This window comes from Aquimarina atlantica (assembly GCF_000626715.1).
In the GTDB taxonomy this organism is placed as follows: Bacteria; Bacteroidota; Bacteroidia; order Flavobacteriales; family Flavobacteriaceae; genus Aquimarina; species Aquimarina atlantica.
Genome location: NZ_AQRA01000015.1, coordinates 1 through 57,671, shown reverse-complemented (window position 1 = coordinate 57,671; position 57,671 = coordinate 1). Strand labels below are relative to the sequence as shown.

Sequence of the window (57,671 nt, the reverse complement as noted above, 5' to 3'; positions counted from 1 at the left end):
AAATGATCGAGCCGTATGATCTAAGTAGCTATGGTCATAATTCTCTTAAAAGTATACAGGTAATTACAGAAGCAGAACGAAGAGCGTATGCAGATCGCAGTTTTTATTTGGGAGATCCTGATTTTGTAAAAATCCCTATCGATACATTAATGAATGAATCCTATCTTTCTGATCGTATGCTGGATTTTAGCTTTGACAAGGCTACATTATCTTCAGATATTAATCATGGTAGCATTCCTGGATATGAAAGTGATGAAACTACCCACTATTCTATTGTAGATCAGTTCGGAAATGCTATTTCTGTAACAACAACACTTAACGGAGCCTATGGTTCAAAATTATATGTTCCAGAATTAGGTTTCTTTCTAAATAATGAAATGGATGATTTTAGCGCCAAACCCGGTGTACCCAATATGTTTGGATTAACAGGTGCCGAAGCCAATGCTATAGTTCCTGAAAAAAGAATGCTAAGTTCTATGACTCCGACGATTGTAGAGAAAGATGGAAAATTTTGGATGTCGGTAGGTACTCCCGGCGGATCTACCATTATTACTTCGGTACTGCAGACTATCTTAAATGTGAAAGAATACGGAATGACTATGCAGGATGCGGTCAACGCTCCAAGGTTTCATCATCAGTGGTTACCAGATGTAGTAGTATTTGAACCAGAATCATTTGATAATACTCTACTAGATAGCCTACGGCAAAAAGGGTATCAAATTAATGAAGAAGATTCTAAAATCATAGGTAAGGTTGATGGTATTCTTGTTCTCCCCGACGGAAGGCTGGAAGGTGGAGCAGATAAAAGAGGAGATGATACAGCAATAGGATTTTAGTCTACAAAAACATGGATTTTACAACTTCTTTAATTTCTATACTTCAAAACCATGCTAATACTAAAGAAGCAGTACGCATGGAAGCTTATATGAAAAATCGTTTTTCTTATTATGGCATAAAAGCCCCTCTAAGAAAATCGCTTCTAAAAGATGTTATTCTTCAATATACACCTGCTCTAACTCGTGATAATGTAATTAGTATCGCAAATGTACTTTATAAAAAACCCCAACGAGAACTTCATTATTGCGCTATGGAATTGGTCGATCGGTTCTTAAAAAAGCAATATAACATTGGTGACATTGATTTTATAGAACAACTGATTACCACTAACTCCTGGTGGGATTCGGTTGATTTTATAGCAAAACATATTTTAGGGAAGTATTTATTGCAATTCCCAAATCAAATACACTTTGTTATTGAGAAATTCTCAAACTCTGATAAGATGTGGCTTAACCGAAGTGCGATCTTATTTCAATTAGGATACAAGGATAAAACGGATTATCAATTATTATGTAGTCTTTGTGAGCAACATAAATCCTCTAATGAATTCTTTATTAAGAAAGCTATCGGTTGGGCATTGCGAGAATACTCAAAAGTAAATCCTGATGCTGTAGTAAACTTTATAACCAATACTAATCTGAAGCCTTTATCTGAAAAAGAAGGGTTAAAAAGAATTCGTTCGTAATATCTGCCCAGAGCCCTGATATCAGGGCTCTATATGACAGATAAAGAATAGTAACACTTAAATTATTCTGTATTTAATCTACCTTTTTTATTTTACCCATCCCTCGATGGTCTAATTTTGTTGTTTTAGCATTTCCTTTATAATAAACACTACCAATACCAGAAGAAGTTATGCTTATTTCTTGTTGTGCATTTACTTCTACTTTTCCGATACCAGAATTATTAACCTCTAATTTCTGGGCAACCAAATCAAAAGCTCTTAAAGCACCTGTTCCATTATTATCAAGTATTACTTCAGTAACTTTTCCTTTCAAAGTAAAATTACCTACCATAGAAATCTCACCATCTAATTGCTTACAATCCAATTCTAAAGACGTATTTCCTACTCCAGATGCTTCAATATCTAATGTATTTAAGGATAGTTTAGAAGAAGTGTTAACATTCCCTACTCCTTTCACCTCTAGTTTTGCAATATCTTTTAGCGTGACATAAACGTTCATTTTGGTTTTTCTTTTCACATTTATTCCTTTTTTCCAGCCTAAGACTAGTGCATTCCCTTTGTTTTTAACAATTACAGCTTCTTGCAGGTTCTCATCAGTTTCTACTTTCACAGATTCATTTTGCCCTTGAGTAAGGTATACATTATACACCCCATTTACGATGATTTCATTAAAAGAAGATATTGTTCTCTCCTGGGTAACAACATTGCCATTGCCCTTTATTTTTTTTTGAGCTATCACTGGATTAATAGTAAGCAAAGTTATTACCATGCATAGCAACATTGTAATATTAATGTTTTGTGTTTTCATATTTATATAATTTAGATGAAGAATTTAGTTATGAATAGATCACTCTATCTATTATCAAAAGACAAAGCTCTTTTTATATTGTTACAGTTCACGGGATATAAAATTTAAAAAAATATAACTAGTACAGCATAACACAACAAAAAATGCGTAGCTTTTGGCTACGCATTTTTTAATTATTTAAACTAGCTTATGCTTACTTTACTTCTTCAAAGTCAACATCTTCTACGTCACTTCCTTCAGAATCATCACCAGAAGATTGGTCTGCTCCTGCATCAGGACCGGGTTGCCCGTTCTGTTGTGCTTCTGCCTGAGCTTTATACATTTCTTCGCTAGCGACTTTCCATGCTTCATTGATTTTATCAAGAGCAGGTTGAATTAAAGCCAAATCTTTAGACTCGTATGCTTTTTTCAATTCTTCTAAAGCTTCTTCGATTGGTTTTTTCTTATCATCTGATAATTTATCCCCAAATTCTTTAAGTTGCTTTTCTGTCTGGAAGATCATTCCATCTGCTTCATTAAGCTTATCCGCAGTTTCTTTTGCTGCTTTATCAGCCTCTGCATTAGCCTCAGCTTCTTTTTTCATTTTCTCGATTTCCTCCTCTGTTAATCCAGAAGAAGCTTCGATACGAATATCCTGAGATTTGTTTGTAGCTTTATCTGTAGCGGAAACTTTGATGATACCATTAGCATCGATATCAAAGGTAACCTCAATTTGTGGTACTCCTCGCTGTGCTGGTGGAATTCCATCTAAATGAAAACGACCAATTGTTTTGTTATCTGCTGCCATTGGGCGCTCACCTTGTAATACATGAATCTCTACCGATGGCTGATTATCTGCAGCTGTAGAAAACACTTGCGATTTCTTGGTAGGGATTGTAGTGTTAGCTTCAATAAGCTTAGTCATTACGTTACCCATTGTTTCGATACCAAGAGAAAGTGGAGTTACATCTAATAAAAGTACATCTTTAACATCTCCGGTTAATACTCCTCCTTGAATTGCTGCTCCAACCGCTACAACCTCATCAGGGTTTACTCCTTTACTTGGTGATTTCCCGAAAAACTTTTCTACCGCTTCTTGTACTGCAGGAATACGTGTAGATCCTCCTACTAATATAATTTCGTCGATATCACTAGTTGATAATCCTGCACTTTTAAGTGCGGTACGACAAGGCTCTATTGTACGTTTTACTAAATCATCTATTAATTGATCAAATTTTGATCTGGTTAATGATCTCACTAAGTGTTTTGGTCCACTAGAAGTAGCAGTAACATAAGGTAGATTAATCTCTGTTTGCGAAGAAGATGATAATTCTATTTTAGCTTTTTCTGCAGCTTCTTTAAGACGTTGTAATGCCATAGGGTCTTGTCTCAGATCCATGTTTTCATCTGCCTTAAACTCTTCTGCTAACCAATCAATTATTTTTTGATCTACATCATCTCCTCCTAAGTGTGTATCTCCATCTGTAGATAGTACTTCAAAAACTCCGTCTCCTAATTCGAGTATCGACACATCATGTGTACCTCCACCAAAGTCAAATACTACAATCTTTTGATCTGTACCTTTTTTATCAAGTCCATAAGCCAACGCTGCTGCTGTAGGCTCATTAATAATTCGTTCTACTTTAAGACCAGCAATCTCACCAGCTTCTTTGGTAGCTTGACGTTGCGCATCATTAAAGTAAGCAGGTACAGTAATTACTGCACTGGTTACATCCTGTCCAAGATAATCCTCTGCTGTTTTCTTCATTTTCTGAAGTGTCATTGCAGATAATTCTTGTGGTGTATATAAGCGCCCATCGATATCTACTCGAGGCGTATCATTATCTCCTTTTACCACTTTATAGGCTGCTCTTTCAGCTTCTTTTGAAGATTCTGAGAATTTATTTCCCATAAATCTCTTAATAGAAGAGATAGTCTTAGTTGGATTTGTAACCGCTTGACGTTTTGCAGGATCTCCTACTTTAATTTCTCCTCCTTCTACAAAAGCAATTACAGAAGGGGTAGTTCTTTTACCTTCGGCATTAGGGATTACTACAGGCTCATTACCTTCCATTACAGAAACACAAGAGTTGGTTGTCCCTAAGTCTATTCCTATTATTTTACTCATTTTTATCTTAAATTGTTATACTATTATTCTTAATAACTTAATGCTCTTAGGTCAATGATTATGCCATTACGATCTATATGACAGGATGTCATTATTGTAGTGTATCCTTTAATGAATTGACCATAAAGCCAAAAGAAAAACAATATTAACTATTCTTTAAAAAATGAGTTTCTTTGTTATCAAAAAACTATATTTACGCCCGAAATTTTATCAATAATTTTGTATTATGGAATGCATCAGTGTTTTTGATATGCTGAAAATAGGCGTAGGTCCTTCAAGTTCACATACGTTAGGTCCCTGGCGTGCAGGAAGAAGATGGATCGCAGAACTTAAAGAAAAAGAACTCTTTGAATCTGTCTCAACAATTACTATCGATCTTTTTGGGTCATTATCACTAACAGGAAAAGGGCATGCTACCGACATTGCCGTAATTTTAGGTTTATGCGGTTACGATCCCCAAACTATCGATGTTTCTAAAATTGATGCTATTATTGACGACATAAACACTTCAAAACAACTCTTATTCAATAGTGAACTGCTGGTATCTTTTGATCCAAAAACACAAATTATATTTAATAGAGAGTTTAAAGAGTTTCATCCTAATGGTATGACTTTTCATGCCGATTTAAAAGATGGAAAAAAAGTATCGTCTTCTTTTTATTCTATTGGTGGAGGTTTTGTAGTAAAAGAAGAACGTAAAAGGAAAGAAAAAAAACTTACTGCTTTTAAACAATTTCCTATGCCAATTCATAAGGCAACCGATCTCTTAGGATATTGTACATCGAAAAACAAAAAAGTATCAGAAATTGTTCTAGACAATGAACGTTCATTACGAAGCGATGCTGAGATCGATGAAAGAATTGCACAAGTCTGGAAGGTAATGCTAGAGTCTATGTACACAGGTTGTCATACCGAAGGTACATTACCCGGTGGGTTAAATGTAAGACGAAGAGCATATGATACACATAAAAAACTAATTGGCACTACAAATTATACTACTCCAACAGAATGGATTGAAGCTATTCGAAATACCGAAGTAAAATTTCGTCAAATATTAAAATGGGTTTCTTGTTTTGCTTTGGCAGTGAATGAGGTAAATGCATCTCTGGGTCGTGTGGTTACTGCTCCTACTAATGGAAGTGCTGGTGTAATTCCGGCAGTAATGATGTATTATATGGTTATCGAAAACCATGATGCAAATTTTGATGATGTAAAACAATTTATGCTGGTTGCAGGAGAAATTGGAAGTCTTTTCAAAAAAGGAGCTACTATCTCTGCAGCTATGGGTGGTTGTCAGGCAGAAATTGGAGTCTCTTCTGCAATGGCTGCCGGAGCATTAACTGAGCTTATGGGGGGCACTCCAGAACAAGTACTAATGGCAAGTGAAATTGCAATGGAACATCACCTGGGATTAACATGTGATCCCATCGCCGGATTGGTACAGATCCCATGTATTGAACGAAATGCTATGGGAGCCATAAAAGCTATTAATGCCTGTGAAATGGCATTAGACACAAATGCTGCAAATGCTAAAGTACCATTAGATAAAGTAATAGAAACTATGTGGGAAACTGCTCAGGATATGAACACAAAGTATAAAGAAACCAGTGAAGGTGGTTTGGCCGTAAAAGTAAATCTTAGTGATTGTTAATCTATAAACCACCTGTAATGAGTGTAAAGCTCAAAGCTTATACCATATTACAAGTATTTTAATGAGTATATTACTATTTACACCCTTCTCTAAATCGAGTATCGGCAATAGCTATAATTTTCCAGGTTTTACCGTCATTAAATAGTTGAAATACATTTACGCCACAATGGCTAAAATTATCATTGACATAAAACTCATATGGAGTCCATGCATTTGCAATTGCAGAATCAGCTTCGATTTTAAAAGCTAATAAACGCTCATCCCATTTTTGTTCTGCTGGTCTGTTTTGTATAGCAATTAAAATCTTTTCTATATCATTCTTGACTGTTTTTATCTCTCCTTCTTTAGTTCTCACTATGGTTTGTACTGCTATATTTTTATCTATAGTAGTTTTCATTTTAGCAGTATCACCGGCATGAAAACCTTCAAAAAACTCTAAAACAGTCTGTTTCACTTCTTTTTCATAACGGTTTTGATCATCTTTAGATATATTTTTTTGAGAAAAAATATTGCATGAGAAGAATAAAACAACCAATATTGATACTTTATACATAATGTTCATTATTTTTGAATAGGTATAAAAATAAGATTTTAATCACTTCTATACTATAGAATTTTCACTTCATTGTATTAAAGAAAAATCAAAAATGAATTACACTTGTTACCATATAGGTAATTGATTACTTTTACAATCCTAAAAAAACAATTTAAAATGTCTACAGCAAAAAAAGATTATAAGCGCGTTACAGTAAAATCTCTTGTAGAGATGAAAGCTAACAAAGAAAAGATATCTATGCTAACTGCTTATGATTACACGATGGCCAAAATTGTAGATGGTGCCGGAGTGGATGTTATTCTAGTCGGGGATTCTGCTTCAAATGTAATGGCTGGTCATGAAACTACATTACCTATTACATTAGATCAGATGATTTATCATGCATCTTCTGTAATTCGAGCAATTGATCGTGCATTGATCGTTGTAGATTTACCTTTCGGAAGCTACCAGAGCGACCCTAAAGAAGCTTTACGTTCTGCAATTCGAATTATGAAAGAATCCGGAGGACATGCTGTAAAACTTGAAGGAGGAAAAGAAGTTAAAGACTCTATTAAAAGAATCCTTAATGCTGGTATACCGGTTATGGGACACCTTGGTCTAACTCCACAATCTATATATAAATTTGGAACCTATACTGTTCGTGCCAAAGAAGAACAGGAAGCACAGAAACTAAAACAAGATGCTCTTATGCTTGAAAAAGCAGGATGTTTTGCAATCGTTCTTGAAAAAGTTCCTGCCAAATTGGCTAAAGAAGTAGCCGAAAGTCTTACTATTCCTATTATTGGTATTGGTGCAGGAAACGGTGTAGATGGACAAGTATTGGTAACTCACGACATGTTAGGAATGACTCATGAATTTAATCCTCGTTTTTTAAGACGTTATTTAGACTTATATACAGAAATGACTAATGCTTTTAAACAATACGTTACCGATGTAAAAGCTGTTGATTTTCCTAATGAAAATGAGCAATATTAATTTCATTCGATTTAAAGTTTACCGATCAGACAGATTTTAATAAACTTTAAGATAGAGTTGAAGTCAATTATTAAAATGACATCAAAATTTATGTCCACGCTGCAATAGTTCTAAAAATCAAATGATCTAAAAGTCAAGGATGTCAAAAATCATTTCAAATAAAAACAATCTTCAGGTACTGCATGAAGATAATCATATTATTATTATTAATAAGCGCCCAGGGGATATTGTACAAGGTGATAAAACTGGTGATAAACCTCTTAGCGAAGTTGTCAAAGAGTATATTGCAGAAAAATACAATAAACCGGGTGCAGTATATCTGGGAGTTGTACACCGTTTAGATCGCCCTACCAGTGGGATTGTTGTATTTGCAAGAACAAGCAAAGCACTTCCCAGACTTAACGCATTATTTGCAAACAAAGAAGCTCAAAAAACATACTGGGCTGTGGTAAAAGATTGTCCTCCTAAAAAACATGACAACTTAACACATTGGCTAAAACGTAATCCAAGACAAAATAAGTCGTATGCACATACCACTGAAGTCCCTGATAGTAAAAAAGCAATTTTAGAATACCAACTAATCAAAAAATTAGATAACTATTGTTTATTAGAAATTGATCTTCATACGGGGCGTCATCATCAAATACGATCACAACTCTCTAGTATTGGTTGTATAATCAAAGGTGATCTAAAATATGGGGCACATCGTAGTAATAAAGACGGAAGTATTCATTTACATGCCCGAAAATTAAGTTTTATTCATCCTGTTAAAAAAGAAACTATAGCTGTCATCGCTCCTCCTCCTCCCGATCCTATTTGGAAAGATTGTTTGAATTAAGTTTTCGAGTTATTATCATTTAACTATTTGTAAGTTCGTATACTTTCTATCACTACAGATGTTAAAATCAAAACCCCACCTATAATCGTCGAAAGTACAGGGATTTCTCTTAAAAAAATGATTCCAAGAATAATACCATATACCGGTTGAACACTACCAATGATACTAGCCGTTGTTGCAGAAAATCGTTTAAAACTATACAAAAACAAGGTATGTCCTATTGCAGTCGTTAATAATGCTAAAACCAAAACAAAAGGAAATTGGCTAACAATGCCAGAGCTATCCATAATAAATAAAGCGGGCAGTAATAGTATTACCATTATTATTAATTGATACCACATTAACATAGAGCCATTATAATTACTAACTTTTGTTTTCATGATCAGATTTCTAAGAGCATAACATAATGCCGAAAATACTCCCATTGCGACGGCTTTAGCATATGTATTTTCTATACTAAAATCCGGAACCAAGAAATAAATTCCTACCAGGACAAGCATTCCCAGCATTAAATGCATTTTCTGAAACTTAACTTTTAATATCAAAGGTTCTAGTAACGCCGTAATAACTGGATAAGTAAATAAAGATAACATACCAATAGCTACATTCGACATTTTTAGAGCATAAAAATAAGTGATCCAATGTAGCCCCATAAGTATCCCTCCTACAAGAATCGGAATACGATCCTTAGCTTCAATTCTAAGTGATATCTTTTTCCATTTACAAAACAAGAATAATATGCATGCTGCTAAAATAGCTCTATATCCAATAATAACAGGTACAGGCATATCGATATGTCTTCCTAATACCCCCGAGGTACTAATGAGCAACATAGCAAAGTTTAACTCGAGTATATTTTTTAAGTGTTGATTATTTTTTAACAAAATTTATCGAATTAATGAAAAATTAGCATTAAAAACTTTTGGTATATCATTTTCAATATAATGTACTTTAAACCAATAATCACTTGCTGGTAATTGTTTTCCGCTATATGTTCCATCCCAATTACCATTTGCGCCAAGGTCTTTTAAGAGTTTCCCAAATCTATTAAAAATTAGAATCTGAGTTATTATCACATTTGTACTCCCTGTGATCCCCCAAGAGTCATGAAACCCATCTCCGTTAGGTGTAAAATATTTTGGATAATCTACTACTATTTCTACTTTAGATTCTAGTTCATCACACATACGCAAATCTCTAACAAATACTGTATGCTCTCCTCTAGAAACTCCTGTAAAGATATTAGACGCTTGCCAATCTCTATTATCTATTCTAAATTCATATGTTCCATTTCCGACCACTGTAACTTCAATAGTAGCATTATCAGAAAATGCTCCTGATAACAGTTCTGCTGTAATACTTTCTGGAGGATAAGAAGTTACTACCGATGTACTTTTTGATATTTCACACCCTGTAATTATACTTGTAGCTAATACACTATATTGCCCGGGAGCATCTGGTAAAAAAGAAGTATCTACTTCTCCTGGTATTTCATTTCCTGCCACAGGTGCAGTTCCTGTATACCATTGAAACGTATAATCCGAAGGTTTTAACCCTGTTTCTATACGATCTTCGGGAACCAGATTAAGCACTTGCCCACCTCTTTCTAAGCATAATGTATACTCATCTTCAAACTCAATAGGTTCAAAAGGGTTAACTATTAAGGTGATATGTTCTCCTAATCCCAAACAAGAATTCGCTCCGCTATTTTCTACTCTTACATATAGAGTAGCTCTAAAAGGAGATGAATTATTTCTATAATTAGAAATATTGGTTATCTCATTTTGTTCGGATAATGCATCTGCCTGATTTTCGTAATACCTAACCGTTAAATTTTGACCAACAGGATATAACTGTAATATTTGAGGAGTAGCATCACTAAAATCAAATGATGCAATCCCATCTGTAGGATCAACATCGTTTGCCTCGCATGCTGTATACGTAAGATTAAAATTAGCTGGAATTTGAGTTGATGAGACTTCGAGATCAATTCGTGATGTTCTAAAACAATCTGTTATAGATTCTACTCTGGCATATACAACACTGTTCTGTACAGTTGGATTGGCGTATGCTGTAAAATTGGTGATTTGATCTGCAGAATCTCCTCTAATAGCTTGCTGTTCTGTTAAATAATAGGAAAATGTCTCATTTGCTGCATTAGTAGATATCAAAGAATTTGCTTCAGATAAATTAAACAATGAAAAGCCATCAATATCATCATCGCATTGCAGGAGTCGTACCGAATTCAAAACATTTGGTGGAGGAACAAATTCAACATTAATAGAGTCAGACGACGAACATCCATTAGCGATATTTACTTCTACACTATACGTTCCATTTTGGGTGACCTCTAACTGAGCACCTCCTGCTATAATCGTTGTTCCGTCACCTGCCGCTAAAGGTGCTCCATTTTTTTTCCAGGTATAGGTAGGGTTATTTCCTACTGTAGCATTAAGGGTAATCGGTACTCCCAGACATCCCGGGTTACCAGACGCTAATGTTCTGTCTTCTCCCAAATCTCCTCCAATATTAAAACTTCCAGCGGCTAGAAATACTGCAGAATCAAACTGCCCATCTCGATGTTCTGCAATCACTAATTTAATTGTATATCGCTCACCAACCACTACACTTCCTTCGGCTGTCAATACTTTTGTATATCCATTAAAATCTATAGGAGCAGCACCTCCTGGCCGAATTGTTCTATTATAGAAATTTGGATTTCTTGGAGGGCATTCTGAAACCTGATTAATTATATCAACAAAATCTCCGTCATTATTTAAATCTACTCCTTCATTAACTGTAGTTACTTTAATAGGAGTATTAGTACCTGGTACAACTGCTAAGTTCCTCGAATTTCCGAATGAATCAGTAAGTATAAAAGCAAAAACATCAGAAAACGTACAAGGAAAAGCTTCTGTATACTCTTCTGAAGCAAATAAAAAATCGAAGCTTATAAAATCTATAGTTGGTACAAAATCAAATTGGATATAACTAGCATTATGTAAATTAACTGTACTAGTAACTGATCCCAAATCGCTATCACCTCCCCATCCCGAATTATCACCTTCGGACAATGCAATGGGACCGTTTGGGCCAACTGCGCTCCTTGCATTTCCGGTACTTAAAATGACACCTCTATCAATCTCAAAACCAGAATTATTAGATTCAAAATAACCTATACCATTAAATCCAAAATTGGCTCCGGTAAAAGAAGATATATTTTCTACAGTTGCACAAGGACTATCTATCAAAACGTCTTCTACTAATTGCTCTACAGTAAAAGAACTATCATCTACCGTTATCTGAGCCTGAGCATTAGTAGATAACACGATAAGAAAACAAACATAAAAAACTCTTTTTGCAGTTGAGTTTTTCGGTATCCATAAATTCATTACGACTTACTATTAAATGGAATATACCCGACATGCTCATATTCCTTATTCTTAAAGAGAAAGTTACACCGTTGGATATTACAAATTAAAACACGGGTATTTTAATTATACAAAGTATTCCAATTATTTTTCAAAGGGCGAAAGATATAAAATACTAATTAACTTTCAGCTCTTTATAAAATTAAGTTACCTTATTAACCCTTTTGCTTTCTCCTTTATTATATCTGCAACAGGTCTCCCTTCAATATTACTTTCGAGCCACGAAAGAATATCCAGATACAAAAAAGCTCTCTTTTCATAAGGGTGATCTTCATATTGTTTTAATCTTTTATGAAGTTTTCTAAATTCGTCTTTAATCTGGTGAGGAAAAATATCTCCAAGATTTTTAAGGAATTTGATCATTTCTTTTTGCACTTCATGCAGATCATTCATTTTTATTAAGAATCGATAGGTCTCTTTTAGTTGGGTTTCTAAATGATAATCCATGCCAGCTTCATAATGAGCTACCAAACTTAATACTCTAGAGAAGCACATTAGATCCTCTCTCATCTTCAAAGATTTATTATTGATAATTTTGGTTAAATATTCAATACATTTTCGATGATTTGCCATTCCAAAATATAAACAACCAATCTTATAATAGAGTACCATTATATGATGATCATCCAAACGATTTTTAAATTCTGATATTCCGCTAAGAATCTCTTCTACCAAATATTCTCCTTCGTCAAAACTTCCCTCTAAAAAATGAACATTCAACTTATTATTATAAATAAACTGAAAAGATAAAACCTCTATATTATCATCTTTAGGAAAAGTAAGATCTGTAATCCTGTTTTCGAATTCTTGCAAGGTCGATTTTAATTGTGTTTTATCTTTTATGAGATACAAAGATTCTAATAAATAGTGATTACCTCTAAGAAAAAAAACAGGGTTTTGAACAATCATTTTTGGGTGTTCATAAAATAAATCTAACCATTTCTTCGAATATTTATAGCAGGATAAAAAATCCTGAACAATAAAACTATACCATAGGTGAGCTTTATATAGCCAAAGTTTTTCTCTAAACCCTAGCATATTCCATTCATACTTTGGCAGTTTCCCATTAAAATAATTAGTAATTTCCTGGTGTTCTTTATCATTTCTTACATAACCACTTTTAAGCATCAGACCATATAACTGAAGAGATAAATTAGATAATCTGCTGGTCAACACATTTTTCATACTCAACATCTTGGCTTCGATTGTTAGTTCATCTGCCCTACTATTGATACTTCTGGTTATGTATTGTGTTTCTATAATTTTTTCGAACTCTACGATTTCATAAGCAATATTATGCTCTTCATTTTCCATAGCTAGAGTTTTCGCTTTATCTAATATTTTAAGGCTTTGTTTATAAAGTCCTTTATGATATAAAATAGAAGCAAAATCTAATTGTTCTCGTATTTGTGATCGTGTATTTTGATGTAATGGGCTTAGTCTTAAACTAATTAATATTTGCTTATATAAATGAGCTTTAAGATTAGAAAATTGTTGTTTTTTTACAATTCCTTTTGAAACAATAAGATCTTCATCCAGAGTATCGTGTTTATCCAAATGATTAAAAAGAGCTAGAAATTTAGAATCTGTGTTCACTCCTAGTCGTCCTACATATACCTTAAATTGTCGTTTTTCTGATTTAGAAAGTGACTTCACTAAAACAAACAATGGATCTTTTTGGTCATTAGTCATTGTATGAAAATATAATATAATTAACTGATTTAAAAATAGTTATGTTTTAATTAAAAGATTTTAGCATTGTAAAATCAGTAATCAAATACTTCCCTTTTGAATTCCCAAAATATAAATTCGTAAGAGATTAAAGAAACATCTTTTAAGAATATTTTAAAATAATGATGTTTTTATAGATAACACTAAAAGTCAAATTCACTGTATTTCTATGAGTAATAATAAAGTTCAAATATTCGATACCACATTAAGAGACGGAGAACAGGTCCCTGGATGTAAATTAAATACGCAACAGAAATTAGTTATTGCAGAACAACTCGACCTTTTGGGTGTAGATATTATAGAAGCAGGATTCCCTGTTTCGAGCCCGGGAGATTTTACTTCGGTAAGTGAAATAGCCAAAATCGTAAAAAATGCAACTGTATGTGGATTAACCAGAGCTGTAGAAAAAGATATTAAAGTTGCTGCAGAAGCTTTAAGTTATGCAAAAAGACCTAGAATTCATACGGGTATAGGTACTTCTGAGTCTCATATTAAATATAAATTTAATTCTACTCAAGATAAGGTTATAGAAAAAGGAGTTGCCGCGGTTAAATATGCAAAATCTTTTGTAGAGGATGTTGAGTTTTTTGCAGAAGATGCCGGGAGAACTGATAATGAATTTTTAGCTCGTGTATGTGAAGCTATGATCAAAGCTGGGGCAACGGTGCTTAATATTCCTGATACAACAGGGTACTGCTTACCAGAAGAATACGGTGCCAAAATTAAATATCTTAAAGAGAATGTAAAGGGTATAGACAATGTTATTATTTCTTGTCACTGCCATAATGATTTAGGCCTCGCTACTGCAAATTCTATCGCAGGAGCAATTAATGGTGCTCGACAAATTGAATGTACTATCAACGGTATTGGTGAGCGTGCAGGTAATACATCTCTAGAAGAAGTAGTTATGATTATGAAACAACATCCATACTTAAATCTAAATACTGATATTGACTCTAAATTATTATACAGCACCAGTCAAATGGTATCTGATCATATGGGTATGATGGTACAACCCAATAAAGCAATTGTAGGAGCTAATGCTTTTGCTCATAGTTCGGGAATACATCAGGATGGAGTAATTAAGAATCGGGAAACATATGAAATCATTGATCCCGAAGAAGTTGGAGTTACAGAATCTGCTATTGTACTTACTGCCAGAAGTGGTAGAGCTGCATTAGCTTATAGAGCCAAAAAAGTTGGTTACGAATTATCTAAACTTCAATTAGATGATGTTTATTCAGAATTTTTGAAATTTGCTGATCGTAAGAAAGAAGTTATCGATGAAGATATTCATCAAATTATGAAAAATACTAATGTAGCTACTGTAGTAGCATAAATAATACTAAAAACCTACAAAAGCTTTATTCCTTTTGTAGGTGTTTTATATACATATGAAGAAAACTTTATTTGACAAAGTATGGGATGCACATGTAGTTAAAGAGATACAAGACGGCCCACAAATATTATATATTGACAAACATTTAATCCACGAGGTTACTAGTCCACAAGCATTTGGAGAATTAGAACAACGTGGGATTCCTGTTTTTAGACCCGATCAGATTGTAGCTACTGCAGATCATAATACTCCTACAGAAGATCAACACCTTCCTGTTAAAGATGCATTATCCAGAAATCAACTAGAGCAGCTTACCAAAAACTGTGAGAAAAATGACATTACATTATATGGTCTTGGTCATAAATATAATGGTATTGTTCATGTAATGGCACCAGAATTAGGTATTACACAACCTGGAATGACTATGGTCTGTGGGGATAGCCATACATCTACACACGGTGCATTTGGAACTATTGCTTTTGGTATAGGAACCAGTCAGGTAGCACAGGTATTCGCCAGTCAGTGTTTACTACTTCAGAAACCAAAAAGCCTTAGAGTAAATGTAAATGGGCAGTTAAAACCAGGTGTATTACCAAAAGATGTAATTTTATATGTAATTGCAAAACTTGGTACTAATGCTGGTACTGGCTATTTTTGTGAATATGCTGGTAATGTATTTGAAGATATGTCAATGGAAGGTAGAATGACCGTCTGCAATATGAGTATCGAAATGGGTGCCCGAGGAGGAATGATCGCTCCAGATGAAACTACTTTTGAATATATCAAAGGAAAAAAATTCGCTCCTACAGGAGCCGAATTCGACAAGAAAGTAGCCTATTGGAAAACACTACCTACAGATAAAGATGCTGTATTTGACAAAGAGTATCATTTTGATGCGGCAGATATAGAACCCATGATTACTTATGGTACCAACCCAGGAATGGGAATCAAAATATCAGAAAATATACCTGTAGATAATAATGCATCATTCGAAAAATCATTAGCATATATGAATTTTGAGAAAGGGCAATCATTGGTAAATCAAGAAATTAATTATGTTTTTATAGGAAGCTGTACTAATAGTAGAATTGAAGATTTTAGAATTGCTGCCAACTATATCAAAGGGAAGAAAAAAGCCAATAATGTAACTGCCTGGTTTGTTCCGGGATCACAACTCGTAGCACAGCAGATCGTTGAAGAAGGACTAAAAGATGTTTTTGAAGAAGCAGGATTTCGATTACGGCAACCTGGGTGTTCTGCTTGCCTGGCGATGAACGATGATAAAATTCCGGAAGGAGAATATTGCGTATCTACTTCTAATCGAAATTTTGAAGGAAGACAAGGACAAGGAGCAAGAACAATTTTAGCAAGCCCTTTGGTTGCTGCAGCCACAGCTATAGAAGGTAAAATTATTGACATTACTAAACAATTAAACTAATTATGGATAAGTTTACTAAACTAACATCCTCTGCTATACCGTTATCTATAGAAAATGTAGATACAGATCAAATCATTCCTGCACGTTTTTTAAAAGCTACCAGTCGAGAAGGATTTGGAGAAAATTTATTTAGAGATTGGCGCTTTCATAAAGATGGAAGTATAAATCAGGATTTTGTATTGAATGATACTAAGTATAAAGGTAAAATATTAGTAGCAGGAGATAATTTTGGATGTGGATCTAGTAGAGAACATGCTGCCTGGGCAATTAATGATTATGGTTTTAAAGTAGTAGTATCCAGTTTTTTTGCTGATATTTTTAAAGGAAACGCTCTTAATAATGGAGTACTACCCATTCAAGTAACTCCAAAATATCTACAGGAGCTATTTAATGAAATCCAAAAAGATACCAATACACAATTTGAAGTAGATCTTGAGAATCAGAAAATTACCATTCTCGCTACTGGTTCTTCTTCATCTTTTGAAATTAACTCATATAAAAAGACCTGTCTTATGAATGGCTATGATGATATTGATTTTTTAATCAGCAATAAGGCAGAAATAGAAGAATTTGAAAACAAAAGAATATAAATATATAAGCCATCTGGCTAAGCTTGTCTAAGTCTTATTAATTATAATTAAAAACAAAAAAACACATCGACAAGCTTAGTATGACAAAAAGAATAAACTTATGAAATTAGATATCGCAGTATTATCAGGAGACGGTATTGGTCCAGAAGTAACCGCACAGGCTATAAAAGCTTTAGAAGCAATCGCTCATAACTTTGATCATTCTTTTATCTTTAAAGAAGGATTAGTAGGTGCTATTGCCATTGATAAAACAGGAAACCCATTACCAGACGAAACATTAGAACTATGTGTACAAACAGATGCTGTTTTGTTTGGTGCTATTGGTGCTCCAAAATACGATAATGATCCTAGTGCTGCGGTTCGCCCCGAACAAGGATTATTAAAATTACGAAAAGAACTTGGGCTCTATGCTAATATTCGTCCGGTAAAAGCTTATCCTACCTTAATCGATAAGTCGCCTCTTAAACGTGAGATTATAGAAGGAACAGATATTTCTATCTATCGTGAATTAACAGGTGGTATTTATTTTGGTAAAAAAGAATTAAGTGATGACGGCAATATTGCTTCTGATCTTTGTGAATATTCTAGAGAAGAAATTGAACGTATTGCTCATTTGGCATTTAAAGCTGCTCAAAAACGAAGAAAAAAGCTAACGTTGGTGGATAAAGCCAACGTATTAGAATCATCTCGCCTATGGCGAAAAGTAGTTACCGAAATTGCTACTGCTTATAGCGATGTGACCTTAGATTTTTTATTTGTTGATAATGCCGCAATGCAAATGATACTTAATCCAAGCCAGTTTGATGTAATTCTTACCGAAAATATGTTTGGTGATATCATTTCTGACGAAGCTAGTGTTATTGGTGGATCTATTGGTCTATTAGCGTCTGCTTCTATCGGAAATACCTGTTGTATGTTTGAACCTATACATGGATCTTATCCACAGGCAACAGGAAAAGGAATAGCTAATCCAATTGCTGCTATACTATCTGCCGCTATGCTATTAGAGCATTTTAATTTATTAGGAGAAGCCAATGCGATTAGAGATGCTGTAGAAAAAGCATTAGAATTAAATCTTACTACTTCTGATTTAAACCCTAGTAACCCGCTAACCACAGAGAAAGTCGGAGATTTTATTGCAGATTATATTTTAAACCCAGAAGATTCTAATATCAATTTTGAGAATATACACGTAGGACAATCTACGATTATATAATTTTTTAAATAATGATTCTGTTTAAAAGCAATCAAAGAGGTGTCTTTGGTTGCTTTTTTGATTTTATAATAAATAAATCAGATAAGATTATACACTGAACAAAAGGAGATTTTATCAATACTTTCCTAATACCTTTTCTACACACATAATTACGGATGAATTAAAAGTGTAGTTCACAATTTATCAAGCTGTATACATTTCTATATATATTTTAACAATACTCTATATAATTTATTAAAAATAGAAAACAACATAACCCTAATTGTTAAAACAGTACAAAATTACCAATTACTAACACTATATTATCTCATATTTTATTCCTCATAATTTTGATGGTATTATTGTTAATATAAATACAAACTAACTCTAATATTTTCAATCTTATAACCAATGAAACACAAACTCCAAACAGTAATCACCTTCGTACTATTTTGTATGTTGGTAAGCTTCAGCCATGCACAAAACAGATGTGGTACAAAATTATCACCCGAAGAAGAAGCTAATTTCAAAAAAACAATCAATAAAGTAAAAAGCTTTAAAAAAACAGGTATACAAAGTAAGTCTGCTGCAACTCCATACGTTATCCCTGTAGTATTTCATATTTTACATAACGGAGGAGGATCTGTTAGTAAAGCAGATATGAAATGTAGAATTGATGACGTCTTTAAAACAATCAATGGGGATTTTAATGGCACATTTCCTGGGTTTAATCAAATCGACCCCAGATTCGAATCTATTAAAGATAAAATGAATATTGAATTTATACCGGCCTCTGTTGATCCCGATGGAAATACTATGGATACTCCTGGTATGAATTGGCAGGCTGACGCTAATATTGCATATGGTTATGATCCTAATATTTATAAATATATGTGGTGGGGTAAAAAAAACAAATACTATTTAGATGTAGTCGTTGTAGATGCTCCTAATGAAAAAGGAGGTACTAATGGGTCAGGACATGCTTTTCTTCCTATTCAGGATGTAATACCTCATGTAACTTATAATTGGAGGTATGTGGGTAGTACCTGCGGATCACAATCTGCACCTGGATTTGAAAAAGTAATGACTCACGAATTTGGTCACTATTTTGGATTAAGACATACATTTTATGAAAGTTGCGATGCTACTAATGATGGAATCGATGACACTCCCCCAACTACACAAGCAGAAGGATGTGAAAGAGATAAACTAAATAATTGTGGTGTGTATGCAAATCTTGAGAATCATATGGACTACAATACCAGCTGCCAGAATATGTTCACAAAAGGACAAGTAAGTGCAATGACTTATTGGTTAGAAGATAGTACTGAAGCATTATATTCTAGACGTTTACTTTGGCAGGATAGTAACTTAAGCTCTGTAGGAATACTTAAAAGAGCACCTATAGCAGATTTTGTTAGCGATTATACTGCTGTTTGCGATGGGAAATCTATCACTTTTGAAGATCTTTCATTAGGCTTACCTACTTCTTGGCAATGGCAATTTGAAGGCGGGTCGCCATCAACATCTTCAGAAAAAAACCCTGTAATACGATATGATAATTCTGGGATATACAAAGTTCGCCTTGTTGCAAGCAATGACTCTGGACAAAACACAGAGGAAAAAAACGGTTATATCTATATAAACCAAAAAACATCATCGGGATTGTCAGAAAATTTTCAAGGACAATTCCCGCCTACAGAATGGGATATTATTAACCCTGATAAAGGATTTGGTTGGGAAAAAAGAAGTGATGCCGGAAATGGAGACAGTTCTAGTATAATAATGAATAACTCTGACAATGCAATTGTAGGAGAAGAAGATTTTCTTAGATTGCCATATTATGATTTCTCTTCAGCAAAAAATAGTCAGATGTATTTTGATCTTGCCTATACCAAGTTTGATGATGCCAGCCCTGACAAATTAAAGGTACAAGTATCTAAAGATTGCGGAAATTCATGGATAGATGTTTATTCTAAAACGCATACCGAATTAGAAACCAAAAATGTAACAACAGGTCTCTCTAACGATTGGATTCCTAAACAAGAATCTGACTGGAGGAAAGAAGTTATTGACCTTAGTGCTTATGATGGTGAATCTGAAATAACTATTAGATTTATGAATATATCTGGATACGGAACCAGAATATGGATAGACAATATTAATGTCTTAATTAATAACGATACTGCTCCGGTTTCTGACTTTTATTCTAGCAAAAGAGTTTCTAATTGTAATAGTACCGAAATCTCTTTTAAAGATGTTTCTGTAGGAAATCCTACTTCCTGGAACTGGACATTCGAAGGAGGTACTCCTTCTTCTTCAACCGATAAAAACCCTAAAGTAACCTATAATAACCCGGGATCCTACAACGTATCTCTTGCAACAAGTAATGCTAATGGTACTGGTAATACAATAACAAAAAATGCATACATAACCGTTACAAATCCAACAACAAACTCTTTTACAGAGGGGTTTGAAGGGAGTTTCCCACCATCTGGATGGGAAATCATAGATAATGATGGAGAATTAGCTTGGGAAAAAAGTAATGCTGCAGGTCGAAACTCTTCCTCTTGTATGATTATGAATAATACAGATAACGAAGAAGTCGGAGAAATAGATGAAATTATTCTTAACCCAATAGATATGTCTGGCGGAGAAACTACCTTTTCTTTTGATTTGGCGTATACCAAATTTGATAATGACAGTAAAGACAAATTAAGAATATTGGTTTCTACCAATTGCGGAAGCTCCTGGACAGAAGTATACTCAAAAACACATACAGAACTAGAGACTGTAGCCACAACAGATGATCCCGATACCTGGATTAATGAAATTAACCTATGGGTACCCACACAGGATTCACATTGGAGAACAGAAAATGTATCATTATCCCAATTTAGTGGAAAAGAAAATGTACTGATAAAACTAGAAAATACATCTGGTTATGGAACCAGAATCTGGATCGATAATATGAAATTTGATATTGAAAATTCTAGTGGAAACAATTTATCGGTACCAACAGGCTTATTGGCATCTAATGTATCAGAAACATCATTAACACTATCTTGGGACCCAGCACCAAATAATGAACAAGTAGTTGGTTATGATATATATCAAGATAATGCAATCACTACATCAGTAACAGGAACATCTGCCAATATTACAGGATTAACTGCAAATACAGCATATCAATATAAAATAAAAGCTAAAGATGCTTCAGGTAATACTTCTGAGTTTAGTAATATCGTAAATGTTACCACTTCTAGCGAACCAGGTCCAACTTGTACAGATGGAATTCAAAATGGAGATGAAACCGGGATAGATTGCGGAGGCTCTTGCAAACCATGTACCCCTTCGTCTTATTGTTCTTCTAATGGAAGTAATCCTAATGATGAATATATTAGTCGTATACAATTAGGAAATATTGATAAAACTTCTACCGCTGGCAATGGGGGATACAGTGATTTCACATCAGAATCTACTCTGTTATCAAAAGGAGCAGTACAAACGATTACAATTACTCCTACATGGTCATCAACTGTGTACTCAGAAGGATACAGTGTATGGATTGATTACAATCAAGATGGGGATTTCGAAGATTCTGGCGAGCAAGTATTTAGTAAAAGTCCTTCAAAAGATACTCCTATAAAAGGAGAGTTTACTGTACCAGATGGAGCAAAAAATGGAAATACCAGAATGAGAGTATCTATGGCATACAATACAATTCCTGGTACTTGTGAAACATTTGATTATGGTGAAGTTGAAGACTATACCGTTTCTATAGAAGGAACAACATCTACCCCTACCTGTACAGACGGTATCCAAAATGGAGATGAAACCGGAGTAGATTGCGGTGGAAGCTCTTGTCCCCCATGTAACAATACCGATGGAATTGTTTATGTAAACATTGAAGATCTTACAGTAAGTTCATCTAATACCTGGGAATTTTTCCGAATCGAAGTCGGTGATGATAGAGATTATGGTGCCTGGTTCACTAGCAATTCGGTACGATTAGTTACATATGACAAAAATATTGTGTGTGAAGGAAACGAAGGTAATATAACACTAATTGGAGAAGGTGAAGGAATTGATGGTTCTGATAATTTTATAGCAAAACCAAACAGCTATATTATAAGTTCATCTTCTTATACTGCTTGGAATGGGAAATCAGGATTTATAGGATTTACCTTTAAGATTAATGGAAATACACATTATGGATGGTTTCATATATCTGTTGCTAACAATGGTTTATCCTATACCATACTGGATTACGCATATAACAAAAAACCAAATGAGATTATTTATACCCGATCTTCAAATGGGATAAATAATGATATAGCAAACAAAGGAATTTCTGAAAACAAAACATTCACATCTCCCAATCCTTTTACCGATACCTTTGTGATTAATACTTCGAAACTTGACAAAACCAATATCACGGTTAAAGTATTTGACATACACGGAAAACTTCTGATACAAGAAGAATATACAAAAAATCCTAGATCTATAATTTTAGGAAATGAGCTTAAAATGGCTGGGATTTATTTTGTTCAAGTACAAACAAATTCAAAAATGGAAACATTAAGAATTCTTAAGTACTAAATAACTTTAAATTTGTTTTTGAAAAAAGGCTTGATTATGATATCATAATCAAGCCTTTTTTAGTTTTTATAAAATCTTACCCAATAAATCCAGAAGATAGAATAGCTTTTTGTATTTTAGGACATATTAGAATAAAAACTAAGCCTACTTAATACATATAAACAAATGAAAAGTACATCTCTTATACTTTTTTTCTTTTTAATTACATCTGCTATTCAAGCACAAGAAATTATCTGTTCTGCAAAAGATAAAGAAATCTTTACCACCAGGATTACGGCTTTAAAAAAAGAATATACTCCAAAAACTACTTTTGGAGAAACTCTGGTGTTTGTAGGGAAAACTTTTTTAGGTACTCCCTATGCTGCTAAAACTCTTGAGATCGGATCAAAAGAGTCGTTGGTGATCAATTTTCAGGGATTAGATTGCACAACTTTTGTAGAGAACGTACTAGTTTTAAGTCTAATGCTTAAAAATGGTAAAGACGATTTTGATTCCTATACCAATTATCTAGAAAGAATACGTTATAAAAATGGAAAATTAGATGGATATGCCTCGCGACTACACTACTTCTCTGAGTGGATTACTAATAACGAACAAAAGGGCATTATAAGAAATATTACAGGTGATATTGGTGGAATAGAAATAGAGAAGGATATTAATTTTATGAGTACACACCGAGAACTTTACCCTTTTCTTAAAGATGATAAAAATTTTAAAGGTATACAACAATCCGAAATTAATATCAGCCAATCATCAGTATGTTTTTTACCAAAAGACCAGATTAAAGAACATGAAGCATCAATACTATCTGGCGATATTATCGCATTAACTACTTCGATCAAAGGCTTAGACATTACACATACAGGAATTGCTATACGTAAAGAAAATGGGCGAATTCATTTATTACATGCATCCTCAAAGGGTCAGGTAGAAATCTCTGCACTTCCACTAGTTGATTATCTGAAAAAGATAAAAAACAATACCGGAATTATTGTTAATCGGGTACTGTGACCTTTTACCAAGAGACCTCTTTAATCTTGTGTAACTTAGCCCAAATTGTTAATTTAGTAGAGCTAAAAAAAAGAAGATGTTATTTCCCAGGACAAACATAGAACAACAACTAGGTAAACTACGGGATAAAGAATTTAATGCCTCTACCTGGAAAGAACAAGTATCTACAATTTTCTTGAAAGAAGAGAAGCACAAAAATCGAATTCTTAAAAATTTGGAGACTTCTTCTCCTGTAATTCAGAATACTTTTGACCTCGATCACTTAGAAACACATAGAATATATCATCTGGATCAAATTAAAAAAATCTGTATAACCTACCGATTACGTTTTTTAGATTCTAAATATTTTAAAGGAAAGTTACCCTTATCAGCAATTTCTGCTATTAAAAATCTTGAGAAAAAACATCAAACCGAACTAAAAGGATTTAAAATTATTGCACCCTCTAAATTGTTTAAATTAGAAAATGCTGATGATCCTTTACTCTTTGCTCCTATGGGTAATGACTATTTCTATCTGGTTCATAAATGGGGAAACGATTTACACCCACTGCGTAAATTGATGATGTGGTTTTTTAAAAGTTTTGAAAATTTACTCATACTTACTTTTCTAGTAAGTCTTTTACTTACATTTATGGTTCCAGAAGGTATGTTCACTAAACACAGTACTGCATCAACATTTATCATGATTTTGTTTTTTATGTTTAAATCGGTAGCAGCTGTGGTGTTATTTTATGGATTCGCACTTGGAAAAAACTTTAATACTGTCATATGGAACAGTAAATATTTTAATGCTTAAGATAAATAACACTATGACTATGTTTCCTGAAAGTGAATATGAAAGAGTATATACCGGTAGTTTAATTAATGTTCAGTTTTTACAAACGATATTACAGGATAACGGTATTAACTCTATCACCCGGGATGATATGAAATCTGGTATGATGGCAGGTTTTGGAGGTGGTATCCCGGATCATATTCAACTATTTGTAAAAAAAACAGATATAGAAAACGCACTACCAATTATCAAACAAAGCTTAACCTAAAATTATGGAAAACGAAGATAAATCGCCTCGTAAAACCTGGGACTTAATGATCGGCATTGCTCTTGTTTTATTCGGGGGTTTACGATTATATAATAGATTACAGGCTCAGGCAGAATGGGATTTCAGAGTCATGATAACTATATTATTTATTGGCTATGGAGGATATCTAATTTATAAACATTTTCAAAACCCATCTAAAGATTGAATTGGACCCAGTGTCATCGTTTTTTCTAATAATCGGAATCCTGCAAATACACCATAACCTCCTTCACCTTCTATATTATTAGGCGGTATAATAGGCTGAAAGAAAGGGTTTGATGTTTGGTCTTTATTTAAAAAAGAAGCCTTTAAAGTGGTATAGATAAGCTCGTCTACATTTGCGACTTTTACGGTAACTTCTAAGCTTTCACTTGTGTTAGATATTGTTCCATTAGCAGATATTCCCAATCCATCTCCATTTACATCGGTAGCAAATCTTTCAATATCAAAATTTACAACAGAGCGGTTTTCTTCTATACTATTGGTCACATTAAATAATGCTCCTACGATATAAAAATTATTTTCACCTTTTATATCATCAAAACTTACATTAAGATTCTCAACGACAGCACCATCTACGGCTCTAAACCCAATAGCGGCCGATATACTTTCTGTTTTCGTAACGGGAATAACACAAGTTGCTTTAAATTCTTTTCCTTCTGTCGAGACATTTAGAGTATACCTTTTTCCTGGTTCTATCAAGAATTCACTAGATGCAATCTGGTATAATTTACTATCGCTAGAATAGCTTAATTCTACTTCTTCCTGGTTTTCATTTTTAATAACTACTACTGCATCTTTAATGATCAAAGTATTTACAAAATCTGCTTGTTGGAGCTGTAAAGGTTTATCAAACACAGATATTGTTTTAGAAACTTCAACTTTGATTATTTCTTCTTCTGGAGATAAAAAACCATTTATCAAAACTAACTTCTCCCCTTCTGGTCTATTTCTTATCTCTTCTTTTAGATCATCGCAACCTAGAACGATAAAACCTATAATTAATAAAATGTATGGTTTCATATACTAAAATTTTAAACTATAATTAAACGACGGAAGAAACTGAAATAAGTATCTTCTATACAAAACATTGGGAGAATTTTGATTTTCGCTGGAAATCTCATAATAAAAAGGGTTTTTTCTCGCATACACGTTATAAAACGAAAAACCCCATGTTCTTTCTCTATTACGTTTTGTGATTTTATGAAATTGAATTCCCAAATCTAAACGATGAAAATTTTCTCCTTTGAAATTATTTTTTTCGGTATTAAATAATAATATATTATCATTATTATTTACATCTTCTATCGGGAAATTATTGCCTGCTGCAACTCCTAATGTATTGGGGAGGTTGTAATTAATTCCTGATGCAAATAACCAATTACCAGAAATCGTTATTCTTTTACTGGGTTTGTAAATCCCTACAATAGAGAAATCATGCCTTCTATCATAACGTTCGTTAAATATCTTTCCTCCATTTAAATCTTTAAACTGTCTTTGTGACCATGATAAGGTGTATCCCAACCAACCTGTTAGTTTTCCTTTCTTTTTTCTAAGTAAAAATTCTGTTCCATATGCCCAGCCTTTCCCAGTAGTAATGCCATTTACAAAATCAACAGTTCGAATAGAGCCTGTAATTTCTCTCACGCTTTCGAGACCTGCAAAAGAAGCACCTTCTTTGAAGGCTATAATATCATCCATTTTTTTATAATACCCTTCAATTGTTAGCCCATATACATTATTCTTAAAATCCTTTGCTATTCCTAAAGCTATTTGCTCAGAAAGCTGAGGTTTTAATCGTTCTGTAGAAGACACCCAAAGATCTGTTGGTAATCCCAAACCACTATTAGATAACCTATGTATATACTGATTCATTCTTGCATACGAAGCTTTTAATGTAAGTAAAGGATATAATTTATAAGCAGCAGAAAGTCTCATTTCTGGTTTAAAATAACTTTTAGATTTATGCTGAAAATGACTAAATCTCAAACCTGGATATATGCTAATCTTATCGTTAATTCTCCAATCATCTTCTATATATATTGCACTCTCTAAGGTTTTGATTTTTTGTGTATTTACTATTTCATCATCATTAATATTTTTAATATTAATTTCTTTTGGCGTAAAATCATGATAGGTTGATCCAATACCAAACCTAAATGTATGATTAGGCGTGGGGTAGTAATTAAAATCGAATTTAATTCCATAATCGTTGATTCCAGAACTTGTCTTAAATGTAGAGCTTCGATTTGCTCCTCCTCTATCATCTTTACTTACTGTAAATTTATAATTGCTAAATATTAATGATGTATTCGAAAAGAGTTTGTTATTAAATTCATGATTCCATCGTAAAGTAGAAGTTATATTACCCCAAAGTATTTTCTGTTTGGATCTTTCATTCTCAAAAACAGTTCTATTTCTATATTTATCTTGTCCATAGTACGTACTCCAATACAACTTATTTTTATCATTTATAACATGATGAAGCTTTGCGTTGACATCTGTGAAATAATAAGCAAGTTTCTCCTCTTTGGTCATTAATGGTAAAAGCAATAAATCTGCATAGGTTCTACGACCACTAATTACAAAGGATGTTTTTCCTTTTTTTATGGGTCCTTCTAGCAATAATGATGAAGAAATCAAACTAATATTTGCTTTGCCAGCAAATTTTTCCTTATTTCCATTTTTAGTATTTATCTTCACTACAGAAGATAATCTCCCCCCATATCGAGCAGGAAAACCTCCTTTAAATATTTCTACAGATTTAATGGCGTCTCCGTTAAATATAGAAAAAATCCCAAAAAGATGGTTAGAATTATAAACTGTAGCTTCATCTAGTATGATCAAATTTTGATCGGGTGTTCCTCCGCGAACATAAAAGCCTGTAGAACCTTCGCTACCTGATTGTATTCCCGGCAATAATTGTAGAGTTTTAATAGCATCTTTTTCTCCCAGAATTGTAGGAATATCTTCAAAAAATGAAGGGTTTAGTTTCTCAGAACTCATTTGTGTAATCTGGCTTTTACTTGTTTCCTGATCAGAACTTATAATAATTTCATCCAGATATTCAGTCTCTGGTTCTAAATTTATATTTATAGTAATATCAGAGGTAAGATCAATGTTTTTCTTAATGTTTTTATACCCGACAAATGAGATTAATATCTGATGATTACCTTCTGGTATAGAAAGGGAATAAAACCCATAATCATTGGTTGTTGTACCTGTATTGAGTTCGGGGATATAAATAGATACACTACCCAGGTATTCCTGACTTACTTTTTCTGAAATATACCCACTAATGGTATACTTTTTTGGGCGTTTATAAATTAGTAGTTTCTTACCTAAAACTTTGAATTGATATAGTTTCGAGGGAAATAGATTTCTTAATACCTTAGCTAAAGTTTTTTCTTTAGCATTAATCGATATTATTTTAGAAATATCAATTGCGCTATCAGAATATCCTATTGTAAAATCTAATTTTGTTTCTAACTCACCTAAAACACTAGCAATAGATACATTTTCCTTAACTAAATTAATTTTTTGATCTAAAATCTCTTCCTGGGTATACCCACTAAACTCCCCAATAAAAAGTACTACAAATAGTACTCTAATCACTTTTATTCTCACTAGAAAATTAAATCGGCAATTTGATTTTTGCAAAAAGAATAATGTTTTTAAGAATTACAATCTCCTCCCTTTATAACAATATTATTTGAATCATTTTTTTCATATGTGACATCAAATAATATTTTAAGAGTCTCCAAAACATCCTCAAACGATTCATTGTCAAAGATAGTAGTTAACGTACAATTAGCAAATTCTCGATTCTCGATAATTATATTCTTATTGTAATACAGTGCTATATCTTTAATCACTTGTTCTATAGAAGTTTTTTCAAACCTAAGTATACCCGATTTCCAAGAAGAGAAATTTAGACTTTCATTCACAGCTTTTATCAATTTACCATTTGCCTTTGCTGTTACCCTATCTCCTGGAACTAAAATTTCCTTATGATTTGTTGATGAAAACTCAACACTACCTGTTACTAATACGAGCTCTACTTCTTTTGTATTAGTATTATTTTTTAGGTTAAATGACGTGCCTAAAACCTTAGTTTGTGTAGTATTAGCAATAACAATAAATGGTTTATTGGCGTCTTTTGTAACTTCAAAAAAACCTTCTCCTTTTAGGTTTAATTGCCTGCTATTTCCTTTAAAATCCTTTTTATAAGTAAGTTGACTTCCTTCATTAAGCCATACTATAGAGTTATCTGGTAATATAAATTTGTTTTCCGCTCCTGTTTTTGCTAGTAAAATTACTTCAGTATTAAAAAATGAATTAAAATAAAAGCCTAAACCAATCAATAGCACAATAGAGGCTGCGATTTTAAGATAAACCTTATTTAATTTTGGTTTCTTCTTTGCTGTAGCATTTATGCCAGATTCAAATTTACTCCATTGTTCATCTACATTAATTTTATCAAAATCCTCTATATTTTCTGAAGTACTCCATATGCGTTTAACATCTTCAAAATAGGTTGTATTTGATTCGGATTCGACAATCCAATCCTCTACAAACTTTCGTTCATCATCTTGTACGTTATTTTGTAAATAACGTGTTAAAAGTTGTAATATCTGATCTTCTTGTTCGATATTCATTTCTGAAATTAAAATCTGGCTCTAAAAGTAATAAATTATTAAGATTATGTTGTCAAAACAACTTTAAGTTCGCTTTTTAAATAATAGTCTATCCGATTTTACTTTTTGGTTTAAAAAGTTTCTTCCACTTCTGTTAATTGATACCCCGCAAAAACACCATATCCATTCTCTCCTTCTATATTGGTCGGAGCAATAACTGATTCTGCAAATGGATCTCCGTCATTAAAATCATTTAAATATGTTGCCCTTAGCGCTTCGTATAATATTTTTTCTGCATTAGCTACCTGAATCTTTACCTTGGGATTAGGCAATGCACTATCTGATAAAGTAAAAAAACCATCTGCTGTGATTACAGAATTTTCTCTACTCACATCTGTTGCAAACTGTTTAAACTCGAAATTTATATTTTCTACTCCGTCACTAGTTGTGCCTCCTCCATTATCAAAAGACTGAGTAACTACAGCACCTATGATATAAAAATTGTTTTGATCTTTAATATCTCCAACGGTAACTTTTAATAAGCGATTGCCTGAGGATTCGCCATCTTTTATCTGAATATCCTTCTCTATCCTTTGTACAGATTCGGTTGGTATCGTACAAGATGCTTTATATTCTTTACCCAGGGCTGTAACCTTTAAAAAGTATTTCTTGCCAGGTGAGATTGCTAAACCACTTGCCGGTGCTTCATAGCTTAAAGATGCTTCTGTATACACAAGTGCCACCTCATTGTTTTCTTCGTCTGCTATCACTACGGTAGCATCTTTAATAACCATATCCTTAACATTGATTGTATTTGATGCTCTTGATTTAGATCTTGACACCTGCACTTTTAGTGTAGTGTCTTGTGGTGATAAATAACCATTAATAACCACAAGCTGTTGTTTTTCTAATAGGTCACTTGCATCTACGCTTGTCTCGCAGCTTACTAAACAAATGCCTAGAATTATTAATAGTATACTTTGAAAATATTTCATCTGTGTATCTTTATATTTTTCTAATAATTTTGACCCTGTTGATTTCACTTTTTAGAATTTATAGGTATAATTAATTGATGGAATAAACTGTAGAATGGATACTTTTTTAAGTTTAGCGTCATCAAAATAATAATAGAAAGGATTCTTTCTTCCATAAATATTATATATCGAAAATCCCCAGGTACGTTCCCTATTCTTTGAAAATCGTTTATGAAATTGAATTCCCAAATCCAAACGGTGATAATTTTCTCCTCTAAAATTATTTCGCTCTGTACTAAAAGGTGTTCCTCCATTAGAAAGATCAGGAATTGTTATCGGAAAATTACTTGTATTTGATAATGACTCGGTATCCGGAAGATTAAAATTATTTCCCGAAGAAAACACCCATGTTCCCGATAGTGTAATACGATCATGAGGTTTGTAAATCCCAACTAAAGAAACATCATGTCTTCGATCATATTTTGCAAAGAATTTTCGCCCTTGATTTAGTTCATCAAATTGTCTTTCGGACCACGATAATGTATATCCTAACCAACCAGTAAGTTTTCCCGTTTTTTTACGTAATAATAGCTCTGTACCATAAGCCCACCCTTGACCTGTGGTAATATTTTCTTCCCAATCTATTTCTTTTCCTGTTCCCAGATCTTCTAATAACAAAAATGAAGCGCCTTCTTTATATGCTATCACATCGTCCATTTTTTTATAATACCCTTCGACAGTAATAGAATATCCATCATCCATAAAATCTTTTGCCACTCCTAATGCGTATTGCTCAGAAACCTGGGGCTTTAACTGATCTGTAGAAGATACCCAAAGATCTGTAGGTAATCCTATTCCTGAGTTAGAAAGTAAATGAATGTATTGATTCATTTTAGAATACGAAGCTTTTAGTGCCAAATCGGGTTTTACATTCCAGGCAATAGTTGCTCTTGGTTCTAGATTAAGGTAATCTGTTGATTTAAACTGAAAATGAGTTAATCTTAATCCGGGAGAGAAACTTAACGTATTGGTAATTTTCCAATCATCCTCGAGATATAAAGCACTCTCTAGAGATTCAATTCTCTGTGTGATATCAGAATTACTTTCTCCTGTTTCTCTTATTCTGGATTGTTTTGGCACAAAATTGTGATATGTAGATGCCAATCCAAATCGTATAGAATGCTTAGGGTTTGGATAGTAATCAAAATCTGCTTTGATTCCATAATCATTGATTCCCGAGTTTGTTTTCAATTTAAAAATTTCATTCTGAAACTTTTCATCAACTTTAATTCCAAAGTTATAATTACTAAAAATTAAAGAAGTGTTAGAAAAAAACTTATCGCTAAATTGGTGATTCCATCGTAATGTAGAGGTTATGTTCCCCCAGAACAACTTTGTTTTTAAGTCATCTCCTGCTTCCTTTTCAACTGCGTGAAATTTATCTTGTCCGAAATAATTACTCCAGTATAGTTTATTTTTTTCATTAAAAACATGATGTATTTTAAAATTAAGATCTGTAAAGTAATATCCTGCTTTTAGATCAGATTTTTGAAAAGGTTTAGATAGTAGATCTGCATATGTTCTTCGCCCACTAAAAATAAATGAAGTTTTTCCCTTTTTAATTGGTCCTTCTACCAATAGAGATGAAGATATTAACCCAACGTTTATTTTTCCGCTCAGCCTTTCTTTATTTCCATTTTTTGTATCTATTTTGAGTACTGAAGACAATCTGCCACCAAATCTTGCCGGAAACCCGCCTTTAAAAGTTTCTATAGACTTAATAGCATCTCCGTTAAATACCGAAAATATTCCGAATAAGTGGTTAGAATTATATACAGGAGCTTCATCCAGTATAATCAGGTTCTGGTCCGGGGTCCCTCCTCTTACAAAGAACCCTGCGCTTCCTTCATTACCTCGTTGAATTCCTGGTAATAACTGCAATGCTTTGATTACATCTTTCTCTCCCAGAATGGCAGGAATATCCTCTATTTCTGAGGGTTTTATAGATACAACACTCATTTGAGTTACCTGGCTTTCATTCACTCTTCTGTCTCCATCAATAATAACTTCGTCAAGGCTTTCAGTTTCCATTTTCATATCAAAATTAAGTGCTAGATCACTTGTAAGATCAATCGATTTTTTAATGGTTCCATATCCTATAAAAGATACAATCAATTCATGAGTCCCTTTAGGAATAGTAAGTGAAAAGAATCCGTAGTCATTGGTAGTGGTCCCCACTGCACTACCCGGAATATAAATTGATACAGCCGGTAAATATTCCTGACTACCTGATTCTTTTACATACCCACTAATTGTATATTTCTCTACTGTTTTTTGTTGGCTAAATATTTTACTAAAGCCCATAAGTATCACCCAAAAGGCAAGAATTACTTGTTTTGTTTTCAATTTTCTAAAAAGTTTAATGATTTATATATTCAAAACACTTATTATGATCCAATCATTGATTTTATACCCTAAATGATATCACAATACTATTCTTTGAATCCATAATCGTTGAATCTTATGATAATATGAAGTATTGTCAGAACTCTCAGAAACCCATTGTTGTACAAATGTTTCTTCTTCTGGTGTTGCTTTATCCGAAAAATATTTGATTAAAGCGTATTCTAAGCTAATTTGGTTGTGCATACTCATAACAGATCTCATTTTAATAAAAATTATATGTTATTCTTCTTTCTATACAACAAAGCATTTTACATTATCTCTGTATAGTTAGTTATCTATATGACGAATAGAAAAGAAGTTACACGTAACCGGAAAGTAAAAAAAATGAAAATAATTTATAAGAAACTAATAATCAACACTATAAAAACAATCAAAACCAATGCTTTTATTTTTTTTAGGGCATTACTGATATGAGTTTCTACTGTTCTTTTGCTAATATTAAGTTCATCGGCAATCTCTTGATTGGTTTTTCCTTCGAACCGACTAAGCATAAAGATTTTTTGATTTTGATCAGGAAGAGTCTTGATGGCTTTATAAATTTTTTCTTGTAATTCTGTTTTCTCTATTTCATTATCGTCCTCTTCTACAAGAATAGAAGACTCTTTTTGAATGATATCCTTATGTTGCTGGCGAATATTATGAATTTTGATATAATCCAAACATCGGTTTTTTACAGAGGTATATAGAAATGATTTTAAAGAAGTATGGATAACAAGTTCATCTTTTCTTTCATAGAGTTTTATAAACACTTCTTGTGTAATATCTTGTGCTGTATCCAGATCCAAAACATATCTTTTGGCATATATAGTAAGTACTTTAAAATATTGCTTAAATACAGATTCAAAAACTTTGACATTTTTGTTTTTGATTTGTTCTATGATAAGTTGATCACCCAAACGTTGATTTTGAAAATTATGCTATCAAATATCTTGCAAAGATAAAATTACATTACTATTCTCAAAGAACGAAAAATTAGAGTATATGTTACAAAAATTAGGCAAACATTGCCTTCTCGTACCACTTCCTAACCTAACACAGAATATAAAAGGGTATTAAAATTTGCTTCTTCTAATACCCTGTTAATAGTAAATAATTAGAAATTAAATCTATATGATATTCCTACTTGTAAAACTTCGTTAAACTGGTTTTTTTCTTTATAGATAGATTGTTGTGAAAAATTGTGAAAATCTCCATCAAAAACATCTAATGTTCCTCTTTTATATCTTGCTTCTATACCTATTCCATTTTTAAATTCGTATCCTAAACCAACCGCGATCGAAACATCAACAAAAGTAACATCATTACCTTCATCCCGATTTACAATTCCTACCGGAGTATCATCTACATCAAAATCAATACCTGGCGCAATTAAAAAGTGTAAGCCTGTATTTTTAACAAAAAACTTATTTGTTGCTGATATTGAAAGATAATGAATTTCGACATCGCTCCCAGTAGCAAACTTAGTATTACCTCCTTGGTTAGAATATCCAATTTCGGGTTGAAGAGCATAAAGTTCTGAGAATCTAATGTTCAATAATGCTCCTATATAAACCCCTGATTTAGTTTCTAAATTTGAATCGGAAAGATTAGAAATATTAACTCCCCCTCTTAATCCAAAAGACGTCTTCTTTTGTGCTGATGCGATTCCGAAAATACTAATACATGTACATACTAATAAAAGTTTCTTCATTTTAATAAAATTATATGTTTTACTTTTTAGAGAATAAAGCATTATGCTTCATCTTTGTTCATTTATGAATATGACGTATAGAAAAGAAGTGACACGTAACCAAAAAGTGATAAAATTTCAAAAAAAACTCAAATAATTAAGAATCAATATTATAAAACAATCAAAATCGTCGGTTTTATTTTCACGGTATTCATCATCAAAATTATTAGTCCTCTTTCCCAATAGTAAACTCTTGAAGTGCCATAAGAATAGGGTTTTTCCTAAAAATATTATTCTATCTCACTGTAAATCTTATAATTCTTAGTAGCTGTTTATGTCAAAAACAACACAAGGATTAACCTTTATCTATACATATTTTCACATAACTTTTTGGTTATTTATATTGTAAACGATTAAGTTTGAAAAACGGAAAACAAAAAAGCAGAACTACTTTATACTAAGTAGTTTGATTTTAGTAAACTTATCAAGCGTGGGAAGAAAATCTATACTCAAAAATAGAAAAGAAAAGAACCAAAAAGTAGAACAATGGACCCTGGCTATACTCCCTAAATTAAAGACTGCCGATTTAGGTGAACTAACCATGGATGACCTGGCTTTGCTAATGAAAAAAAGTAAATCTACTATCTATCAATATTTTACTACGAAAGAAGAAATTTTTGAATATATCACACAAGTAAGAATAGATTATTTGTACACTTATAAAAATCAGATTACAGAAGAAATTTTGAAATTAGATTACAAATGTGAAACTCTGGGCCGTATTCTTATGGAAGGAGCTAAGGATGTTTCTTCTTTTTTTTTAAGACAATTACAAGAACATTATCCTACAGCATGGAAAATTATTGAAGAATTTTTGTGCGCATTACTCGAAGATTTAAAACAATTTTACACCTTAGGAATAGAAAACAATATCTTTAAACCCATATCATCTGAGCTTCTTGTTAAATTAGATGAATATTTTATCAGGCAATTAATTACTGACGATAATTTCTTTGACCAGACTGAAGAAACATTAGAATCTATAATGAGGGATTACATGTTTTTAAAATTTGAAGGGCTAAAAAAATAAGTATACCTATAAGCAAAAACTTATAGGTATACCATATCTTAAGGTTATAATAAAAGAAGATTATCTGATAACAATTCTTGTTGTATTTGCTAATCCACCATCTCCAAAGACCTTAACCAAATACATTCCTGATTTTAGATTTTCTAAGAACAAAGTTTGCTGGGATTCATTTAGTGTTCCAATTCTTTTCGAGTATACAAGTCTACCACTTATCCCATATATTTCGACCACACTGTTGTTTATTGTGGTTCCTGATGAGATTTGTACTTCTCCATTAGAAATGGTCGGATACAGAAGAGCTCCTTCTGAACTTCGAGGAGATTGTACCACTTCTTCCTGTTCCTCAGCTACCAATTGCTGTTCTGGTGCATTTATAGAGCGAATAGCCCAACCAAACGAAGTATATAATGGGTCAGAAACTAATCGAAAACGCATTGCGATAATATCTCCCTCTTGAAAAAAGTCTAATAAGTTGATTGATTGCTCTTTAAACAACTCATCATTTATTGCCGGAGAAGGGCCAGAATTAAAAGCATCTGTCCATTCTGGAAATCTTTGTGCATCATAGGTGTCTAATCGCACCCAATCTTTTAAGTTACTAGAAGCTTCGATTGCTACATAGTCATAAAACTGACCCGGTGCAGGATCAAACTCTGTGATTGCAACATCCTCATATCTAAAATTTCCATTCTCTGTATTAACAATAATAGGATGTCTCAAAACAGTACGATATTCAGAATCATTTAAATAGGGATGATCAGAATTATTAAGGACAGCCTGACTTACTGTTTCATTAATTGTATTGATTACAAACTCTCCTCCAAAAGTATATACATCGGACGCCTCAAAAGTTGTAATAGAGACCAGGTTTTTTGGAACTGTGTAATCAATAATATCAAATAATGCAGACGAAACAACAGAAGTATCTCCTGCATTATCAACTGCACGAAATCCAACAGTATGGTTTCCTTCTGTTAAATTCTCTATCGTATAAGTAAACTCGGTACCTTGCTCGATATTATCTGTAATTTGAGCAATCTCTTCTTCATCTAAATACACTATTATTTTCTCTATATCCTCATTTTCCTGTACATAAGTAATCGCTGCATTCTGATTTTCTACAGATTCTTGTGCTGCAGCAGTAATTGTAGGAGGTGCATAATACGCAGGAGGTTCGTACCCATCAAGCTCTTCAAGAGTAGCAGTCCAGACACCTCTACCATGAGTTGCCATAACCACTTCGTTATTTACAATTTTCATCTGCCAAACAGAAAAAGCTGGTAATCCAGCCAGGAGAGACCAGTGTGCTCCTCCATCTAATGTTTGAAACACTCCAATATCTGTACCTACCCAAATTCTATCTTCATCAAAAGGCATTTCTACCAAACTATGTATTGCTACATCAGGAAAGCCCCTATCTTCTCCTGTAGAAAACCCAGAGATATCAACCCAGGTTTGTCCTAAATCTTCTGTTTTTAATATTTTAGCGGCTCCCTGTCCAGAAAATAACACATAAGCTCTATTTTCATTTGTAGAAGAAGTTTCTACTCCTGAAATAAAATAATTATGATTAACACCATCTCTTGGGTCAGAGAATAAAGCAGTCGGTTCATAAGACAATCCATTGTTTTTAGAAACATGAATCACATAACTCCCTGATTCTGTCATTGCATTACCGGCCCATACAATATCTGGATTAGCTGTGGATACAGAAACATCTAATGAACTTGAAGCTCCCACAGAGAAATTATTTGGAATAGAAGTTAACTGCCATGATTTTGCAAAATCAGGAGACCTCCAAACTCCACTAATAGAAGGGCTAAAGAGTACATTAGGATTGTTATTTGAATTTGTGATTTTAGAATAAAAAGGAGATGTTCCTGCACCCGATTCTCCATGCCTAGCATTAAATCCTTGGCCGTTCTCATAGCGTACAAAACCATTAAATTGAGAACCACCTATAAACTCATTGGGGTTGTCATAATTCCACAATACTTCAAACCCATCTCCTCCGATGATAAACTGATACCCAGTTTCATCATTTGCTCCATTTTCGGTTAATGATATCCAGGTTCCATTATCTTGTGCCCCCGCAATATAGTCCTCTGTACCGTTACGTTTATCTGCTCCATAAAACTGTGTACAATTAAGTCCCACTGCAGAAGTAGACCAATCGTTAAGCGTAGTTCCTGGCTCAAATAAATAATCGGTATGGTATATACCTCCATCATTAGCAAGAATAAGTTTAAACTTTTTTTCTTTCCTTTTCTTAATCCATGTTAGACCATGTTGATCTACATGAACATAATCATTTAATTCACCATTATAACCTGCTGCAATAGGCTGAAAAGTATAACTCACTGGTCCATCTTTACTTTTACTTTTGATTCCTGTTCCTGCTTTAACTATTTGTACTCTATGCATCACTACTCCTCCTGCATAAAAAACATTTTCATTAAAAGGGTGTGCGCGTATTATATTGTCATACCATCCTTGTCCAGTAATCAAATTTCCCGATGCCGGAGTTCCTTCATAACCAATTAATCTAAATGTTTTACCGGCATCACTAGTAAGATAAAAATCGGTATTCACTGCAGTAGTTGCTCCTCCACTACCTGTGTATACAGAAATGAAAACTCTATTCGGATTAGCTGGAGAAACATCAAGCTCAAAACGCGAATGGTTTGAATTATAATCATCTTTATTCAACACTAAGTCCCATGTTAATCCACCATCAATACTTTTTATGACTCCTACGCTGTTTACACCACCGTATAGAGTATTAAAATTAGTAGGATCATAATTAAGATCCTGAACATTCCCTCCACTATACGTATTCTGCCATGTTGCTCCTCCGTCTGAAGTAACATAGATACCGTTTCTACTTGCTACAACAAGGTTATTTTCATTGTCAGGATTTAAGGCTAATCGACCAATTCCTCCAAAATTTTTGGTGTTATTAAGATACTCCCAACTACGGCCTCCGTTTACACTTTTTAAGACGCCAACACCTCCAACTGCATCTAAGTTATTAAAAGGTTCACCTGTTCCCAGGTACAATGTTTCGGGATCACTCGTCCCCACTGCAACTGTAGATGTAGACAAATTAGGTACTTTATAATCTGTAAGATTCTCCCAGGTGGTTCCGGCATCTTCGGTTACCCAAAGTCCGCCGCCTACGGTACCTGCATACCATTTATCATCATTATCAGGAGCCACTACAATACCACGTATTCTTCCAGGTACATTTACCGGCCCTCTTTCTTTCCATTTAATAATACTAGAGTTTTTGGCTGTAGACATATTTTTCAATGCTTTTTGGTGTTCTGTCATCAAAAAACCATCTTTATATGTAGATTCTTCAGCACCAATTGGTTTTAAAAGGTTTGCCTTATACTCTGCAATAATCTCAATTCCTTTCTTCTTATTATAATCTTTCTTTTTTTTGGGGCTCTTAACGTTTGCTACAGCTTGTATTTCTGTATGTTTTTGTTCTTGATTCTTATCACATGCAGCATAAACGAATAACAGAAAGATAAGAATAGCCAGTTTCCTAAAATAAATTTTTTGTGTCATGAGTCAGTTTTTTAATTTAATAATTGTTATTTGTGTTTGTGTATCTGACAGCAATAGGTCATCAGGATTTTCAGAAGTTGGTTTTTGTTCTATCCCGATGTAAGGAACAAGTTTTATAGAGGTATTATCATTCCAATCAACATTAGTTCCTCTATAATAGCCTTGTTTTATAATTGTTTTTGTTGTAGTATTATATACAGTATATTCAAAATGAGTAGCCGGATCTCCTTGTTTTATTACCTTTTTAACATGAAGTTCCATAGACTTACTCTTGTTTAATTTTGAAATGGTCATATCATTTTTCGTAGATGTAATAGACTGATGTAGTGGTTTATCTTGTTCAATTTTATTTTCTGCAGTTTTACACTGAGCAAAAGAAAATATGGTTAAACCCAAAAAAAGTATGCTTATAATTTTTCTCAATAACATCGATACTATTTTATAAATCGCTTGTGAAAGTTTTATTAACTATTCGTTAGACCGGCAATTACTTTCGACTTTTGGGGAAGGAATATGGTGAAAGCTTATACTTTATATATACAAAATAAAATATAGCCGAATAACTCACCTCTAAAATAGTTTTTATTTTTTTAAAAATCAACAACTTACTTATTGATTTAATAAAAAAAGACCTAGCTTCGTTTTATGCCTACAGATAGTTTCTAAGCAATCTTTTTTTATTTAAAATCTGGGATACGTTAAAAATGACTTCAACTAAAGTTTTAAGGCAGCATCAATTTATATAATGACATACTTTATAGACAGAGTTAATCTCATATTTTGAAGTCATTTTTTAGAATTTTCAAAATAGAGTTTTACTCCTAAAACCACTTGAGTTAATCTCTTAATTAAGAAGATATTTTCTATAGAAAAGCTTAGGAAATTATAATGTATAATTCCAAAACTAATTTATCATTTGCAGATTTTGATCACAAAATCAAACATTTACGCCATACATTTTTTCTCGAAGCTCTTTAATTTTTGGATCGCTCATATATTCATCGAATGTAGTATAACGATCGATAACTCCGTTTGGTGTTAGTTCAATCACTCTGTTACCTACGGTTTGAGCAAATTCGTGATCATGAGTAGTAAACAAAACGGTACCCTTAAATTTTTTCAATGAATTATTAAATGCAGTAATCGACTCTAAATCAAGGTGGTTTGTAGGTTCATCTAACATCAATACATTTGCTCTTGTCATCATCATTTTAGATAACATACAACGAACTTTTTCTCCTCCAGATAATACATTTGATTTTTTTAACGCTTCTTCACCACTAAAAATCATTTTTCCTAAGAATCCTCTAATAAATACTTCCTCTCTTTCTTCTTCTGTAGTTGCCCATTGTCGTAACCAATCAACTAGTGTAAGATCATTTTGAAAATATTCGCTATTATCTGCTGGTAAATAGGATTGAGTAGTAGTAATTCCCCAGCTAAATTTACCCGAGTCTACCTCTTGTTTATTATTTAGTGCCTGATAAAATGCTGTTGTAGCTCTTGAGTCTTTAGAGAAGACAACAACTTTATCTCCTTTGGTTAAATTAATATCAATATCTTTAAATAATGTATCCCCATCTTGGCTTGCGGCCAATCCTTCTACATTTAGGATTTGATCACCTGCCTCTCTATCTCTTTCAAATATTATAGCAGGATAACGACGACTTGATGGTTTAATATCTTCGATATTAAGCTTTTCTATCATCTTTTTACGAGAGGTAGCTTGTTTAGATTTTGCTACGTTTGCACTAAATCTCGCAATAAATTCTTGTAATTCCTTTTTCTTCTCTTCTGCTTTTTTGTTCTGTTGAGCTCTTTGTCTTGCTGCTAATTGAGAAGACTCATACCAAAACGTATAATTACCACTATAGTGGTTAATTTTACTAAAATCAATATCTGAAATATGGGTACATACTGCATCCAAAAAGTGACGGTCGTGAGATACTACAATAACTGTATTATCAAAGTTTGCCAAAAAACTTTCTAACCATGAAATAGTTTCATAATCTAAGTCGTTTGTTGGCTCATCCATTATTAAAACATCTGGATTACCAAACAAACATTGTGCTATCAATACTCGTACTCGTTGTTTAGTATCAAGATCAGACATTTGCGTATAATGCAATTCTTCTTTGATACCTAAATTAGAAAGCATTGCTGCTGCATCACTATCAGCATTCCAGCCATTCATTTCTTCAAACTGCACCTGTAACTCACCTATTTTTTCTGCATTTTCGTCTGTATAATCGGCATAAAGAGCATCTATTTCTTTCTTTATTTTATAGAGAGGTTTATTCCCCATAATTACTGCTTCTAATACGCTATACTCATCATATGCATAATGGTTCTGTTCTAAAACAGACATTCGTTTTCCTGGCTCTAGATGTACATGCCCTGATGTAGGCTCTAATACGCCAGAAAGAATTTTAAGAAACGTTGATTTCCCTGCGCCATTAGCGCCAATAATACCATAGCAATTACCTTGTGTAAAAGAAGTGTTTACTTCATCAAAAAGTATTCGTTTACCAAATTGAACAGAAAGATTAGAAACTGATAGCATGAGTATGAAAAATTGTAAGGTTTAAATTTGCCGCAAAAGTAGAAAAATGGATTTAGAACCTGAAACAATCTATCATTAATTTAGAGGTTTATCCTGTAGTTTATTTATCACTGAAAATCTAAAAACTGAAAATTTAGATAGCTCAATTCGTTAATATGCATAGAATTAACTTATAATTAACAACCGTAATAGGTGATTCCCTTTATTTTTGGACACAGAGTAAGTTAATTTTATAGTGGCAAAAATGCAATTTTCTGTACTAAGATATTTTATCCAAGTTTCTTTTTTATCATGCTTTGTATGTAGTTGTGGTTCTTCTGACAAAGACAATAAAGAATACACTTATTTTGGTGGTGAAATTGTAAATCCTAATACTAACTATGTTGTTTTATCTAAAGGTTATGATTATAGAGATACTATTCTATTAGATAAAAATAACAGGTTTCTACACAAAATAGAAAACTTAGAAGATGGGTTATATTCTTTTAAACATAACCCAGAATATCAAGTAGTACTTCTGGAAAAAGGAGATAGTGTTTTAATTCGTTTAAATACCTTAGAGTTTGATGAATCTCTTGTTTTTACAGGTAAGGGTTCTGGAAAAAATAATTTTTTAATCGATTTGTTCCTACAAAACGAAATTGAAAGAGAACATTTAAAAAGAACAGGCTTCATGCAGTCTGCTTCATATTTCAAAAAAAATCAGGATTCTTTGTTAAACATAAAATCTGCTGCTTTTGAAAAATTAATCGACAAAAATGAGTTGAGTAATTTGGCAAAAAAACTTACTCAGGCTAGTTTTATATTTGAGTACTATATGAGGCATGAGTACTATTTTACCAGTCGTTATAAAATGAAGGGGCCAGATGCTACTAAAGAATTATCTGCTTCCTTTTTTAATTATAGAAATCAGATTGATTTTAATGATGATGAATTAAAAAGATTATATTCTTATAATTGGTTTTTAAATTGTTATTTCACTAATGCTTCTTTTGCTAATAATGAGAATGGATTACAACATAATAATGACTTAGAAAATTTTATTTACAAGCTGGATTTAATTAATAATGTTGTAGAGCATTCATATATTAAAAATAATCTATTAAGAAGATCTACTATTCGTTTTTTATTGGATGATAGTAAAAATAATGAAGAATCAAATAATGCTTTAAAACATTACCTTTCTGTTAGCACTAGTAATCGATCACAAAAAGAATTAAAAAAACTTGCCAGACATATTTCAAAATTGAGACCCAACAAAATTATCCCTGATCAGGATTTAATTACTTCAAAAGGTGAAACCGTTAAATTATCTTCGCTCTTTAGTAAACCTATTACAGCCCTGTATTTTTGGTCGATAGAAAGTAAAGATCATTATGTAAAAGCTCATGAAAAAGCGACTTACCTTAGTTCGTTATACCCTGGTATCGATTTTATTGCTGTAAATATTGACCCAGATCAAACAAAAAACTGGTTAAAAACTATAAAAAGACATGGGTACAATTTAGATAATGAATACGAATTTAAATATCCAAAATGTTCTTCAGAAGAATTAGTAATTCATTATAGAAATAAGGTTATTCTAGTAGATCAAGACGGTAAAATAATAAACCCTAGTACAGATTTATTTGCATCTGTTTTCGAAAAACAACTTATGCAATATACACAATTGGCAAGTTTAGAAAATTAAAAAGCCACTCGATAAGAGCAGCTTTTTCTATAATTTTATGTGTTAGGAAAATTATACTAGTTCCCTTTTTTGTAATCTGCAAGAAACTTAGCAAGACCAATATCGGTTAATGGATGTTTTAACAATCCTTCTATAGAAGAAAGCGGCCCTGTCATTACATCTGCACCGATCTTAGCACAATCAATTACATGCATTGTATGTCTTACCGAAGCTGCCAAAATTTGTGTATCAAATCCATAATTATCATAAATCAACCTTATCTCTGCAATAAGATTAAGCCCATCTGTAGAGATATCATCTAACCTACCAATAAACGGAGATACATATGTAGCTCCAGCTTTAGCTGCAAGTAACGCCTGCCCCGCAGAAAATACCAATGTACAATTGGTTTTAATTCCTTTATCACTAAAGTATTTGATTGCTTTTACACCATCTTTGATCATGGGTACTTTTACAATAATTTGGTCATGAAGTTTAGCCAGCTCTTCTCCTTCTTTAATAATACCATCAAAATCTGTAGAAATTACTTCTGCACTTACATCTCCGGTTACGATTTCACATATCTTTTTATAATGATTAATTATGTTTTCTTTACCGGTGATACCTTCTTTAGCCATCAAAGATGGGTTTGTAGTTACTCCATCAAGAACTCCTAAATCTTGTGCTTCCTTAATCTGATCAAGATTTGCAGTATCAATAAAAAATTTCATAGTATTGTTTTTAAAATTGTTGTGTTTAAATTTTACCCTTTTATAGATCGCGAATATAAAAATAATCGTTGTAGGCTAATAAAATCTTTTTGTTAATTAAAAAATATCTTTTTCTAGTTTATAAAAAGCCACTCTATTTGATGAATTCATCTTAACGTTTTCAGGAAATAGAAAAAGTTAAGATGAGTTCAATTACAACAATGTAAATCATAATTTATAATGATTCATTAGCATTTTCTCATATAGTCTATCTGGTAATATTCGTTTTAGCACAATAGAAAACTTTTGCATAAATGCGCCTACTTTATAATGTACTTTTGGTTTTTCGGTTTTTATAATCCTAAAAACAGCTTTGGCCATTTCTAAAGGATCATTACCCGAATCTACATGGCTATCCATTAGTTTTAATGTATCACCATACGGTTTTTCGTATGGAGAATTTTTAATCACGGGAGCATGATAACGTCCTGCAGCAATATTGGTTGCAAAATCTCCCGGAGCCACATTAGTCATTCTAATATTAAAATCTTTCAATTCCATTCGCCAGGCCTCGGTAGTCATCTCTAACGCAGCTTTAGAAGCACTATAAATTCCTCTATACGGTAACCCCATATATCCTGCAATAGAAGTAACATTAATAATTAATCCACTTCTCTGTTTTCGCATGACTGGTAAAACCGCTTTGGTGACATTGATTGGGCCAAAATAATTTGTAGTAAAATTTCTTACTATTTCCTCATTTGGTATTTCTTCTATTGGACCAGTAATACCAGCACCGGCATTATTGATTAATACATCTAACCTTCCGTGTTTTTGTTCTATTGTTGTAATAGCAGAATTGATACTGTTCGTATCTGCTACATCTAATTCTAAAAGTGTAAAAAATTCAAAATCAGGAAATCGAGATGGATTACGACTTGTACCATATACCGTATATCCTTTTTCTGCCAAAAATATCCCTATTGATTTTCCTATCCCAGAAGATCCTCCTGTAATTAAAACTACAGTATCTTTTTGATTTGTGCTCATGATCGCAAATATACAATTCTGATCAACGATCTACTAATCTCGAAATATAAAATGAAGGAAAACCAATGATGATAATTTGGGGGTGATATTCTTATATTGCAGCAAAAACAAAGGCACAAAAAAAGGCAAGCTACCTACATCACACTGCTACAACCGTCTACCTTTGCTGCGTTCCCGCCCTGGAGGATTCAACAGGAGCTAGTTGTGTAGGACTTGCCGGTGCAAAGATACAATCTTTAGGATATAAAACAATGATTTTTTAAACCCAATTAAAATAAATATCTTGCTTAAAATTTAATTATCACAATGAAGATCTCTAACTCCTTCGTCATCATTATTTTAAGCATACTCAGTTTTTCTTGTGGAAGTAATCAGGATAAGCGAAAAAAATATTTTTCTATCAAAACCGAGGATAATAAAACTAAATTTATGCTTGGTGAGACTATAAAAGCAAACATTATAAACGCTCAAAACATAAAAATTGATTCTGTCACTTTTCTTTTAGACAATAAAAAGGTAGCTTCTAAAAAAGATTTCAGTTACGAAGAAAAAATAGATGATGAAAAACTAGGAAATCATATCTTAACAGCTCAGGTTTTTTATGATGGAAATATAGACACTATAACCAAAAAAATTGCTTTTCTTAATAATATATCTCCTAAATTATATTCTTATAAAATTATTGCAGAATATCCTCATGATAAAGAAGCTTTTACTCAGGGATTAGAGTTTTTTGGAGATACATTATATGAAAGTACCGGTAAAAAAGGAATGTCATCTTTACGGAAACTTGACTATAAAACCGGAAAAATTCTTGTAAAAAAGGATATAGCAAAGGAATATTTTGCCGAAGGAATTACCATTATGAATGATAAAATATTTCAACTCACCTGGACATCTAAAGAAGGATTTATTTATGACCTAAATACTTTAGAAAAAACTGGAAGTTTTGCATATAGCCAAAGTAAAGAAGGGTGGGGATTGTGCAATAATGGAAATCAGATCTACAAGAGCGATGGTACAGAAAAAATCTGGATACTTGATCCTAATACCCTTGCAGAAAAAGATTATATAGAAGTCACTACAAACAAAGGTGTTAAATCCAGATTTAACGAATTAGAATGGGTTGACGGAAAAATTTATGCTAATACCTGGCAAAAGGATGGAATTGCTATAATTAACCCTAACAGTGGTGCTTTAGAAGCTGTTATTAATCTTAGTGGTCTTCGTAAAAAAGTAACGCAACATGAAAAACTGGATGTTTTAAATGGTATCGCATATAATGCAAATACCAAACGATTATTTGTTACTGGTAAAAACTGGGATAAACTTTTTGAAATTGAAGTTATAAAAAAACCATAACGTTTCTCTACTAAACAATTATGCAATAATTAAACACTAATCTTTTTATTTCAATTTCCTTACATAATAAAGGTTCATTCCTCAATAAATTTCTGCAACACCATAATAAGTTCCTCGTTATTGTAATAGACAGATAATAAACCGTACCTTTGCGGCTTATTTTTAGCTATATGAATAAATTTGAAGCGTTAGGTCTTGGTGAAGCCATTATTAAGGCGGTGAATGATATGGGTTTCGAAACCCCTAGTGAAGTACAGGAAAAGGCAATCCCTATTTTATTAAAGGAAGATACAGATATTGTTGCTTTAGCACAAACCGGTACAGGAAAAACAGCAGCTTTTGGTTTTCCTTTAATTGAAAAAATTGATAGCAGTAGCAGAATTACGCAAGGATTAATCCTCTCTCCTACTCGCGAACTTTGTTTACAAATTACTAACGAACTTAAAAACTACTCTAAATATATTCCTGGATTGCATACCGTTGCAATTTATGGTGGAGCAAGTATAACAGATCAGGCAAAACAAATAAAACGTGGCGCCCAGATTGTAGTGGCCACTCCCGGCCGAATGCAGGATATGATCAACCGTAAAATGGTAGACATTACTAATATTAGTTATTGTGTATTAGACGAAGCAGATGAAATGCTAAATATGGGGTTTTATGAAGATATCAATACTATTTTATCTCATACTCCAGAAGATAAAAATACATGGCTGTTCTCTGCTACAATGCCAAAAGAAGTTTCTACCATTGCGAAACGATTTATGCAAACCCCTATAGAGATTACTGTAGGTCACAAAAACACAGGTTCTAAAAACGTTTCTCACGAATATTATGTAGTAAATTCTCGAGATCGATATGCTGCCTTGAAACGATTAGCAGATGCAAATCCTGATATCTTTTCTGTAATTTTTTGTCGTACCAAAAGAGACACTCAAAAAGTAGCAGAAAATCTTATTGGTGATGGATATAATGCTGCAGCATTACATGGTGACCTAAGTCAAAACCAACGTGATTTGGTAATGAAAAGTTTTAGAAATCGCCAAATACAAATGTTGGTTGCTACAGACGTAGCTGCACGTGGTATTGATGTCGATGATGTTACGCATGTAATTAATTATCAACTTCCTGATGAGATAGAAACATACACCCATAGAAGTGGAAGAACGGGACGCGCAGGGAAAAGTGGTGTTTCTATGGTTATCGTATCCAAAAGCGAAGTCAGAAAAATTAGATCTGTAGAACGAATCATTAAAAAAAGCTTTGAGAAAAAAGAAATTCCTAGTGGAGAAGAAATATGTCAGGTTCAACTATTTCATTTGGCTAGTGACATCGGAAAAGCTGAAATAAATCATGAAATCGATAGTTATTTACCATCTATTAATGAAGTTTTAGAAGAGTTTTCTAAAGAAGAGCTGATCAAAAAATTCTTTTCGGTAGAGTTTTCTCGTTTTCATAATTATTACAAAAAATCTAGAGATTTAAATGCCGTAAATGAAAAAGATGGTAGTTCTGGTAGAGATGGCACTACGCGTTACTTTATTAATGTAGGAGAAAAAGATGGGTTTGATTGGATGACTCTAAAGGATTTCCTGAAAGAAGTGCTAGAGTTAGGAAGTGATTCTTTAAGTCGAGTAGATGTAAAAGAAAGCTTTTCTTTTTTCAATACGAATACCGAGCATCAAGAACGAGTTCTTCAGATTTTTGAAGATTTCAGAATGGAAGGAAGAAAAGTTAATGTAGAAATCTCTAAAGATTCTGGTCGTAGAGGAAGACGTCGTCGCGATAATGATGGTGGTTTTAAAGGAAAACGCAGAAGTGACGGATTTAAACCCAAAGGTAGAAAACGTTTTGATTCTAAAGAAGACAGAGGTAGCGGAGGCAATCGAAAAAGAGATCGTAGAAAACGTAGTGATCGTAGATAAATCAGAGGTTTTGTTTTTTGTATATTCAAAAAATTACTTTTAAGTAAATCACTGAATATAAGAACTTAACAAACAAATATGATTTTTGGCGCGATTTTTATGTTATATTATTTAAAATTGAACGTCATATTATATACATGAAGAGAGTATTATTTTACATAGCACTATTAGCAGGTATAACTACTTATGCTCAAGAGAATGATTCAAGTACTGTATCAGGAAAAGTATTAAATGCTGCCAATGATAAGATACTAGAAAATGTTCATATCGTTAATCTTAGCCAAGTAATAGGAACAATTACTAATGAAAAAGGGGATTTTAATATTCCTGCCAAAGTAAATGATACTCTATATTTCTCTTATATCGGGTATAAACCATTACAAATTAGAGTAACTAATGATTGGGTTAAATTTGGTGAAGTTAAGATTAAGATGACCGAACTGGGAATTGCGCTAGAAGAGGTAGTCGTTGCCGATGTACAACTTACAGGTTACCTGGAGATTGATGCTAAAAGAATTCCTGTTTACAACAATTACAGGTATAGTATTTCTGGATTAAACTCTGGCTATGAAGGTGGTAATAAGCAACCCGGAGCCGTAAACAAGGTACTAGGTGCTATCTTTAACCCTGCTGACTTTTTATATAATATATTTAGTAAACGCTCAAAAGAGTTAAGGAAGTTACGTAAAATGAAAAAAGACGATGAGATTAGAAATCTTTTGGAGACCAAATTTGATCGTGCTACCTTAATGGCTCTTCTACAAGTTGGACGACTAGATATCGATGAGATTTTACGTAATTGTAACTATTCTGTCGATTTTATAAAATTTGCAAATGATCTTCAAATCCTCGACGCAATAAGTGAATGTTATGAAGAGTACAAAATACTTGATAGAAAGTAATTTATATAATATATAAGAGCTTTAGAATAGTATTAACGTAATGAATGTAACGCAATTCGGTTTCCTTCAGAGTCTATAAAATACGCCATATATCCATGTTCTTCAGAAATTTGCTTTTTGTCTAAAACTACTTTTCCGCCTGCATCTGCTACTCTACTCATTTCATTTGCAACATTATCACAAGAAAAATACACCAAAACTCCATCTTCACTAGGTTTATAATGCTCTCCAGCATAGATTAATGTTCCTGTAGCAATTCCTGTTTGATTTTGATTAGGAAACCATCCCATTTGCACGCCTTCCATATCATGAAGGCTAATTTCTATATCAAAAACTTTTTCATAAAACGCTTTAGCCCTCTTCATATCAATAACCGGAATTTCGAACCAAGTAACCATAATATTAGATGTTAGATGTTAGATGTTAGATGTTAGATGTTAGAAAGTTACTCATTCTTATGATATCGTGCAATAATTTGTTCATGGCTTTTAATCACTTTCTTTGCCCATTCCATTCGTTTTTCTAATTTTTCTTCTTCAGATAATTGCCAATTGATATTTGTTTCTTTAAGTTTAGTGGTAACATGTTGTAATATTATTGCTGCAGAAACCGAAATATTAAGACTTTCTGTAAATCCGACCATTGGGATATGTAATTTGGCGTCTGCTGCTTCAAGAACCTGATCACTTAACCCTTGCTGTTCTCTTCCAAAGAAAAATGCAGCTGGTTTTTCAATATCAAAATCCTGTAAAACTTTAGAATCATCATGTGGGGTAGTCGCAACAATTTGATATCCTTTTTTTTGTAGTGTAGCCAGGCATTCTTTGGTAGTAGAATATCTATTGATATCTACCCATTTCTGAGCACCCATTGCAATTTCCCGATCTATACGTTTTGCATTTACCTCTTCAATTACATGTACATTCTGAATCCCGAATACATCACAACTACGTATCACAGCACTTGTGTTATGCAATTGATACACATCCTCTACTGCCACCGTAAAATGATTTGTACGCCGTTCCAAAACTTTTGTATTTAAGCCTTGTCGTCTTGGAGTAAGAAAGGATTCTAAGTATTCGAGAAGTTTTATATCTATCATAACTGCTAAAATATAAAAACATCGATTATTTTTAACAAAAAAGAGCTGCCTGTTACAATATCAGACAGCCCCTTTACAATCTACTTAATTTAACTTAAACATATGCACTATAGCTTTTTCTGTGTCGCAATATTTATGGCTTATTGCAACAAAGCTCATGTATGTGCATAATTCGGATTTAAAAAACACTTAAAATTTGATATCACATATCAAACATTATTTTCACAATAATTACTTTTTAAACTTTTTTAGATAAAAAAAACCTCCCGAAATTACCCCTAAAAACGGAAGGTTTAAGTAAACACATTGTCAAAATGTTTCTTACTGACTAATTATTTGCATCATAACTAGCCTAATTTTTCTTTTTCATTATTTATACTCTATTATACTGTTGTTATATAATTTATAGTTATTGATTTTAGTATTAGTTATAGTTATAACCAAAATCAGATTTAGCGTCATTATACTGTATAGCGTGGTAAATAAATATCAAAAAATTTCTTAACAAGTTGTAGCTGTGCATATTAAACTGTAGCACAGGATTAACTACAGATAAAGCAATAGTTTTTCTGGTATTATATCGTGTTAAGAAAGTGATAAAAAATGTACGGTAAGTCCGTAAAAAAGATAAAGAATTACTATATTTCGCCCTTCGGAAAAAGGAGGAAAACGATATGTATTTTTCCTTAAGAGAAAGAAGCATCATGTCAATTGAAAATGGAAATTGACAATTTATAGACGCATGAAATAATAGTCTACTCATAATGATTGATTTATTTTAAATTAATCGCTATTCAGACCCTGCTTTTGTTGGCTCGCCAAAGTTTCACAATCGCGGGGTTGTTTTTGTCTTAACCTTAATCTTTAATGATATGTATCTACTAAAGAAACTAACATTAAAAATCTACAGTTTTTACACATTTATTAATTACTTTTTATTTTAGTACTACGCTCAAAATACCTCCAAAAACAGAAGTTTTTGATTTTATAGTATCACTTATTTTTTTATTAATGCAATTTGACAATAAAAGTGTTCATTTCTTCATAAAAGTATATTACTACTACTTAGATGAAAAACTACATATCCTTTTACAAAACAATATCGAATATAAAACTCAGGGAGGGGTAAGAAATAAGTTTTTTATCCTGTAATTATTACATTATGTTTTGCTCAAAAACAATACTTAAAGATAGTTACTATTTGTTAAAATCGAACACAGAAACACCACATAATTATTCCGGTTTTACCATAAAAAAATAAATGTTTAATTATATCGTCAAAAAAATAAACAAAATTAACATTTTTATTAACCTATAAAATTACAATATACTGACTTACAGGGTTTTACATAAAACAAAAAGCTGTCCCAAACACTGTAAATCCTTAAAAAAAGTAGGAATATTCCATAAAAAATATAAAAATACAGCTCTTTAACCGATATATTACGCGTTTTAACTGTTTTTGGGTTGTTGAAAAAACGTCAATTATTGATAGGTAAACTGTAATTTTTTATCAAGATAAAAGTATGAATCTCGTTTTTCAATACTAAAACACATAATAGATTTAGATCGTTATATTTTTATTCTCACCTCTGATATTTTTAACTCATTAAACCTAAACTGTTTACAAAAAAAATCACTTTCTATAGAAAATAGAAAGTGATTTATAATTTCAACTTATTTTTATTTTACGATTAACTTTCCTTATGAATTTCTACCGAGTGTGGATAAGGAATTTCAATACCTGCATCATCAAGAGCTAGTTTACAGTTTTCTAATGTAGTAAAATAAACATCCCAATAATCCTCTGGAGTACAGTAGGGACGAACAGCTAAATCGACAGAGCTTTCTCCTAATTGGCTAACATTTACAGAAGGTGCAGGGTCTTTCATTATCTTAGGGTTTGATGTTAAAACTCCTAGCAATACCTCTTTTGCATTTTTTATATTTTCATCATAACCTATACCAATTGTGATATCCACTCTCATCATTCCTTCTGCCGTATAGTTAATGATATTACCATTTGCCATTGCTCCATTAGGAACGATGGCTAACTTATTCTGAGGAGTAGTTAATTTTGTTGTAAAAATTTCAATTTCTTTAACTACACCCAATACGCCTTGTGCCTCTATAACATCTCCTATTTTGTAAGGTCTAAAAATCATAATAAGCACTCCTCCTGCAAAATTAGATAAAGACCCTTGTAACGCCAAACCAACTGCCAAACCAGCTGCAGCAATTACAGCGGCAAAAGTAGTGACATCAACGCCTAATCTCGAAATCACAAGAATAATAAGGAATACTTTTAGGGACCAGGTCAATAAGTTTAATAAAAACTTTTGCAAAGACTCATCATACTTACTTTTAGACATCACCTGTCTAAGACTACTAATTAATTTCTTAATAACCCATGACCCTATAATATAAATAAGGATGGCGGTAATGAGTTTAGGGCCAAATTCTTTTGCCAGTTCAATACCGTAATTGAACCATTCTTGAGCTTTTTCCATTATAATTTGTGTTATTTTGTGTTGAAATATTGCAGTGATAAAAAATACAACTACAATAGATAAAATTTAAGGTAGCAAAGGTATATGAAATCGATATCAAAGCCAAAACGTTTTCTAGACTATCATTTTTGTAGTATGATAAATTCGCTTCTGCGATTAAGTTGGTGTTCATCATCACTACATGGTACTCCATCTGCACATTTATTAATTAGTGCAGTTTCACCATATCCTCTGCCTGTTACCCGAGATCTGTCTATCTTACCTTTTTCTACTATATACTTAATCGTGCTTTTTGCTCTGCGTTCACTTAAATACATATTATAATCATCATCTGCCCTGCTGTCTGTATGTGATCGAACATCAATCTTTAAATCAGGGTATTCGTTAAGTGCCACAATAATCTTTTGTAATTCTATTTCGGCATCTCGCCTTATAAAGGATTTATCTAAGTCAAAATATATAATCTCCAGATCTAATAGTTTAGCCAAATCATCACCTGGTTTCACTTCTTTTTCGGCTAATCCACCTTTGCTAAGTTGTAGCGCTAAGTCATGCTTATGTTCTAATACATTATTTGCGGTAAGAAGCGCTTCTGTAGGTCCATATCCTATCTTATTTGCTCTAACAATATAGGATGTATCACACTCAAGGTCAAACCTATATCTCCCTTTCGAATCTGTAACTGTACGTTGTAACTCATTATTGGTATCATCTAATAAAAATACTTCGGCATCTACCAAAACTTCTCTAGAACTTGCGTCTGTAACTACTCCGGCAACATATTGATTACACGTAGTAATTAGTTCTTCTGTTTGTTTAAAACTATAGATATCATCGTTTCCTTTTCCTCCAGCTCGATTACTTGAGAAATATCCAATTTTTGTGTTTTCATTCAATACGAAGGTAAAATCGTCTTCAGAACTATTTACTGGTTTCCCTACATTATAGGGTATAGAAAACTCTCCTAATTCCTCGGGAACAGTAACAAAAATATCTAACCCTCCCAAGCCAATATGTCCATCACTAGCAAAATACAATCGTCCCGAATCACTAACATATGGAAAAGTTTCTCTTCCCTCTGTATTAATTTTATCTCCCAGATTCTTGGGTTCACCAAAAGTACCATCTTCATGTATATCAATAACATACAAATCAGAAAGTCCTCTACTATCAGGCATATCACTTGCAAAATAAAGTTTGGTTCCATCTGCACTCAATGCAGGGTGAGCTATAGAATATTCATTGCTATTGAAAGGTAACTCTTCTATGTTTGTCCACTTATCATTCTCGAGCGTTGCTCTATATATTTTTAGTAGTATAGTTCCTTCTACATTAGAGCCTAATTTTCTTTTAAGATAATTATTACGAGTGAAATATACTGTTTGTCCATCACTACTAAATGAAGTAGAGGATTCGTGAAACTTTGTATTTATTTTTCCTTTTAACTTTTTGGGTGTTTGCAAAATTCCATTAGATTCAATAATTGTTGAAGAAAACAGATCCAGAAATGGCATTTCATTCCATTCATGAACAACCTTACTCATTCCACTTCCTCCTCCTCTTGAAGATGCAAATATCAACTCTCCCTGATTATTAAAACTAGGTGCATAATCAGAGTACTTAGAGTTTATACTTAATTTCAATAATCTAAACTTACCCGATTGCATTTCTATAAACTTTAAATAATCTCTGGTATTCATGAAGAATTCTGCTCTTTGATCATTACCAGTAATCGTATTAAATTGCTCCATTATCTTATCTGCTTCCTCGTATCGTTGAATACTTTTTAAGCTTTGAGAATATCTAAATAAATATTCAGGATCAATATCATCTGCATACTTAGTAGTTAGCTTTTCATACCAAGGAATTGCATCCTCTAACCGGGCATTAAAATAATAGGAGTCTCCAAGTTTTTTAAACAAATCAGCAGATTCATAACCACTTTCTGCAACTTGAAGATATATTTTACGGGCATCGACAAAAGCATAACGATTAAAACTTTCATCAGCTTTAGCCATTCGTTTTTCCTGGGAAAACGCAATCCCCGACAACAACATACTTAAGGAAATATTGATAAAGTATTTGGTAAAATTCATAGTTTTTCGTTTTTATTAATTCTAAAAACTAGGTTTTAATATGGTTCTAATCATTTTTTGAAAGCATACATCTCTAAATTGCAATTAAAAGAAACGAGGTGTTAGCATTCTATTGTATTTTTTAAAGAGTTCGAATCTGAGAAATACCTCATAACTGCCATCATTAAATTGACTCTGACCTAACTCTGTCGTTTCTCGATCATATGCAAAACCAATCATTAAGGAATCTGAGATCTGAAACCCTATTGCTCCACTTAATGCAGCACTCCAACGATAAGCAGCTCCCAATGTCAATCGATCATACAATAAAAAATTAGCAGAAATATCTACCTGCAAAGGAGCTCCAAAAACCAACTTACTTAAAACTGCTGGCTTAAACTTAACTGTATCACTCAAATCAAAAACATGACCTGCTATTAAATAATAATTGATACGCTCCTCGGCCAAAAAACTAACAGCATCACTACTACTAGTAGTAGTACTCTCATCAAAATGATCTGTCTCTAATAAATTTGGAGCACTCAATCCTACATAAAACTTATTGGTGTGATAATAAACTCCAACTCCAACATTAGGACTAAACTTATTATCTATATTATTCTCAAACAAAGCATCATTGCTATTAAATTGTGATAGCTTTTGAAAATCAACATTTAATAAATGACCACCGGCTTTTATACCTAAGCTTAACTTACCTGTTTCAGAAGTGGGAAGCGTATATGAAAAATCAATATCAAAATACGTCTCATCGGTAGGACCAATCTGATCATTAACTATAGATAGACCTAAACCAACTCGCTCATTACCACCAATAGGAGTGTTAAAGGTAAGGGTCTGGGTACGAGGAGCTCCATCTAAACCAACCCATTGACTACGATGAAGACCCATAATACTTAGTACACCCCGACTACCTGCATAGGCAGGGTTGACACTTATAGTGTTATACATATACTGAGTGTACTGAGCATCTTGTTGTGCATAACTGGTAAAAAAAGTAACGCTCAAAAATGCTGTCACAACTATTATCTTTATTTTTTTCATCCGCTCTAATTTAACATTTTTATTTCACCCACGAGTAAGTATATCGATACTCGTGGGAATCTAAATTTTGATTGATTATCTGTTAATGTATAAGTAACCTGCTCTAGACTTACGTTCACCAGATTCTAAAACATATTCTAAAACATAATAGTAAGTACCTACTGGTAATCGATCTGTTCCTTCTATTGTAGTTCTTCCTTTAGAGATTCCTCTGAAGAATTGATCGTCTCTTCCATAATTTTTAGTTCCATATACTTTAACACCCCAACGGTTATATATCTCTAAAGTATTCTCTAATCTCTCTATTCCGCTAATTATGAATACATCATTAACACCATCTCCATTTGGAGACATTCCTGTAAAGACTGTAATCCCGTCTTCACCTTCTTCTATTGGCCCGTTAGGTTCTAAATAATCAGGAGTACCATTACCATCTGTATCAAAAGCATCATCTGGGTTTCCATCTCCATTAGGATCTGGATTCTCATCTTCTGTTAAGATTCCATCATTATCATCATCAGTATCCAAAATATCAGGCGTACCATCACCATCAGTATCTTGAGGATTATTTGGATCGTCTCCTATTTCAAATTCATTTATTACTCCATCACCATCACAATCACCTGAAGAAACCGCACCTGGATTTGGATCACAAGGATCCAAAGGATCTGTACCATCATTTTCTTCGTCAACATCATTAATTCCATCTCCATCAGTATCACTAAGGTTTATATCTACCAATCCAATTGCAATATTGCCTCCAGGATCTGTTGCAACCACGTCTATTGTATCCATATCATCAAGTACAGGAAATACTCCACTATCAGGAACAGCTGTATCTGGGTCAATACTCCAATTACCAGTAGCATCAGTCGTTACTGTGTAGGTAACCTCTGGGATACCATCACCATTTTCATCTACCGTAATCGTTAAGGTCTCATTAGGCTCCCCTGCTCCTGTTAAAGTAGGTGTGATATCATCCGTAGTAAAACTATCTACCGATATTGTAGTAATATCAATAGTCACTACTCCTGATCCACTGTTACCTGCTACATCAGTAGCTACAACATCTAAGGTATCATTATCGGTTAAGACCGGTAAACTACCACTATCTGGTACTGCAACTCCGGTATCAATACTCCAGTCTCCTGAAGCATCGGTTGTTACAGTATAAGTAACTTCTGGGGTACCATCTCCGTTCTCATCCACGGTAATCGTTAAGGTCTCATTTGCTTCCCCGGTTCCTGTTAAGGTTGGCGTAATATCATTAGTAGTAAACGTATCTGCTGTTGGGGCAGTGGTGTCAATAGTCACTACTCCTGACCCACTATTCCCTCCGGCATCTGTAGCCACAACATCTAAGGTATCATTATCGGTTAACGGCGGTAGGAATCCACTCGTAGGAACAACAACTCCAGTATCAATACTCCAATCTCCTGCTGCATCAGTCGTT

44 protein-coding genes and 1 other RNA gene (1 of these 45 running past the window's edge) are annotated in these 57,671 nt (G+C 32.9%); 19 read left to right on the top strand and 26 right to left on the bottom strand.

Going from position 1 to position 57,671, the window contains the following annotated elements; genetic code table 11:
* Positions 1-836, top strand: the 3' end of a protein-coding gene (ggt, locus tag ATO12_RS23355) for a gamma-glutamyltransferase (RefSeq protein WP_034247284.1). The gene continues 880 nt to the left of window position 1, outside the view; only the last 836 of its 1,716 coding nucleotides appear in the window; its start codon lies beyond the left edge, outside the window; the stop codon is at positions 834-836.
* An 11-nt stretch (positions 837-847) separates the two neighbouring features.
* Positions 848-1,522 (top strand): DNA alkylation repair protein, encoded by a 675-nt coding sequence (locus ATO12_RS23350; protein WP_034247282.1) that lies wholly within the window; start codon positions 848-850, stop codon positions 1,520-1,522.
* A 73-nt stretch (positions 1,523-1,595) separates the two neighbouring features.
* On the opposite strand, the gene ATO12_RS23345 is transcribed toward ATO12_RS23350, so the two are convergent.
* Positions 1,596-2,330: a head GIN domain-containing protein gene (locus tag ATO12_RS23345; protein WP_081802150.1), complete on the bottom strand. Its 735-nt coding sequence runs from the start codon at positions 2,328-2,330 to the stop codon at positions 1,596-1,598.
* 193 nt (positions 2,331-2,523) lie between these two features.
* Entirely contained in the window at positions 2,524-4,437 is a 1,914-nt protein-coding gene (dnaK, locus tag ATO12_RS23340) for a molecular chaperone DnaK (RefSeq protein ID WP_034247278.1), read from the bottom strand.
* A 226-nt stretch (positions 4,438-4,663) separates the two neighbouring features.
* Between dnaK and ATO12_RS23335 the strand changes: the two genes are divergently transcribed.
* Positions 4,664-6,088, top strand: coding sequence for an L-serine ammonia-lyase (locus ATO12_RS23335; RefSeq protein WP_034247276.1), 1,425 nt, complete (start codon positions 4,664-4,666; stop codon positions 6,086-6,088).
* A 73-nt stretch (positions 6,089-6,161) separates the two neighbouring features.
* On the opposite strand, the gene ATO12_RS23330 is transcribed toward ATO12_RS23335, so the two are convergent.
* The gene (locus tag ATO12_RS23330; RefSeq protein WP_034247274.1) at positions 6,162-6,641 is read right to left on the bottom strand and encodes a nuclear transport factor 2 family protein; all 480 of its coding nucleotides are present in this window, start codon (positions 6,639-6,641) and stop codon (positions 6,162-6,164) included.
* Positions 6,642-6,800: 159 nt separating this feature from the next.
* Between ATO12_RS23330 and panB the strand changes: the two genes are divergently transcribed.
* Both panB and ATO12_RS23320 read left to right on the top strand, forming a co-directional pair.
* Positions 6,801-7,619 carry a 3-methyl-2-oxobutanoate hydroxymethyltransferase gene (gene panB, locus ATO12_RS23325; RefSeq protein WP_034247272.1) on the top strand — a complete coding sequence of 273 codons (819 nt, stop codon included), beginning with the start codon at positions 6,801-6,803 and terminating at the stop codon, positions 7,617-7,619.
* A gap of 139 nt (positions 7,620-7,758) precedes the next feature.
* On the top strand, positions 7,759-8,457 hold the full coding sequence (locus ATO12_RS23320) for an RluA family pseudouridine synthase (protein ID WP_034247270.1): 699 nt from the start codon (positions 7,759-7,761) through the stop codon (positions 8,455-8,457).
* Between the two features lie 23 nt (positions 8,458-8,480).
* Here ATO12_RS23320 and ATO12_RS23315 read toward each other — a convergent pair whose 3' ends face one another.
* The 3 genes from ATO12_RS23315 to ATO12_RS23305 form a co-directional block, all read right to left on the bottom strand.
* On the bottom strand, positions 8,481-9,290 hold the full coding sequence (locus ATO12_RS23315; RefSeq protein WP_051576052.1) for a DMT family transporter: 810 nt from the start codon (positions 9,288-9,290) through the stop codon (positions 8,481-8,483).
* A gap of 54 nt (positions 9,291-9,344) precedes the next feature.
* Complete coding sequence (locus ATO12_RS23310; RefSeq protein WP_034247266.1) at positions 9,345-11,849, bottom strand: choice-of-anchor L domain-containing protein; 2,505 nt, start codon at positions 11,847-11,849, stop codon at positions 9,345-9,347.
* Positions 11,850-12,035: 186 nt separating this feature from the next.
* Complete coding sequence (locus ATO12_RS23305; RefSeq protein WP_034247264.1) at positions 12,036-13,580, bottom strand: class I SAM-dependent methyltransferase; 1,545 nt, start codon at positions 13,578-13,580, stop codon at positions 12,036-12,038.
* A gap of 208 nt (positions 13,581-13,788) precedes the next feature.
* On the opposite strand from ATO12_RS23305, the gene ATO12_RS23300 reads away from it, so the two are divergent.
* The 9 genes from ATO12_RS23300 (at position 13,789) to ATO12_RS23260 (ending at position 25,042) form a co-directional block, all read left to right on the top strand.
* On the top strand, positions 13,789-14,958 hold the full coding sequence (locus ATO12_RS23300; RefSeq protein WP_025667934.1) for a 2-isopropylmalate synthase: 1,170 nt from the start codon (positions 13,789-13,791) through the stop codon (positions 14,956-14,958).
* Between the two features lie 55 nt (positions 14,959-15,013).
* On the top strand, positions 15,014-16,396 hold the full coding sequence (gene leuC / locus ATO12_RS23295; RefSeq protein WP_034247263.1) for a 3-isopropylmalate dehydratase large subunit: 1,383 nt from the start codon (positions 15,014-15,016) through the stop codon (positions 16,394-16,396).
* Between the two features lie 2 nt (positions 16,397-16,398).
* Entirely contained in the window at positions 16,399-16,986 is a 588-nt protein-coding gene (gene leuD / locus ATO12_RS23290; protein WP_034247261.1) for a 3-isopropylmalate dehydratase small subunit, read from the top strand.
* Positions 16,987-17,086: 100 nt separating this feature from the next.
* Entirely contained in the window at positions 17,087-18,202 is a 1,116-nt protein-coding gene (gene leuB, locus ATO12_RS23285; protein ID WP_034247259.1) for a 3-isopropylmalate dehydrogenase, read from the top strand.
* A 390-nt stretch (positions 18,203-18,592) separates the two neighbouring features.
* Positions 18,593-22,783, top strand: a complete 4,191-nt coding sequence (locus tag ATO12_RS23280) for a M43 family zinc metalloprotease (RefSeq protein ID WP_081802149.1) — start codon at positions 18,593-18,595, stop codon at positions 22,781-22,783.
* Positions 22,784-22,948: 165 nt separating this feature from the next.
* Positions 22,949-23,794 (top strand): N-acetylmuramoyl-L-alanine amidase-like domain-containing protein, encoded by an 846-nt coding sequence (locus ATO12_RS23275; protein ID WP_034247255.1) that lies wholly within the window; start codon positions 22,949-22,951, stop codon positions 23,792-23,794.
* Positions 23,795-23,870: 76 nt separating this feature from the next.
* The gene (locus ATO12_RS23270; protein ID WP_034247253.1) at positions 23,871-24,590 is read left to right on the top strand and encodes a hypothetical protein; all 720 of its coding nucleotides are present in this window, start codon (positions 23,871-23,873) and stop codon (positions 24,588-24,590) included.
* On the top strand, positions 24,583-24,837 hold the full coding sequence (locus ATO12_RS23265; protein ID WP_165583447.1) for a putative signal transducing protein: 255 nt from the start codon (positions 24,583-24,585) through the stop codon (positions 24,835-24,837). The genes ATO12_RS23270 and ATO12_RS23265 overlap by 8 nt, the downstream gene beginning before the upstream one ends.
* 4 nt (positions 24,838-24,841) lie before the next feature.
* Positions 24,842-25,042, top strand: coding sequence for a hypothetical protein (locus ATO12_RS23260; protein ID WP_034247251.1), 201 nt, complete (start codon positions 24,842-24,844; stop codon positions 25,040-25,042).
* On the opposite strand, the gene ATO12_RS23255 is transcribed toward ATO12_RS23260, so the two are convergent.
* The 8 genes from ATO12_RS23255 to ATO12_RS23225 form a co-directional block, all read right to left on the bottom strand.
* Positions 25,021-25,899 (bottom strand): DUF4249 family protein, encoded by an 879-nt coding sequence (locus tag ATO12_RS23255; RefSeq protein WP_034247249.1) that lies wholly within the window; start codon positions 25,897-25,899, stop codon positions 25,021-25,023. The two genes, ATO12_RS23260 and ATO12_RS23255, sit on opposite strands and share 22 nt — an antisense overlap.
* A gap of 3 nt (positions 25,900-25,902) precedes the next feature.
* On the bottom strand, positions 25,903-28,491 hold the full coding sequence (locus ATO12_RS23250) for a TonB-dependent receptor (RefSeq protein WP_165583446.1): 2,589 nt from the start codon (positions 28,489-28,491) through the stop codon (positions 25,903-25,905).
* Between the two features lie 59 nt (positions 28,492-28,550).
* Complete coding sequence (locus ATO12_RS23245; RefSeq protein WP_034247247.1) at positions 28,551-29,534, bottom strand: FecR family protein; 984 nt, start codon at positions 29,532-29,534, stop codon at positions 28,551-28,553.
* Between the two features lie 110 nt (positions 29,535-29,644).
* Positions 29,645-30,508: a DUF4249 family protein gene (locus ATO12_RS23240; RefSeq protein ID WP_131248888.1), complete on the bottom strand. Its 864-nt coding sequence runs from the start codon at positions 30,506-30,508 to the stop codon at positions 29,645-29,647.
* A 51-nt stretch (positions 30,509-30,559) separates the two neighbouring features.
* The gene (locus ATO12_RS23235) at positions 30,560-32,893 is read right to left on the bottom strand and encodes a TonB-dependent receptor (RefSeq protein ID WP_051576050.1); all 2,334 of its coding nucleotides are present in this window, start codon (positions 32,891-32,893) and stop codon (positions 30,560-30,562) included.
* A gap of 78 nt (positions 32,894-32,971) precedes the next feature.
* A complete protein-coding gene (locus tag ATO12_RS26240) occupies positions 32,972-33,142 on the bottom strand; it encodes a hypothetical protein (protein ID WP_165583445.1) in 171 nt (56 codons plus the stop codon).
* 146 nt (positions 33,143-33,288) lie between these two features.
* Entirely contained in the window at positions 33,289-33,849 is a 561-nt protein-coding gene (locus tag ATO12_RS23230; protein WP_081802147.1) for an RNA polymerase sigma-70 factor, read from the bottom strand.
* Positions 33,850-34,046: 197 nt separating this feature from the next.
* Positions 34,047-34,643: a porin family protein gene (locus tag ATO12_RS23225; RefSeq protein WP_034247243.1), complete on the bottom strand. Its 597-nt coding sequence runs from the start codon at positions 34,641-34,643 to the stop codon at positions 34,047-34,049.
* A gap of 469 nt (positions 34,644-35,112) precedes the next feature.
* Between ATO12_RS23225 and ATO12_RS23220 the strand changes: the two genes are divergently transcribed.
* Positions 35,113-35,712 carry a TetR/AcrR family transcriptional regulator gene (locus tag ATO12_RS23220; RefSeq protein WP_034247241.1) on the top strand — a complete coding sequence of 200 codons (600 nt, stop codon included), beginning with the start codon at positions 35,113-35,115 and terminating at the stop codon, positions 35,710-35,712.
* A gap of 60 nt (positions 35,713-35,772) precedes the next feature.
* Here ATO12_RS23220 and ATO12_RS23215 read toward each other — a convergent pair whose 3' ends face one another.
* The 3 genes from ATO12_RS23215 to ATO12_RS23205 all read right to left on the bottom strand — a co-directional run bounded on the left by ATO12_RS23215 (position 35,773) and on the right by ATO12_RS23205 (position 41,851).
* A complete protein-coding gene (locus tag ATO12_RS23215; RefSeq protein ID WP_034247240.1) occupies positions 35,773-39,288 on the bottom strand; it encodes a T9SS type A sorting domain-containing protein in 3,516 nt (1,171 codons plus the stop codon).
* Between the two features lie 3 nt (positions 39,289-39,291).
* Positions 39,292-39,717 (bottom strand): hypothetical protein, encoded by a 426-nt coding sequence (locus ATO12_RS23210; protein WP_034247238.1) that lies wholly within the window; start codon positions 39,715-39,717, stop codon positions 39,292-39,294.
* Between the two features lie 508 nt (positions 39,718-40,225).
* Positions 40,226-41,851 (bottom strand): ABC-F family ATP-binding cassette domain-containing protein, encoded by a 1,626-nt coding sequence (locus tag ATO12_RS23205; protein ID WP_034247236.1) that lies wholly within the window; start codon positions 41,849-41,851, stop codon positions 40,226-40,228.
* A 244-nt stretch (positions 41,852-42,095) separates the two neighbouring features.
* On the opposite strand from ATO12_RS23205, the gene ATO12_RS23200 reads away from it, so the two are divergent.
* Positions 42,096-43,541, top strand: coding sequence for a TlpA family protein disulfide reductase (locus ATO12_RS23200; protein ID WP_034247235.1), 1,446 nt, complete (start codon positions 42,096-42,098; stop codon positions 43,539-43,541).
* 56 nt (positions 43,542-43,597) lie between these two features.
* Here ATO12_RS23200 and fsa read toward each other — a convergent pair whose 3' ends face one another.
* The 3 genes from fsa to ffs all read right to left on the bottom strand — a co-directional run bounded on the left by fsa (position 43,598) and on the right by ffs (position 45,499).
* Complete coding sequence (gene fsa, locus ATO12_RS23195) at positions 43,598-44,251, bottom strand: fructose-6-phosphate aldolase (RefSeq protein ID WP_034247234.1); 654 nt, start codon at positions 44,249-44,251, stop codon at positions 43,598-43,600.
* A 207-nt stretch (positions 44,252-44,458) separates the two neighbouring features.
* Positions 44,459-45,280, bottom strand: a complete 822-nt coding sequence (locus tag ATO12_RS23190) for an SDR family oxidoreductase (RefSeq protein WP_034247232.1) — start codon at positions 45,278-45,280, stop codon at positions 44,459-44,461.
* Positions 45,281-45,400: 120 nt separating this feature from the next.
* Positions 45,401-45,499: signal recognition particle sRNA small type (gene ffs, locus ATO12_RS25595), an RNA gene on the bottom strand.
* Positions 45,500-45,586: 87 nt separating this feature from the next.
* Between ffs and ATO12_RS23185 the strand changes: the two genes are divergently transcribed.
* The 3 genes from ATO12_RS23185 to ATO12_RS23175 all read left to right on the top strand — a co-directional run bounded on the left by ATO12_RS23185 (position 45,587) and on the right by ATO12_RS23175 (position 49,469).
* Positions 45,587-46,642: a glutaminyl-peptide cyclotransferase gene (locus ATO12_RS23185; RefSeq protein ID WP_034247230.1), complete on the top strand. Its 1,056-nt coding sequence runs from the start codon at positions 45,587-45,589 to the stop codon at positions 46,640-46,642.
* Positions 46,643-46,812: 170 nt separating this feature from the next.
* Positions 46,813-48,567, top strand: coding sequence for a DEAD/DEAH box helicase (locus tag ATO12_RS23180; RefSeq protein WP_034247228.1), 1,755 nt, complete (start codon positions 46,813-46,815; stop codon positions 48,565-48,567).
* Between the two features lie 137 nt (positions 48,568-48,704).
* Positions 48,705-49,469 carry a carboxypeptidase-like regulatory domain-containing protein gene (locus ATO12_RS23175; RefSeq protein WP_034247226.1) on the top strand — a complete coding sequence of 255 codons (765 nt, stop codon included), beginning with the start codon at positions 48,705-48,707 and terminating at the stop codon, positions 49,467-49,469.
* 32 nt (positions 49,470-49,501) lie between these two features.
* On the opposite strand, the gene ATO12_RS23170 is transcribed toward ATO12_RS23175, so the two are convergent.
* The 6 genes from ATO12_RS23170 to ATO12_RS26615 form a co-directional block, all read right to left on the bottom strand.
* Positions 49,502-49,867 carry a VOC family protein gene (locus ATO12_RS23170; RefSeq protein WP_034247224.1) on the bottom strand — a complete coding sequence of 122 codons (366 nt, stop codon included), beginning with the start codon at positions 49,865-49,867 and terminating at the stop codon, positions 49,502-49,504.
* Positions 49,868-49,914: 47 nt separating this feature from the next.
* Positions 49,915-50,571, bottom strand: a complete 657-nt coding sequence (locus tag ATO12_RS23165; RefSeq protein WP_034247222.1) for a TrmH family RNA methyltransferase — start codon at positions 50,569-50,571, stop codon at positions 49,915-49,917.
* A 1,694-nt stretch (positions 50,572-52,265) separates the two neighbouring features.
* A complete protein-coding gene (locus tag ATO12_RS23160; protein WP_034247220.1) occupies positions 52,266-53,081 on the bottom strand; it encodes a mechanosensitive ion channel family protein in 816 nt (271 codons plus the stop codon).
* Positions 53,082-53,203: 122 nt separating this feature from the next.
* The gene (locus tag ATO12_RS23155; protein WP_034247218.1) at positions 53,204-55,177 is read right to left on the bottom strand and encodes an OmpA family protein; all 1,974 of its coding nucleotides are present in this window, start codon (positions 55,175-55,177) and stop codon (positions 53,204-53,206) included.
* Between the two features lie 84 nt (positions 55,178-55,261).
* Positions 55,262-56,218, bottom strand: a complete 957-nt coding sequence (locus ATO12_RS23150) for a PorP/SprF family type IX secretion system membrane protein (RefSeq protein ID WP_034247216.1) — start codon at positions 56,216-56,218, stop codon at positions 55,262-55,264.
* A 75-nt stretch (positions 56,219-56,293) separates the two neighbouring features.
* The coding region (locus ATO12_RS26615) for a T9SS type B sorting domain-containing protein (RefSeq protein WP_205625262.1) at positions 56,294-57,671 on the bottom strand (1,378 nt) is incomplete at its 5' end.

What these genes read in the sequence shown, in the direction of transcription:
- ATO12_RS23320 (WP_034247270.1), top strand. Translation starts at nt 7,759, where the DNA reads ATGTCAAAAATCATTTCAAATAAAAACAATCTTCAGGTACTGCATGAA.
- ATO12_RS23180 (WP_034247228.1), top strand. Translation starts at nt 46,813, where the DNA reads ATGAATAAATTTGAAGCGTTAGGTCTTGGTGAAGCCATTATTAAGGCG.
- leuD (WP_034247261.1), top strand. Translation starts at nt 16,399, where the DNA reads ATGGATAAGTTTACTAAACTAACATCCTCTGCTATACCGTTATCTATA.
- leuC (WP_034247263.1), top strand. Translation starts at nt 15,014, where the DNA reads ATGAAGAAAACTTTATTTGACAAAGTATGGGATGCACATGTAGTTAAA.
- ATO12_RS23280 (WP_081802149.1), top strand. Translation starts at nt 18,593, where the DNA reads ATGAAACACAAACTCCAAACAGTAATCACCTTCGTACTATTTTGTATG.
- ATO12_RS23345 (WP_081802150.1), bottom strand. Translation starts at nt 2,330, where the DNA reads ATGAAAACACAAAACATTAATATTACAATGTTGCTATGCATGGTAATA.
- ATO12_RS23155 (WP_034247218.1), bottom strand. Translation starts at nt 55,177, where the DNA reads ATGAATTTTACCAAATACTTTATCAATATTTCCTTAAGTATGTTGTTG.
- ATO12_RS23265 (WP_165583447.1), top strand. Translation starts at nt 24,583, where the DNA reads ATGCTTAAGATAAATAACACTATGACTATGTTTCCTGAAAGTGAATAT.
- ATO12_RS23310 (WP_034247266.1), bottom strand. Translation starts at nt 11,849, where the DNA reads ATGAATTTATGGATACCGAAAAACTCAACTGCAAAAAGAGTTTTTTAT.
- ATO12_RS23275 (WP_034247255.1), top strand. Translation starts at nt 22,949, where the DNA reads ATGAAAAGTACATCTCTTATACTTTTTTTCTTTTTAATTACATCTGCT.
- ATO12_RS23330 (WP_034247274.1), bottom strand. Translation starts at nt 6,641, where the DNA reads ATGTATAAAGTATCAATATTGGTTGTTTTATTCTTCTCATGCAATATT.
- ATO12_RS23150 (WP_034247216.1), bottom strand. Translation starts at nt 56,218, where the DNA reads ATGAAAAAAATAAAGATAATAGTTGTGACAGCATTTTTGAGCGTTACT.
- ATO12_RS23165 (WP_034247222.1), bottom strand. Translation starts at nt 50,571, where the DNA reads ATGATAGATATAAAACTTCTCGAATACTTAGAATCCTTTCTTACTCCA.
- panB (WP_034247272.1), top strand. Translation starts at nt 6,801, where the DNA reads ATGTCTACAGCAAAAAAAGATTATAAGCGCGTTACAGTAAAATCTCTT.
- ATO12_RS23205 (WP_034247236.1), bottom strand. Translation starts at nt 41,851, where the DNA reads ATGCTATCAGTTTCTAATCTTTCTGTTCAATTTGGTAAACGAATACTT.
- ATO12_RS23200 (WP_034247235.1), top strand. Translation starts at nt 42,096, where the DNA reads ATGCAATTTTCTGTACTAAGATATTTTATCCAAGTTTCTTTTTTATCA.
- ATO12_RS23260 (WP_034247251.1), top strand. Translation starts at nt 24,842, where the DNA reads ATGGAAAACGAAGATAAATCGCCTCGTAAAACCTGGGACTTAATGATC.
- ATO12_RS23160 (WP_034247220.1), bottom strand. Translation starts at nt 53,081, where the DNA reads ATGGAAAAAGCTCAAGAATGGTTCAATTACGGTATTGAACTGGCAAAA.
- ATO12_RS23225 (WP_034247243.1), bottom strand. Translation starts at nt 34,643, where the DNA reads ATGAAGAAACTTTTATTAGTATGTACATGTATTAGTATTTTCGGAATC.
- ATO12_RS23245 (WP_034247247.1), bottom strand. Translation starts at nt 29,534, where the DNA reads ATGAATATCGAACAAGAAGATCAGATATTACAACTTTTAACACGTTAT.
- ATO12_RS23170 (WP_034247224.1), bottom strand. Translation starts at nt 49,867, where the DNA reads ATGGTTACTTGGTTCGAAATTCCGGTTATTGATATGAAGAGGGCTAAA.
- ATO12_RS23305 (WP_034247264.1), bottom strand. Translation starts at nt 13,580, where the DNA reads ATGACTAATGACCAAAAAGATCCATTGTTTGTTTTAGTGAAGTCACTT.
- leuB (WP_034247259.1), top strand. Translation starts at nt 17,087, where the DNA reads ATGAAATTAGATATCGCAGTATTATCAGGAGACGGTATTGGTCCAGAA.
- ATO12_RS23240 (WP_131248888.1), bottom strand. Translation starts at nt 30,508, where the DNA reads ATGAAATATTTTCAAAGTATACTATTAATAATTCTAGGCATTTGTTTA.
- ATO12_RS23350 (WP_034247282.1), top strand. Translation starts at nt 848, where the DNA reads ATGGATTTTACAACTTCTTTAATTTCTATACTTCAAAACCATGCTAAT.
- dnaK (WP_034247278.1), bottom strand. Translation starts at nt 4,437, where the DNA reads ATGAGTAAAATAATAGGAATAGACTTAGGGACAACCAACTCTTGTGTT.
- fsa (WP_034247234.1), bottom strand. Translation starts at nt 44,251, where the DNA reads ATGAAATTTTTTATTGATACTGCAAATCTTGATCAGATTAAGGAAGCA.
- ATO12_RS23300 (WP_025667934.1), top strand. Translation starts at nt 13,789, where the DNA reads ATGAGTAATAATAAAGTTCAAATATTCGATACCACATTAAGAGACGGA.
- ATO12_RS23210 (WP_034247238.1), bottom strand. Translation starts at nt 39,717, where the DNA reads ATGTTATTGAGAAAAATTATAAGCATACTTTTTTTGGGTTTAACCATA.
- ATO12_RS23270 (WP_034247253.1), top strand. Translation starts at nt 23,871, where the DNA reads ATGTTATTTCCCAGGACAAACATAGAACAACAACTAGGTAAACTACGG.
- ATO12_RS23215 (WP_034247240.1), bottom strand. Translation starts at nt 39,288, where the DNA reads ATGACACAAAAAATTTATTTTAGGAAACTGGCTATTCTTATCTTTCTG.
- ATO12_RS23175 (WP_034247226.1), top strand. Translation starts at nt 48,705, where the DNA reads ATGAAGAGAGTATTATTTTACATAGCACTATTAGCAGGTATAACTACT.
- ATO12_RS23190 (WP_034247232.1), bottom strand. Translation starts at nt 45,280, where the DNA reads ATGAGCACAAATCAAAAAGATACTGTAGTTTTAATTACAGGAGGATCT.
- ATO12_RS23335 (WP_034247276.1), top strand. Translation starts at nt 4,664, where the DNA reads ATGGAATGCATCAGTGTTTTTGATATGCTGAAAATAGGCGTAGGTCCT.
- ATO12_RS23185 (WP_034247230.1), top strand. Translation starts at nt 45,587, where the DNA reads ATGAAGATCTCTAACTCCTTCGTCATCATTATTTTAAGCATACTCAGT.
- ATO12_RS26240 (WP_165583445.1), bottom strand. Translation starts at nt 33,142, where the DNA reads ATGAGTATGCACAACCAAATTAGCTTAGAATACGCTTTAATCAAATAT.
- ATO12_RS23255 (WP_034247249.1), bottom strand. Translation starts at nt 25,899, where the DNA reads ATGAAACCATACATTTTATTAATTATAGGTTTTATCGTTCTAGGTTGC.
- ATO12_RS23315 (WP_051576052.1), bottom strand. Translation starts at nt 9,290, where the DNA reads ATGTTGCTCATTAGTACCTCGGGGGTATTAGGAAGACATATCGATATG.